Source organism: Streptomyces sp. NPDC017202, assembly GCF_044331705.1.
Classification (GTDB): Bacteria; Actinomycetota; Actinomycetes; order Streptomycetales; family Streptomycetaceae; genus Streptomyces.
The window spans coordinates 281,048-336,233 of the sequence record NZ_JBIRNP010000006.1 but is presented as its reverse complement, the minus strand read 5'-3'; the positions used below and the strand labels follow the sequence as shown (position 1 = coordinate 336,233).

The window sequence follows — 55,186 nt, the reverse complement described above, 5'->3', positions numbered from 1 at the left end:
CCGCGCCCAGGAGCTGCACACCGCCGGACGGCTGCTGAACGACCTGTTCCAGCAGGCCCTGCGGGTCGGCAAGCGGGCCCACTCCGAGACCGGCATCGACCGCGCCGGGCAGTCCCTGGTCACCTTCGGCCTGGAGCAGCTGGCGGCGGGCGGGGACGTCACCGCGTGGGCGCGGGGCAAGCGCGCCCTGGTCATCGGCGCCGGCTCCATGTCCTCGCTGGCCGCCGCGACCCTCGCGCGCGCCGGCGTCGCCGAGATCGTCGTCGCCAACCGCACCTTCGACCGCGCCGAGCGCCTCGCGCAGATCCTCGCCGAGAACGGCGAGCCGGTCATCGTCTCCCGGGCCGTGCCCATGGAGTCGGTACCGGCGGAACTGGCCCGTGCCGACGTCGCCGTCTCCTGCACCGGCGCGACCGGACTCGTCCTCACGGCGGAGGCGGTCGCCGCCGCCGCCGAGGGCCGCACCGGAACGCCCGCCGCCCCCGCCGACGACGACGGCCGGCCCGGGCACGCGGACGTACGGCCGCTGCCGCCGACCTCCGCGGGAACCGACGAGGGCTGTCCGCTGGACCTCTCCGCCGTGCAGCCCGGCTTCTCCCTGATGGGCGAGGCCGCCGTGGCCGGCATGGACGCGGCCACCCTGGAACAGCACGCCACCTGGGCGGCCGGCCAGGCCGTCGACCGCCGGGAGGCCGCGCGCCGCCCCGGGGCCGACGCCGAGCTGATCACCGCGCTGGCCGCGACCGCCGCCACCGTCGGCCGTATCCCCGAGCGCCGCAGGCCCGAGCCCGACCCCGTGCCGATACGGCCCGAGCCGGCGCTGTTCCTGCTCGACCTGGCAATGCCGCGGGACGTCGACGCGGCCGCGCACCGGCTCGCCGGGGTGCGGCTGGTGGACATCGAGTCGCTCGCCGAGGCCTCCGCGGACGCCCCGATGGCCGCCGACGTCGACCAGGTGCGGCGGATCGTCTCCGACGAGGTCGCCGCGTTCGGCGCCGCGCAGCGCGCCGCGCACATCACCCCGACCGTGGTCGCCCTGCGCGCCATGGCCGCCGACGTCGTCGCCGGCGAGATCGCCCGGCTCGACGGCCGCCTGCCGGGCCTGGACGACAAACACCGCGCGGAGATCACCCAGACCGTGCGGCGCGTGGTGGACAAGCTGCTGCACGCGCCGACCGTACGGGTCAAGCAGCTCGCCGCCGAACCCGGCGGCGCCGGGTACGCGGACGCGCTGCGGACCCTGTTCGACCTCGACCAGGAGACGGTGGCCTCCGTCTCGCGCGCCGAGGACAGCACCGAGAAGAACGCAGAGAACCGAGGGCCGGCATGAGCGGCATGAGTACGAACCCACTGAGGCTGGGGACCAGGCGCAGCAAGCTCGCCATGGCCCAGTCGGGGCAGGTGGCGGACGCCGTGAGCCAGGTGACCGGCCGGCCTGTCGAACTCGTCGAGATCACCACGTACGGCGACACCTCCCGAGAGCACCTCGCGCAGATCGGCGGCACGGGCGTGTTCGTCACCGCGCTGCGGGACGCGCTGTCGCGGGGTGAGGTCGACTTCGCGGTTCATTCGCTGAAGGACCTCCCGACCGGGCAGCCCGAGGGCCTGGTCCTGGCCGCGATACCGGAGCGCGAGGACCCGCGTGACGTGATCGTCGCCCGGGACGCGCTGAAGTTCACCGACCTGCCGCGCGGGGCGCGCATCGGTACGGGCTCGCCGCGCCGCACGGCGCAGCTGAACGCGTACGCGCGCGGCCACGGGCTGGACATCGAGACCGTGCCGATCCGGGGGAACGTCGACACCCGGATCGGGTACGTGCGCGACGGCGAGCTGGACGCGGTCGTGCTGGCCGCGGCCGGACTGAACCGCATGGGCCGCGGCGACGAGGTGACCGACTTCCTGTCGGTCGACACGGTCCTGCCCGCTCCCGGCCAGGGAGCACTGGCGATCGAGTGCGCCGCGGGCGACGCGGACCTGATCGCCGCGCTCGGCGAACTCGACGACCCGTTCACCCGGGCCGCCGTGACCGCCGAACGGTCCCTGCTCGCCGCCCTGGAAGCCGGCTGCAGCGCCCCTGTCGGGGCACTGGCCGACTTGCTGGCCGACGGGCAGATTGTCAAGGAAATGCGCCTGCGGGGCGTCGTCGGCACCACCGACGGTTCCCGCACGGTGCAGCTGTCCACCACCGGTCCCGTGCCCGAGACGTACGACCGGGCAATGGCGCTCGGCCGCGAACTCGCCGCCGAGATGCTCGCCCAGGGCGCGGCCGGTCTGATGGGGGAGCGAGCACAGTGAGCCCCACCACTCTTCCCACCGCTCCGGAACACGGGCACGTCACCTTCCTGGGTGCCGGACCCGGGGATCCGGGACTGCTGACTCTGCGCGCCGTGGAGGCGCTGGCCCACGCGGACGTCCTCGTCGCCGAGCACGAGGTGCTCGACGTCGTGCGCACGCACGCCCGACCCGGCGTCGCCGTCGTGCACGCGGAAGCCGGCCCGTCCTCGGGTCCCCTTCCGGGCACGGGCGCACCGCACCCGACGCTCGTTGACGCCACGTCAACAACCGCTGGGACCCCCGCCGTGCGGGATGCCGCACATCTTGTCATGGAGGCCGCGCGGGGCGGCAGGCGGGTCGTCCGTGCGGTGTCCGGGGACCCGGGACTTGATACGTACGCGGCGGCGGAAATGCTCGCCTGCGCGGCGGCCGGTGTTCCCTTCGAGGTCGTCCCCGGCATCGCGGCCGCCGTCGGCGTGCCCGCGTACGCCGGTGTGCCGCTGCGCGACGCGCAGGGCGCGGACGTCCGGTTCGTCGACGCGCGGACCGCTTCCGACCGGTGCTGGACCGAGGTCGGCGTGTCCGACGGGACCGTCGTCGTGTCCACGACGCTGGACTCCGTGGCGGCCGCCGCCGGGGAACTGGTCGCGGCCGGGCGCAAGCCCGACACCCCGATGACCGTCACCGTCGCCGGCACGACGACCCGGCAGCGGACCTGGAGCGCCACGCTCGGCACCATCGCGCAGACGCTGAAGCAGGCGAAGGTGCTGCCCTCGCCCGAGGGCGGCAGGCCGGTCATAGCCGTGGTCGGCGAGCGTTCCGCGCCCGCCCAGCGCGACCAGCTCGCGTGGTTCGAGTCCAAGCCGCTGTTCGGCTGGAAGGTGCTCGTGCCGCGCACGAAGGAGCAGTCGGCGTCGCTTTCCGACCAGCTGCGCTCCTACGGCGCGGTGCCGCACGAGGTGCCGACCATCGCCGTCGAGCCGCCGCGCACGCCCCAGCAGATGGAGCGGGCCGTCAAGGGCCTGGTGACCGGGCGGTACGAGTGGATCGCCTTCACCTCGGTGAACGCGGTCAAGGCCGTGCGGGAGAAGTTCGAGGAGTACGGGCTCGACGCCCGCGCTTTCGCCGGGATCAAGGTCGCGGCGGTGGGGGAGCAGACCGCCAAGGCGCTGGTCGCCTTCGGTGTGAAGCCGGACCTGGTGCCCAGCGGTGAGCAGTCCGCGGCGGGCCTGCTGGAGGACTGGCCGCCCTACGACCCGGTCTTCGACCCGATCGACCGGGTGTTCCTGCCGCGGGCCGACATCGCCACCGAGACGCTCGTCGCCGGGCTCATCGAGCTGGGCTGGGAGGTCGACGACGTCACCGCCTACCGGACCGTGCGGGCCTCGCCGCCGCCGGCCGAGACCCGTGAGGCCATCAAGGGCGGCGGGTTCGACGCCGTGCTGTTCACGTCGTCCTCCACGGTGCGCAACCTGGTGGGCATCGCCGGCAAGCCGCACAACGTGACGGTGATCGCCTGCATCGGCCCGGCGACCGCCAAGACGGCCGAGGAGCACGGGCTGCGGGTGGACGTGATGGCTCCGGAGCCGTCCGTGCACAAGCTCGCGGAGGCGCTGGCCGAGTTCGGCCTGCGGCGCCGCGCCGCCGCCCGGGAGGCCGGTGACCCGGTCAGCCGGCCGAGCGAGCGGCGGCCGGGGGCGCGGCGGCGTCGGGCGACGTAACCGCCTCGGCCTCGCAGGCACCTCGTGCGCCCCGTCGTCTCCGGTCGGAGACGACGGGGCGTCGTGCGTGGTGCGGGACGCGTGGTGAGTGACGTCAGTGGTCGGACGCGTACGGCAGGAAGGCGGTCCAGGCGGTGGGAGCCAGGGTGAGGCGGGGGCCCTGGGGGCGCTTGGAGTCGCGGACCAGGATGTGGCTGGGGATGGCCGCAACCTCGACGCAGTCGGGGCCGTCGGACGTGCTGTAGCTGCTCTTTATCCATTCCAGCTTGGCGTTGGTTTTAGAGGCCTTGAACGTCATGTCCTTGTATCTCCCAGTGCTTTCTCGATCAGGGGCAACGAATCCTGTGGGCTGAGAGCCTGGGCGCGTAGAGCTCCGTAGCGGATGTCGAGGATCGTCGTTTCCTTGGGGTCGGAGGTCGCTCTGCTGCTGAGGGGCGATTCACTGAACGCGACCGTGGTCCCTCCCTTGAGCTTGAGCAGCCGGAACGAGCCGCCGGTTCCTGAGTTCACCTCACGGTCCAGGGGAAGGACCTGAAGGTCCACATTGCGCAACTGGGCTACTTCCAAAAGCCGTTCGAGCTGCTGGCGCATCACCATTTTGCCTCCCATGGGCCTGCGAAGCGTCGACTCGCACTGCACGAAGCTGAAGACGCGCCGCCCGGTCATGAGATCAAGGATCCCCTGTCGTGCCAAGCGTGCCGCAACCTGCTGCTCGACCTCGTCCTCGGTGAGCGTCGGTCGATGTGCGTTGAACACGGCCCGCGCGTAGTCCTCCGTCTGCAACAACCCATGGATCACCGAGTTGTTGTACGCCCCCAGCTCGACCGCGTCCGCCTCCAGCTTCTTCAGGTCCCGGACCTTCTTCGGGTACCGGACCTCCGCCAGGTCCTCCTTCAGGGCCGCGATCCTGCCGCCCGCCGACAAGACCTCGTCCGCGCGGTCCAGGTACTCGGGGCGGGGGATGCGCCGGCCCCGCTCCACGGAGGAGACCTGTTCCTCGCCGTATCCGATGGCCGCCCCGAACTCCGCCTGGGTGAGGCCGGCCGCCTCCCGCCACAGCTTCAACTGCCGCTGGACGGTCCTCATCACCGCCCCGGCTTCCTCGTCGTCCTCCGGTCCCGCGCTCCACTCGCTCACGTCCGCCGTCCTCCCGCCGCGCGCTTTTCGGTTCAACCCCGGATGCCTGCGCCCCGTCACCCCGTACGATCCGGACGGAACCCGACGCCACACGGACAGACACCGTCCGCACGGGCCGCCCTCCTTCACAGGTTACGTACGCATGGACACGCTGAGTGACGTGAATCAGCAAACTGTGCGCGCTCCGCTCCACCAGTTCTCCGTGCCCCTCTCCGCCACCCGTCGCGGAGCCCGTCTCGCCCGCCTTCTCGCGGCCGAGCGACTGAGTGCCTGGAATCTGCCGTTGGACCCGGCCCGGCTCGTCGTGGCCGAACTCGCCGCGAACGCGGCTCTGCACGGTCACGTCCCCGGCCGGAGCTTCCGGCTCACGCTCTCCGTCCCCAGGCCCGGAACTCTGCGCATCGAGGTCGCGGACACCCGGGGGGATCACCTGCCCGCCCGGGCGCGAGCGGGCGGCGACGCCCTCGCGGAATCCGGCTACGGGCTGCTGCTCGTCGAGGAGCTGGCCGATCGATGGGGTGTCCGATGCGGGCCGGTGCCGTGCAAGACCGTGTGGGCGGAACTGGATTTCGACCCACCCCGGTGAACTCCGCACCGGAGCCCGGAAACACGGGACCCGGTGCGGGGAAGGCCGGGGCCGCGGGCCGTAAAGGATCAAAGAAACCGGGGAAAAAACCCTTCCAACCAAACCAAACCCCGTGTGTGTCACTCGGGTGGGTGAAACGGGCCGTTGTGGCTGGCGTGTGCGCCGTCCCGGCGTGCACGCTCGGCACGGACAACCCCACACATGCATCGGCCCCCGCCGGGACGGCAATCCCAGTGCGAGGGCCTGACCAACGAGGAAGAAGAGACCTTCCCCATGGCTGCGACGAAGCCTATCGCTGCCCCGCGCCCGGCACCGGGCGTTCGGCGCAGTGCCACCCACTCCGGTGTCACCCACGTACGTGCGTACCAGCCGAGCCACTACACGATCATCGGCAACCACCTCGCCCAGCACCGGGCGCTGTCGCTGACCGCTATCGGACTGGCCGTCCACATCCTGTCGCTGCCGCAGGGCGCCCCCGTCGACATCCGCAGCCTCGCCGACCGCTTCCCCGAAGGGCGCGACCGTATCGCTTTCGCGCTGCGGGAGTTGGAGGCGCAGGGCTATCTGGAGCGGGTGCGCGAGCGCACGGAGGGGGGCCGCTTCGTCACGCGGACGTACGCGTACAACGCCCCGGCGCTGACGCGGAATCGGGCGGCGGCGCCCGGCGTACGGGACGAGCCGGTCGTTCCCGCCGCAGCCGTCGCCTCTGTCTCCCCGCTCGCCCCGGTGGCGCCCGTCGCCTCGGTCGCGTCCGTCGTCCCCGCCGTGCCGGTGGCCCCTGCCGCGCCGGTCGTGGTCGTGGAAGCCGTAGGGGGCGGGGCGGCAGGCGATTCCGTCCCCGAAGAGGTTCCGCCGCCGTCCGGACCCTCCGGACCCTCCGGACACGAACTGTCCAGCAGCGAGCACCGCGACAAGGCCTTCGCCCTGCTTGCGGGCCTGCGCCGCACCGACGACCGCTTCACGCTCTCCCGGAAAGACGTGGAAAGTCTCCTTCCCGCCGTCGTCGGCTGGTTCGACAACGGGGCCTCCCGGGCCGCCGTGATCCACGCCATGACCGCCGACGTCCCCGTCCCCCTGAAGTCTCCCGCCGGGTTTCTCGCCCACCGGCTCCGGGAGGGTCTCCCGCCGCCTCTGCCGACGCCTCCGCCGCACGAAGATCTTCCCGGTGCCCCGCCACCCGCCTCCGCGTCGACCCCGCCACCCCCCTGGCTGGATCTCTGGACGGACTGCGAGGGCGGCTGTAAGCGCGTCTTCCGGGAGTCGGTGCCCGACAAGTGCTGCCGGGACTGCCGTGCGCGCAGAGCGGCGGCGTCCCCGGAGCCGCCGGTCCGCACTGACTGAGTCCCCCGCAGCCGCAGGCTTTCCCGCCCGCTTCCACCACTCCCGAGGAAACAGCCCATGCCCGACGACACGACCCACTCCGCCTACGCACGCGTGTACCGAGTCCTGCTCCAAGCGGCCGACGACCTGGAGACCCTGCGGCACGAAGGTGCCCAGGTCGGCGTGGAACCCCATGCCGGTGCCGCGATGATGGCGGTCAGGCTCGCCTCGGCCGTGCTGTTCCCCGCCGTGCCCTGCCAGGCGCCGCCCTGGTCCCAGGACACCGACCGGCTGCTGGACCTGTGCGTCAACTGGCGTGACGCCGCGTTCGGGGTGGGTGAGTTCGCACCGGAGCCCGCGCTGCGCGTCGTCACCGGTGAGGGTGGTGGTGAGGGCGGCCGGTCGGCGGCCACGTGAGACCGGAACGGCGACGGCCCTCACGGTCGTAGGTGATCGTGAGGGCCGTCGCCGATGCCATGGAGCCGGGTTCGTGGGCTACTTGAGGTGGACCAGTCCGTCCGTCGTGACCGTGGGGCGGCCGCTGGTGCCCACCACGACGATCTTGACCGTGTGCTTGGCGCTGCTCGACCAGGTCTTGGTCCAGATCGCCTGGCGGTACAGCGTGGTGGCGGACTTCAGGTCGACGGTCGCGGTCCTCACGCCGTCGACGTAGACGTACGCCTGGCCGGAGCCGGCCGCGCGGGAGACCACCCAGGCGGCGGAGCGGCCGGTGAAGGTCCAGGTCAGGGACGCGCCCTTGGAGCCGCTGGAGTACGACTTGCCGCCGAGGTAGCTGGAGCTGGAACGCGCGGTCCAGCTGCCGGACCTCGTCGCGGAGGTCTCCTGGAGGATCACCGGGGTCGAGGCGACCGAGGCCGTGCGGTAGTTGCCCGCGTAGTCGTCGGCCCGCAGCGACCAGGTCGTCGTGGTGCCGGGCCTGGCCGTGCGACTGGAGGTGGTGACGGTCGGGCCGAAGGTCGCGGCGGTGGGCGACAGCAGCCGCACGGAGCGCAGCGCCCGGTCGTCGGTGGCCTTCCACGCCAGGGTGACCGGGACGGCGGTGGTGCTGACGGAGCCGGTGCGCAGGGACAGCCTCGGGGCGGTGGGGAACAGCGGTGCCGTGGCGTCCGCCACGACGCTCAGCGCGGTGGTCGTCGTGGCCCTGCCCGACTGGTGCACGGCCCGTACGGCGAGGGTGTGGCCGCCCGCCGGGAGGACGGCGCTCGCGGATGTGGCGGTGCCGGGGGCGGTGGTGACGGCCCTGCCGTCGGCCAGCAGCTCGAACTTCGAGATCAGCGTGCCGGGCGTGGTCGTCGCCCACGTCACGGTGACGGCGCCCTTGGTGTAGTACGTCGAGCCCGTCAGGGTGGCGCCGCCGGCCACCGAGGTGACCTTCAGGCCCTGCACCGGTCCGGCCGCCAGGGTGCGGACGGCCGGCAGCTGGTCGTAGAGCAGGCCGCCCGGGCACTCGGTGTTGTAGCCGTCGCGGTGGCCCGAGATCCGGTCGAAGGTGTAGCGGCTGCCCGTGGTGAAGGCGGTGCCGGACAGGTTCTTCTGCGTGGCGCCCGCGGTCAGCTCGACGGTTCCGGCCGGGTCGGCCCCGTACTGGCCGAGCTTCCAGGCCGCCAGGTGGGCGACGGAGGTCAGCGTGGCGTCGGTGGCGGCCGTCTGCGTCTGGTCACCGATGACGGCGACGGCCGCGGACTCGCGGTTCCAGCCGTAGGTGTGGGCGCCGAACACCGGCAGGTCCGTGCCGCCCCTGCGGCCCTCGTACAGGGTGCCGCACTTGTCGACGAGGAAGCTGTAGCCGATGTCCTTCCAGCCGAGGACCTGCACGTCGTACGTGTAGATGCTGCGGATGACCGACGGGGCCTGGTCGCAGGTGTAGTCGTTGCTGCCGGCCGTGTGGTGGACGAACATCACCTTGACGTCGCTGTTGTACTCCGCCGCGTCCGCGGTGATCGACTCGTCGGCGCCCCATTCGGCGCGCGAGAGGATCGGCGGCCGGGGGACGGTGGACGCCGGCGCGATGGGCACGGTGGGCGCGGACGCGGTGGCCGACGGGCTCGCGTCCGGGGACGCGGTGTCCGTCGGGGTGGCCGTCGGGGCGCTCGCGGTGGCCTCGGGTGTGGTCTCCGCGGGGGAGGCGGAGGCGGTGTCCGTGGGCTCGCCGGGGGAGGCGGACGGGTCGGTGGTCCCGGGGTCCGTGGTGCCGGAGTCCGTGGTGCCGGGGCTCGGTTCCGCCACGAAGGCGGCGGGCTCGGCGCCGGTCCTCGTCTCGGCGTCGGTCACCACCCCCGGGTCGACCATGTCGACCCGCAGCCCCGCGGGCAGGGCGGCGGCGCCGTTCCCGCGGACGACCCGCGCCTCGACGCCGTCGGACGGGCCGACCCAGACCGGTTCGGAGGTGCCGCGCACCTTCGGGCCCGGCCGGTCCAGCGGGTCGGTGTCCAGCTCCAGGGCGCGCCAGGCGCTCCACTCGCCGGTCGCCACGCCGCGGGTGCGCACCTGCGCGGTGCCGGTCAGCCGCTTGGCGCCTCCGTTCCAGGTGACGCCGAGCAGCGAGAACGGCTCGGTGTCCGTGCGCGACAGCTCCCGGCGGTCGGCCGAGGCGCCCTTCAGCGCGAGGCCGTGGACCTTCACCGGCCTCTTGGGCCGGGCGCTGTGGCCGCCGGACGGGTCGGCGGAGGCGTAGGCCACCACGCCGCCGCTCCCCAGCAGCACCGCTCCGAGCGTCAGCCAGGTCCTCCGGCGCATGCTCAGCGGTCTGTACGCCCGTGTCCCACCACGGCGTTGACGTCGACTCACGACGAAACCCCACCCCTATTTCGCGAAAACTGCCATAAAGGGCGCATCCAAAAAAGGTGGCCCATACATACAGCGGTGGCTTGTCGCGAAGCGTCACACCCGCGGGGGAGTTGACGGTCCGGGGCGCGCGCCGGTGCGCGGCCGAGGCGGGGCCGACGGGGCGTCGGCAAAGGGACGGGCGGGACGGGCGTAGCGTGGACGCATGACGACGTACGGATCCTTTCCCGGTTCGCGTCCGCGGCGGCTGCGGACCACCCCCGTCATGCGGCGCATGGTCGCCGAGACCCGGCTGCACCCGGCCGACTTCATCCTTCCCGCGTTCGTGCGGGAGGGCGTGAGCGAGCCGGTGCCGATCCAGGCGATGCCCGGGGTCGTGCAGCACACCCGCGACAGCCTGAAGAAGGCCGCCGCGGAGGCCGTGGAGGCCGGGATCTCCGGGATCATGCTCTTCGGGGTGCCGGAGGACTCCAAGAAGGACGCCCTCGGGACCGTGGGGACCGACCCGGACGGCATCCTCCAGGTCGCGCTGCGGGACGTGCGGGCCGAGGTCGGGGACGACCTGCTGGTGATGTCCGACCTCTGCCTCGACGAGTTCACCGACCACGGGCACTGCGGGGTCCTCGACGACCAGGGCCGGGTCGACAACGACGCCACCCTGGAGCGGTACGCCGAGATGGCGCAGGTCCAGGCCGACGCGGGCGCCCACGTCGTGGGCCCCAGCGGCATGATGGACGGGCAGATCGGGGTCGTCCGCGACGCCCTCGACCAGATCGGGCGGGAGGACGTCGCCATCCTGGCCTACACCGCCAAGTACTCCTCCGCCTTCTACGGGCCCTTCCGGGAGGCCGTCGGCTCCTCGTTGCGGGGGGACCGCAAGACGTACCAGCAGGACCCCGCCAACGCGCGGGAGTCCCTGCGCGAGCTGGCCCTCGACCTCGAGGAGGGCGCCGACATGGTGATGGTCAAGCCGGCCGGCCCCTACCTCGACATCCTCGCGCGGGTCGCCGACGCGGTGGACGTGCCCGTCGCCGCCTACCAGATCTCCGGCGAGTACTCGATGATCGAGGCCGCCGCCGAGAAGGGCTGGATCGACCGCGACCGGGCGATCCTGGAGACGCTCACCGGCATCAAGCGGGCGGGGGCGCGCAACATCCTCACCTACTGGGCCACCGAGGTGGCCCGGACCCTGCGGTGACCTGCTGACCTACCAGGCGAGCGCGTCGTCCATGCTCTGCTGCCAGTACGTCACCGTCAGCGAGCTGTCGTAGTAGACGCCCTTGGCCGGGAGCGGCGGCGTCGCGGAGGCGCCGCCGTCACTGTTCGGGGTGCGGCCCTGGAAGGCGACCGTCAGCTTCTCGGCGGTCGTCCCGCCGTCGCCGCTGCCGTCGGCCGCCGACAGCAGGACGCCCGCGTAGCCGGACTCGCCGGGCGAGAGGGTCGTGACCGCCTGCGGCTTGGTCGCCTCCGCCGCCGCGGGCGCCCACTGCATCTCGTCGAAGCGGAGCACCGGGTAGTAGGTCAGGTCGCACACCTTGCTGCCGGTGTTGGTGACCGTGATCAGCATGTGGTTGAGGGGACGCGGCACCGGCTGGGCGGTGACCTTCGTGTTCGAGCCGTTGCACAGGACGCGGTTCTCGGGGGCGTTCGGGTCCTTGTCGTCCGTGCCGGTGCCGGTGCCCGGCTTGGCGGACGTTCCGCCGGCCGGCTTCGCGGCCGAGCCCGAGCCGGTGCCGGTGCTCGATCCGGTGCCGGTGCCCGTGGCGGTACCCGTCCCCGTGTCCGAGCCGGTGGTCGGCTTGCCGGTCCCCTGGGGCTGCGCGGTGACCGACGACGCGGGGGTCGACGCGCCCTCGTCCTCGGTGCCCGTTCCGTTCTCGCAGGCCGTGAGCGAGAGGGCGGCGAGCGCGGCGACGGCGGGGACGAGAAGGCGGCTGCTGCGGCGGATGCGCATGGTGAATTCCACTTCCTGAAAGGCTGGTTGGCGTACGCCGCTCGACCGGGTGCCGGGAGCGGCGTGCTTGGATGGCCACAGCTTGCGGGCAGATCCGTCCCGGCCGCCACGACCTGCGGACGATCCGGGACGCTGGAACGCCCGCAACGGGTCTGAGCTGGTGAAACGCACCGTCCCTGGAACGCCGGGACGGGACACGAGGGGTGGACGAACGGTGGCTGCGGCCGAGTTCGCGGAACTGCTGCGAGAACTGAAGGACCGATCCGGGCTGAGCTACGGCACGCTCGCGAAACGGCTCCACATGAGTACGTCGACGCTGCACCGCTACTGCAACGGGGACGCCGTCCCCACGGACTACGCGCCCGTGGAACGGCTCGCCCGGCTGTGCAAGGCCTCGCCGGCCGAGCTGGTCGAGCTGCACCGGCGGTGGGTGCTGGCGGACGCGGGACGGGGGAAGAAGGAGAGCGGGCCGGCGGCGGTGCCGGACGCGGAGTCGGCGGTGAAGCCGGACGCGGTGCCGGTGGCGGAGTCGGACGCGGTGCCGGCGGAGGGCGTGCGGGAGGAACCCGAGCCCGGGCCGGCGGAGGGCGTGCGGGGCGGCGACCCCGAGCCGGGTCCGGCCGCCCTCGTCACCGACCTCGTGCCGGACGGCGTACCGCGGCCGTCCGCCGGTCGGCGACGGCGGGCCGTCCTGGCCGGGATCGCCGTCGTCGCCGTGGCCGGAGCCGTGGTTCTCGGGATGCGGCTGTCCGGTGGTGGTGGCGAGGACGCCGGGGGTGCGCGGGGCGCCGGGGCGGCCCGGTCCGTGCAGGAGAAGGGGACGGGGAGCGCGGCGCCGTCCGGGAGCGGGTCGGCCTCCGCCTCGCCGTCCGCGTCGGCGTCCGCGTCCTCTTCGGGGACGCCGTCACCCGCGGTCTCCGGCGGCGAACGCCCCGGCGCGGCCGTCGAGGACGGCGACGGGGCTCCTCCGCTCACGGTGGAGGTCCGCCCGAACGCCTGGCTGGACCCCTGCGGCCAGCGTTACCTGATCGACCGTGAGCCCGGACGGGTCTCGCCGCCGCCCGTCGAGCAGGACGCGCCCGCCTGGGTGGCCGCGCACGGGGCCGTGTCCTCGGGGTCGCAGTTCGTGCAGGTGACCGTGCAGGGGACCGGTGACGAGACGGTGGTCGTCGACGGGCTGAAGGTCCGCACGGTCCAGAAACGGACGCCGCTCGCCTGGAACGACTACGCCATGGGCTATCCGGGCGTCGGCTGCGGGGGCGGGGTGCCGACCCACTACTTCACCGTGGCCCTCGACGCCGCGCGCCCGGCGCTGGTGCCGGAGGCCGGGCACGCCGACTTCCCCTTCAAGGTCAGCGAGTCCGACCCCGAGGTCTACTACATCGACGCCGACGCCTCCGCGTACGACGTCAGCTGGACCCTGGAGCTGTCCTGGTCCAGCGGGTCCCGGCACGGCACGCTGGTCGTCGACGACAAGGGCAGGCCGTTCCGCACGAGCGGCAACAACGGGCGGCCCGCGTACGAGTTCCCGCTCGGCGGGTCCGCGTGGCAGCGGGCGGGGGCGTCCCCGACGCCGTAGAGCCCGTCCGCCGCCCGCCTCTCGCGGGTCCGCACCCTCCGGCTGTGCTGCGTGACCCAGACCCCGCAGGAGATCGCGGAAGGGCTGCGGAGGCGGAGGCGGGGGCTCAGCGGGGAACGGGGAGGGCGGTCAGTCCCACCAGAAGGACCAGGCGTGCTCGCCGATCAGCCCGGCGGCATACGCCTTCAGGGTGCCGGATCCCTGGAGGACGTTGTCCGGGCAGAACGCGAAGTGCTCGGCGGCCACCGACTCCGCCTCCGCGACGGTGGTGGGCGGGGCCGCCACCGAGACGGCCAGGACGTCGAAGCCGATGCCCACGACCCGTATGCCGAAGCGGTCCTCCCACGAACGCAGGACCGCGGACAGCCGCGCCGTGTCGTTCTCGTGGTTCACCGGGCCCGACCAGCCGATGGCCGCCGGTACGTCCGCGCTGCGGCGGGCCGGTACGAGGGCCAGGTGCGGGGCCTCGAACCACGAGGGTCCCTCACCCGCGAGGAGGTCGGCGACCTGCGCGGCCCGCGCGCCCGGATCGGCCTGGAGCGAGGGGGCGCCGGCCGGACCGGGCCACTCCTCGTCCTCCGCCGCCCACTCCTCCCAGAGGTCCGCGAGCACCTCCTCCGCGTCGTGGTCCCCCGGGTACGACATGTCGGCGGGCGCCAGGTCCCACCGCTGCGGCCCGCCCTGGGAACCGCCCAGGTCGACGAGGACCGGGATCAGTCCGGCCCGCGCCGCCGGTCCGCCCAGCGCCGCCCAGTTGCCCGGTGCCGCCGCCCGCTCGGCGTGCCACAACAGCGGCTCGTGCCACACCCCTTGGTCCGTCGTGTCGATCAGCCGGCCCGGCGGGAGCTGGAGGCCGAGGGAACGTCCGCTGGGGTCGGACGCCAGCTTGGGCAGCGGGTTGGGAAGAGTCGCCATGGCGGTGACTGTAGGGGGAGGCACTGACATCGGGACGCCGTGACCGGACCGACGGCGGCCGGGGCACGGCGGTGGCGGCGGTACGCCGGGTGGATGCCTCGGTCGTGGTCACCGTCACCGTCACCACGACCGCGGCCCGTCCTCCCCGGAAAACCGGAAGGAGGACGGGCCGCGGCACGTCGGTCGTCACCGGGGCCGACCGGCCCTCAGAGCCGCTCGGGTGTCCGGATGCCCAGCAGGGCCATGCCCTTGTGGAGGGTGCGGCCCGTGAGGTCCACCAGGAAGAGGCGGTTCTCGACGACCTCCGGCGCGTTGTCCGCGGACAGCACGTGGCACTGGTCGTAGAACGTCGTCAGGTGTGAGGCCAGCTGGTACAGGTACGCGGCCAGCTTGTGCGGCTCGTAGGCCGCCGCCACCTCCTGGACCGTCTCGCCGAACTGGTCCAGGTGCAGGCCCAGCGCCCGCTCCGCCGGGGCCAGTTCCAGCTCCGGGTGCGCGGTCGGGCGGGCGTCGCCCGCCTTGCGCAGGATCGACTGGATGCGGGCGTACGCGTACTGGAGGTAGACCGACGTGTCGCCGTTCAGCGACACCATCTGGTCCAGGTCGAACTTGTAGTCCCGCACGGCGGAGGTCGACAGGTCGGCGTACTTGACGGCGCCGATGCCGACGTAACGGCCGTTCTCCTCGATCTCCCGCTCGCTCAGGCCGACCTTCTCCGCCTTCTCCCGCACGACCGCCGTGGCGCGGTCGACCGCCTCGTCGAGGAGGTCGACCAGCTTCACCGTCTCGCCCTCACGGGTCTTGAACGGCTTGCCGTCCTTGCCCAGGACCGTGCCGAAGGCGAGCTGGTGCGCCGTGGCGTCGCCGTTCAGCCAGCCGGCCCGGCGCGCGGTCTCGAAGACCATCTTGAAGTGCAGCGACTGCCGGGCGTCGACGACGTAGACGAGCGTGTCCGCCTTGAGCTGGAGGACGCGGTCGCGGATCGCCGACAGGTCGGTCGCCGCGTAGCCGTAGCCGCCGTCCGACTTCTGCACGATCAGCGGGACCGGGTTGCCGTCCGGGCCCTTGACGTCGTCGAAGAAGACGCACAGGGCGCCCTCCGAGCGGACCGCCACGCCCGACTCCTCCAGGAGGCGGCAGGTCTCCGCCAGCATGTCGTTGTAACCCGACTCGCCGACGATGTCCTCGTCCCGGATCTCCATGTCCAGCTTCTCGAAGACGGAGAAGAAGTAGATCTTCGACTCGTCGACGAACCGCTGCCACACGGCGAGGGTGTGCGGGTCCCCGGCCTGGAGGTCCACCACCCGGCGCCGGGCCCGCGTCTTGAACTCCTCGTCCGCGTCGAACAGCCTGCGCGCGGCCTTGTAGAGGCGGTCGAGGTTCGACATCGCCTCCTCACCGCTGACCTCGGAGTCCTTGTGGTCCAGCTCGTGCGGGTGCTCGTCCAGGTACTGGATCAGCATGCCGAACTGGGTGCCCCAGTCGCCGATGTGGTGCCGGCGCACCACGGTCTCGCCGGTGAACTCCAGGATCCGCACCACCGCGGCACCGATGACCGCCGACCGCAGGTGGCCGACGTGCATCTCCTTCGCCACGTTCGGCTGGGCGTAGTCGATCACCGTGGTGCCCGGCGCGTCCGCGAGGGGCACCCCGAGGCGGTCGGCGTCCGCGTACCGCGCGCCGAGGTTCTCCACGATCGCCCGGTCGGTGACCGTCACGTTCAAAAAGCCCGGTCCGGAGACCTCGATGTCCTTGATCAGGTCACCGGCGGCCACCTCGGAGACGACCCGCGTCGCCAGCTCCCGCGGGTTGGCCTTCGCCTTCTTCGCCAGGGCCAGGATGCCGTTCGCCTGGTAGTCCGCCCGGTCGCTGCGTCGCAGCAGCGGGTCCACGCCGACGGCCTCCGGCAGAGCAGCCGAGAGGGCGGACGCGAGACGCTGTTCGACGGAGTGACTGAGGGACGTGACCGAGGCCATGGAGTGGCTGCCGTTCTGCTCGGGTTCCGGAAAGTACTACGGAGACCGAGTATCCCACGCGGTGAAAAGCGGTTTTCGCGGATGCGGCCCGGCCTGGGACAATGGAACGCACTTCGAACCTTCAAGCCTTCACACCAGAGGACGTGCCGATCGTGGCTCAGAGCACCGAGACCACCGACTGGGTCTCCCGTTTCGCGGATGAGGTCATCGAGGAGTCGGAGCGTCGGGCCCCGGGCAAACCGGTCGTCGTCGTCGCCTCCGGCCTCTCCCCCTCGGGCCCCATCCACCTCGGGAACCTCCGCGAGGTCATGACGCCGCACCTCGTCGCCGACGAGATCCGCCGGCGCGGCCACCAGGTGCGCCACCTGATCTCCTGGGACGACTACGACCGCTACCGCAAGGTCCCGGCCGGGATCGCGGGGGTCGACGAGTCCTGGGCCGAACACATCGGCAAGCCGCTGACCTCCGTCCCCGCCCCGCCGGGCTCGGCCCACCCGAACTGGGCCGAACACTTCAAGGCCGCGATGGTCGAGTCGCTGGCGGAGCTGGGCGTCGAGTTCGACGGGATCAGCCAGACCCGGCAGTACACCTCCGGCGTCTACCGCGAGCAGATCCTGCACGCCATGCGGCACCGCGGCGACATCGACGCCATCCTCGACCAGTACCGCACCAAGAAGGCCCCGGCGAAGAAGCAGCAGCAGAAGCCGCTCGACGAGGCCGAGCTGGAGGCCGCCGAGGGCTCCGGCGCCGCGGCCGAGGACGACGGCAGCTCCGGCTCGGCCGGCTACTTCCCGTACAAGCCGTACTGCGGCAACTGCGAGAAGGACTTCACCACCGTCACCGCCTACGACGACGACAGCACCGAGCTGACGTACGTCTGCGACTCCTGCGGCTTCTCCGAGACCGTCCGGCTCAACGAGTTCAACCGCGGCAAGCTGGTCTGGAAGGTCGACTGGCCCATGCGCTGGGCGTACGAAGGCGTGATCTTCGAGCCCAGCGGCGTCGACCACTCCTCCCCCGGCTCCTCCTTCCAGGTCGGCGGGCAGATCGTCGGCATCTTCGGCGGCAAGCAGCCGATCGGCCCGATGTACGCGTTCGTCGGCATCAGCGGCATGGCCAAGATGTCCTCGTCCAAGGGCGGCGTCCCGACCCCCGCCGACGCCCTGAAGATCATGGAGCCGCAGCTCCTGCGCTGGCTGTACGCCCGCCGCCGCCCCAACCAGTCCTTCAAGATCGCCTTCGACCAGGAGATCCAGCGGCTCTACGACGAGTGGGACAAGCTCGACGCCAAGGTCACCGACGGCTCCGCCCTGCCCGCCGACGCGGCCGCCCACTCCCGCGCGGTCCGCACCGCCGGCGGCGAACTGCCCCGCACGCCCCGGCCGCTGCCCTACCGCACCCTCGCCTCCGTCGCCGACATCACCGCCGGACACCAGGACCAGGCGCTGCGCATCCTCAGCGAACTGGACCCCGGCAACCCGCTCGGCACCCTCGACGAGGCACGCCCCCGCTTCGACAGGGCCGAGGCCTGGATCAACACGCACGTCCCCGCCGACCAGCGGACCGTCGTGCGCGACGAACCCGACGCCGAACTGCTGAAGTCCCTCGACGAGGCCTCCCAGCAGTCGCTGCGGCTCCTGCTCGACGGCCTCGCCGAGAACTGGTCCCTCGACGGGCTCACCCACCTCGTGTACGGCGTGCCCAAGGTGCAGGCCGGGTTCTCCCCGGACGCCACGCCCAAGGAACTGCCGCCGGAGATCAAGACCGCCCAGCGGACGTTCTTCGCGCTGCTGTACCACCTGCTCGTCGGGCGCGACACCGGGCCCCGCCTGCCCACCCTGCTGCTGGCCGTGGGCCAGGAGCGGGTGCGGTCCCTGCTCGGGGAGTAGGCCCGGCCGGACGACGCAAGCACGACGGAAGGGGGGCACCCGGTGCTGACACCGGGTGCCCCCCTTCCGTCGTCCCCGTGTCCGCCGGTTACGCGATGTGGTCGTCCTGCAGTTCCGCCGTGTGGCGGTTGGTGAAGCGGTTGACCATGCGGTCCGCCTCGCGCGGCGGGAGCGCCACGCCGAACGTCGCCTCCACGTCGTCCCGGAGCTGGCCCGAGGTGGGGTAGCTGCCGTTGATCGACTTCTTGAAGACCAGGTAGTAGTCCTCCTCGGTCGGCTCCGGGCTGCCGCCGCCCTCACCCAGCTCGCGGTTGCGGCCCGGGACCACCGGGATGGGGAAGGAACCGGTCTCCTCCGGGGAGGGCTCCTGCGCCGGAGGCTCCTCCTGGTACTGGTCCTCGTACTGCTCGGCCTGCTGCTGCTCCTCGTACCACCGGGCGTACTGCTCCGAGGGGTCGTAGGTGGGGTCGTAGCCGCCCTGGTACTGCACCTCGTGCGGCGACTGGAACCAGGGGCTCTGGTCGTCCTCGGGCGCCTGCTCCACCTGCTCCGGCTGCCGGGCCTGCTGCCGGAACTGCCGCTGCGGCTCCTGCCGGTCCGGCTGCGGCTGCTGCTGTGCCGGGGCCGCCGACAACTCCTGCAACTCCTGCTGGGGCGCGAGAGCCTGCGGCTGCGGCTGCGCCGGGGGAAGCACCGCCGGCTCGATCCCCGCCGCCGCCAGGCCCGCCGGGGCCGTCTCCGCCAGGGGAACGCCGTAACGCGCCAGCCGCAACGGCATCAGGGACTCCACCGGAGCCTTGCGGCGCCAGGCCCGGCCGAAGCGGGAACGCAGCCGGGCCTGGTAGACGAGACGTTCCTGCTCCAGCTTGATGACCTGCTCGTACGAACGCAGCTCCCACAGCTTCATCCGGCGCCACAGCAGGAACGTCGGCACCGGGGACAGCAGCCAGCGGGTGAGCCGCACCCCCTCCATGTGCTTGTCGGCCGTGATGTCGGCGATCCGGCCGATCGCGTGCCGGGCCGCCTCCACGGACACCACGAACAGGATCGGGATCACCGCGTGCATGCCGACGCCCAACGGGTCCGGCCAGGCGGCCGCACCGTTGAACGCGATCGTCGCCGCCGTCAGCAGCCACGCCGTCTGCCGCAGCAACGGGAAGGGGATGCGGATCCACGTCAGCAGCAGGTCCAGGGCCAGCAGGACGCAGATGCCCGCGTCGATGCCGATCGGGAACACGTACGCGAAGTTCCCGAAGCCCTTCTCGAGGGCCAGCTCACGGACGGCCGCGTAGGAACCGGCGAAGCCGATCGCGGCGATGATCACGGCGCCGGTCACGACCACACCGATGAGAATGCGGTGCATCCGGGTCAGCTGGATTGGCGCGGCCACCCGTACTCCCCTCCCTTGCGTGTTGTTGCGCGCAACAGGGTGGCACATGTGTGCGGCTCACGTGTTGCGGGTACGTCAGCTCTTCTTCGCGGCCGCCGTCGAGGTCCTCTTGGCGACCGCCGCCGAGGCCGCCGCCGAGGCCGCCGCCGAGGCCGACGCCGGGGCCGACGGGGCCTTCGACGCCGACGGCGCCTTCGACGACGACGTCGACGGCGCCGGGGACGACGAACCGCCGCCCGAACCCTCGCCGTTGGCCGCCTCCACCGACGCCACCGCTTCCTTCGCCGCCAGCTCCGCGGACTTCACCAGCGCGTCCGCGTCCGGCGTCTTCTCACCGGCCAGACCGGCACCGTTGTAGTCCAGCGTGACGACCACGTTCTCCACGCGCGCCACCACCGTCTGCTGCTTGAAGGCGCCCTCCGACTTCTTCAGGTCGTAGCGCACCGTCGTCGCCTGATCACCCGTGGCCGCGAGCGCCTGCGACTTCGCGTTCTTCGCACCCGCCGTCGCCGACGCCCCCTGCACCTGCTTCGCGTAGTACTCCTGCGCCTGCTGCTCGCCGCTGCTCGCCGCGTCCGTCTCGAAACGGACCATCGAGACGTTCAGCCAGCGGAACTGCGAGCCCTTCACACCGTTGTTGTCCAGGCTGGACCAGGAACAGGAGGCCCGTGCCGCCCGGTCGCTCGACGTGCCCTCCTTGCCCTTGGCGGGGGCCTTCGGCACCAGCGCGGTCAGCGTCTTCTTCGACAGCGCGCCGCACGCCTCGGGCAGCGTCCTGTACGCCGCCGCCTGCACGGTCGGCTCGGCACTCGGGGAGGCGGCGGCGGACGCGCCGCCGGTCTTCTCCGCGGCGGAGGCGCCACCGGAGCCGGAGCCGGAGTCCGAGCCGGAGTCCGAGGAGCAGCCCGCGACGATCAGCATCACGGGGACCGCGGCCGCCGCGGCCAGAAGACGGTTCACGCCTCCCGCACGTATCGCTCGCCGGTCTCGCCGGTCACACTGGTCGTCTCGCTGGGCTCGTCGCTGCATGGTTCCTTCACTCATGACGCTCGTGGTTCCTGCGGTCGGATCGGGGTCCGGTGGGCCACGGTACGCGGTGGAGAAGCCGTGCGTTTCCGCTTCGAGGGCATCGCACGCGCGGGGCCCGTGCGCCCGAAGTGGCCTCAGCCTGCCAGGGAGTCGGCGAGCTGCGCGGCCAGTTTCCGGGCGTTGTCCTGCATTTCCTTGCTGTCCGGCACGACGCCGAGGGACGTGGCCTGCTCCTCGTACTCGATGCTCACGATGACGTTCGACGTGCGGAACACCACAGTCACCGTGCGCTGTTTCGCCGCCGAACCGGAGCCGGCGAGCACGTCGTCGACGAAGGCCTCGTCCCCGAGATCGTCCAGGAGCCGGGACTGGAGGTCGGCGGAAGCGGAGGTGGAGGTGGAGGTTGAGGTGGGGGTGGAAGGGGAGGCGGACGCCGAGGCCGAGGCCGAGGCCGAGGCGGACGAGGACGGCGACGGGGAGGAGGCGGCGGCGGAAGGGGCCGCCGTCGTACCGCCGGAGGGAGTGGCCGCGACGCCGGCCGGCCGCGACGCGGTGGGCGCGGGCAGACCGGCCGCCGTCACCTTCTGGGCGAACAGCGTCTCGGCCTGGCCGTCGTCACTGACCGCGTTGTCGTACGAGACCACACGCTCGAAGTCGACGCTCAGGTGGTCGATGGCGTCGGTGGAGTCCGCCTTCCAACGGCAGCCCGCCTTGCGGTCCGTGTCGAACGTCAGCGTCGCCTGGCCCGCGTAGACGGCCTCGCGCCGCGCCTCGTCGGGGATCTGGACGATGCCCGGCAGAAGGGAGTCGAGGGTGCTGCGGCCCACCGCCCCGCAGGCCTCCGGGAGGGCGTCGTAGCGGCCCGGCTGAGCGGCGGCGGTCACGGTGCCGGCGTCGCCCGGATTGGAGTTGTCCGTCGGGCCGCCGTCGTCCGCACTGCTCGAGCAGCCGGCCAACAGGGCCGCGAGGAGAGCGACTACGCCGGGTACGTACGCCTTCCGCTGCACGGTCGGCTCCTCTCGACGGGCACATCGTGGGTGGCAGGTCCAGTGTCCCCGCTGGTTATTCGCTTGCCGGACGGGGGCGGCACCGGCAGACAATGTGTATCGCACGCAACGCCGTGGATGCCGGTCCGCCGTCTCTAATGCCGACCTTGGCACCGGTTTTGCGATTCGAGACTTCTGTTGTTTCCCGGGGGAATGAGGACGATATGTCGTACGTGGAGATGCCGGGCGCGAAGGTGCCGATCCGCATGTGGGCCGACCCCGCGACGGTCGAGGACGGCGCGCTCCAGCAGCTGCGCAACGTCGCCACCCTGCCGTGGATCAAGGGCCTGGCCGTCATGCCGGACGTCCATTACGGCAAGGGCGCGACGGTCGGATCGGTCATCGCCATGCAGGGCGCGGTGTGCCCGGCGGCGGTGGGGGTCGACATCGGCTGCGGGATGTCCGCGGTCAGGACGTCCCTGACGGTGAACGACCTGCCGGGCGACCTCTCCCGGCTGCGCTCGAAGATCGAGCAGGCGATCCCGGTGGGGCGGGGGATGCACGACAGCCCGGTGGACCCGGGCCGGTTCCACGGGCTGGCCACCGGGGGGTGGGACGACTTCTGGGGGCGGTTCGGGGGGATCGCCGAATCGGTCAAATTCCGTCAGGAACGCGCCACGAAGCAGATGGGAACGCTCGGATCGGGAAATCACTTTGTCGAGGTGTGCACGGATACGACCGGTTCTGTCTGGTTGATGCTCCACTCCGGCTCCCGGAACATCGGCAAGGAACTCGCCGAGTTCCACATCGGCGTGGCGCAGAAGCTCCCGCACAACCAGGGCCTGATCGACCGTGACCTCGCCGTGTTCGTCGCGGACACCCCGCAGATGGCGGCGTACCGCAACGACCTGTTCTGGGCGCAGGAGTACGCGAAGCACAACCGCACGATCATGATGGCGCTCCTGACGGACGTGATCCGCCGGGAGTTCAAGAAGGCCAAGCCCACCTTCGAGAAGGAGATCAGCGCGCACCACAACTACGTGGCCGAGGAGCGCTACGACGGGATGGACCTGCTCGTCACCCGCAAGGGCGCGATCCGGGCCGGTTCCGGCGAGTACGGGATCATCCCCGGCTCCATGGGCACGGGTTCGTACATCGTGAAGGGCCTCGGGAACGAGAAGGCCTTCAACTCGGCGTCGCACGGGGCGGGTCGGCGCATGAGCCGGAGCGCCGCCAAGCGCCGCTTCACGACGAAGGACCTGGAGGAGCAGACGCGGGGCGTGGAGTGCCGCAAGGACTCCGGTGTCGTCGACGAGATCCCGGGCGCCTACAAGCCCATCGAGCAGGTCATCGACCAGCAGCGGGACCTGGTGGAGGTCGTGGCGAAGCTGAAGCAGGTCGTCTGCGTGAAGGGTTGACGGCGTCGGTGGGGCGCGGCGCACGGGCCGCGCCCCACCTGGCTGCCCGTGCGGGCAGCGGTGCCATGCCGTCAGGCGGCTTCGCCCGAGGGCTCCAGGAGGTTGTTCCGGAGGGTCGCGGACAGGGTTTCCGCGTTCATGCCGAGGGCCTTCTCGACGTAGCCCTGGGTGGAGCCGTGGCGGGAGGCCAGTGCGGTCAGGTACAGGCGCATCACCGACGCGGGGGCGTGGAGGTAGTACGGCCAGGTGGGGGAGGCGCCGTCGTTGCGGGTGCGCCAGTCCGCGAGGAGGGCGGGGGTGGCGAGTTCGGTGAGGGTGTAGTCCTCGGTGATCAGGTCGTCGTCGATGCCCAGGAGGGCGAGGACCAGGGCGGCCAGCTGGCCGGTGCGGTCCTTGCCGGAGGCGCAGTGGAAGACCAGGGGGGCGTCCGTCGCGGTGATGAGGTGCAGGGCTTCGCGGATCTCCTCGGTGCCGTCCTGCGCGACCTCCATGTACCGCTCGGCCAGGTAGGGGCCGGGTTCGACGTCGGGGGTCTGTGCCGCCTGGTCGTAGAAGCGGTGCTCGATGCTGAGGTTGCGGTACGTGAAGGAGGGGTGGGCCGGGACGCGGCCGGCGCGTTCCGCCTCCCAGGGGTGGCGCAGGTCGATGACCGTGCGGATGCCCAGGGAGAGGAAGAGGTCCCAGTCGGGGGTGTCCGGGGCGAGTTTGCCGAGGGAGTCGGAGCGGTAGAGGCGGCCCGGACGGACGCGGTGGCGGCCGTCCGGGGTGCGGTAGCCGCCCAGGTCGCGGAAGTTGTGCAGGTTCTCGAAGGGGAGATGTCTGTCCACGCCGGTGAGGACCCGCGGGGGACGGGGCTCAGTTCCCGTGTCTCACCGCGTAGATCATCACGAAGGCGATGACGTGGATGCCGAAGAGGAAGTAGGCCAGGAAGTACCAGACCTGGCGTTCGTCCTTGGTCTCCTGGGCCAGGCGGCGTTGTTCCGCCGCCCGTTCGGGGGTCTGCGGGACTCCCGCCTCCGTGCCGGTCATCGCGGTTCCCGGTGGACCTTGGTGTTGGACGCCTGGGCGCGCGGGCGCAGGACCAGCAGGTCGACGTTGACGTGGCTGGGGCGGGTCACCGCCCAGGTGATCGTCTCGGCGACGTCGTCGGCGGTGAGGGGCTCGGCGACGCCCTCGTAGACCTTCGCGGCCCGGTCGGCGTCGCCGCCGAAGCGGGTGAGCGCGAACTCGTCGGTCCTGACCATGCCGGGGGCGATCTCGATGACGCGGACGGGCCGGCCGACGATCTCCAGGCGGAGGGTCTCGGCGAGGACGTGGGCGCCGTGCTTGGCGGCCACGTAGCCCGCGCCGCCCTCGTACGTGCCGTGGCCGGCGGTGGAGGAGACCACGACGACCGTGCCGTCGCCGCTCGCGATCAGCTTGGGGAGCAGGGCCTGGGTGAGGTTCAGGGTGCCGATGACGTTGGTCTCGTACATCGTGCGCCAGTCGGCGGGATCGCCGGTGGCGACCGGGTCGGCGCCGAGTGCTCCGCCCGCGTTGTTGACCAGGACGCCGACGGTCCGGAACGCCGTCGCGAACTCGTCGACGGCGGCGCGGTCGGTGACGTCCAGCTGGTAGGCCGTCGCGGAGCCGCCCGCCGCGGTGATCTCCTCGGCGAGTGCCTCGATGCGGTCCTTGCGGCGGGCGGTGAGGACGACGCGGTAGCCGGCCGCGGCGAGCTGCCGGGCGGTGGCGGCGCCGATGCCGCTGCTCGCGCCCGTGACGACGGCGATGCGGGACGCGGCGGACGGGGCGGCGGTGGCCATGGGGGCTGCTCCTCGGTTCCTCGGGCGGGGCGGACGTACGGAGAACGCGGGCGGTCGAACGCCTGCCCGGCCAGGATAGGCGGGTCCGTGCGCTCGCCGTCCGCGGTGCCCGCATGGTGACGGCCGTGCCGGACGGGCCGGGCGCCGCCGATCGTGAAGGGGGCGCGGTGGCGGTGCGGCGGGTGGCGGAGCGCGGGAGGGGCCTGGCGGCGGCTTCGTGCGGGGTGGGCCTTCGGTCCCGGTGGCCGGTGGTGGCCGGTGGTGGGCGGGGGTCGCGCTGTCGGCCGGGGCGGTCCGGGTACGTCGTACGATCTGCGGACGGCGCTACGAAGGGGTGTGCGGGCGATGTCCGGGAACGTGCGGTCGCGGTTGCTCGGCGAGTTGTCCGTCGTCTCCCGGCGGTATGTCGCGGCGTTCGCGCTGTTCAACCAGGCTGTCGCGGACCGGCTGGGGCTGCACCCGACCGACCTGCAGTGTCTGAACCTGCTGTCGCTGGAGCGGGAGCCGGTGACGGCGGGCCGGGTCGCGGAGCTGACGGGGCTGACCACGGGGTCGGCGACGCGGCTGGTGGACCGGCTGGAGAAGGCGGGGTACGTCGTGCGGGAGCGGGACGCGGCGGACCGGCGGCGGGTGCTGGTGGCGACGGTGCCGGAGCGGATCGCCGAGTTCGGGCGGACCTGGGAGCGGCTGGGCGGCGACTGGAGTCCGCTCTTCGAGGATCTGGACGACGCGGAACTGGCGGTGATCGTGCGGCACATGGGGCGGACGGTGGAGTTCAGCGGGGAGCAGGTCGCGCGGCTGCGGGGAGGGCTGGGGTAGGCATGCGGACGGTCGAGGGCGCCCGTACGGAGGACGGCGGCCGGATATCGGCCGAGGGGCCGGGGGCCGGGCGGGCGCTGCCGCGGAACTGGCCGCTGCTGCTGGTCGGTGCCGCCGTGCTGCCGGGCGCGGTGCTGGTGCTGGTCGGGCGGTCGCTGGAGGACCCGGCCGTGCAGGCGTGGCGGACGGTGTGTCTCGCGGTGACCGTGCAGGCGCTGCCGTTCCTGCTGCTGGGTACGGCGTTGTCCGGGGCGATCGACGCGTTCGTGCCGGCGAGCGTCTTCGGCCGGCTGCTGCCGAGGCGGGCCGCGCTCGCGGTGCCGGTCGCGGGGGCGGCGGGGGTGGTGCTGCCGGGTTGTGAGTGCGCGTCGGTGCCGGTGGCGAACAGCCTGATCGGGCGGGGTGTGCCTCCGGCCGCGGCGTTCGCGTTCCTGCTGTCGGCGCCCGCCGTGAACCCGGTGGTGCTGACCGCCACGGCGATCGCGTTCCCCGGCAGTCCGGAGATGGTGCTGGCCCGGTTGCTGGCCTCGCTGGTGACGGCGGCGGTGATGGGCTGGCTGTGGTTGTGGCGGGGGCGCGAGGAGTGGCTGAAGCCGGCGGTGCGGCACACCGGGCACCGGCCGGGGCACAGTCGCTGGACGGAGTTCCGGCGCGGTTTCCAGCACGACTTCCTGCACGCGGGGGGTTTCCTGGTGGTGGGGGCGATGGCGGCGGCGACGTTCAACGTGGCCGTGCCGCGTTCGGTGGTGGACGCCTTCGCCGGCTCGCCGTGGCTGTCGGTGCTGTTCCTGGCGGTGCTGGCGATCGTGCTGGCGGTGTGTTCGGAGGCCGACGCGTTCGTGGCGGCCTCGCTCAGTGGGTTCTCGCCGACGGCGCGGCTGACGTTCATGGTGGTCGGCCCGATGGTGGACCTGAAGCTGATCGCCCTCCAGGCGGGCACCTTCGGGCGGGCCTTCGCGGTCCGGTTCTCCGGCGCCACGGCCGTCGTCGCGGTGGTGTGCAGCGTGGTCGTGGGAGGGGTGCTGCTGTGAGGCGGTTCGCGCAGGTGGCGCTGCTGGTGCTGAGCGGTGTCGGGTTGCTGCGGGCCGCGCTGTTCTCGGAGGCGTACCTGAGGTACGTGAAGGAGGGGATGCGGCCGCTGCTGATCGCCTCGGGGGTGCTGCTGGTCCTGCTGGGGGCGGCGGAGGCGTGGTCGGCCCGGCGGCGGCCGGCGGAGCGGCCCGCGGAGGACGGCGACGGCGGTGACGGCAGCGACGTCGGTGACGTCGGTGACGGCAGCGGTGACGGCAGCGGTGACGGGCATGGGCATGGGCACGATCACGCGGGTGTGCCGCGGGTCGCCTGGCTGCTGTTCCTGCCCGCGCTGAGCCTGCTGTTCTACGCCCCGCCCGCGCTCGGTTCCTACACCGCCTCGCGGGAGGCGCCCAAGGCGGTGGCGGTGGTCGCCGGGGACGGTTTCGACCCGCTGCCCGCGACCTCGCCGCTGCCGATCACGCTGACCGACTTCACCCAGCGGGTGCAGCAGGACCAGGGGCGGGCCATCGAGGGGCGCACGGTGCGGATGACCGGTTTCGTCACGCCCGCGGACGGGGGCGGGGGCTGGTACCTGACGCGGATCATGCTGTCGTGCTGTGCGGCGGACGCGCAGTCCGTGAAGGTGCGGGTGTACGGCGTGGCGGCGCCGGAGGCCGACACCTGGGTCACGGTGACGGGGACCTGGCACGCGCAGGGCACGCTGGGCACGTCCTCGGCGGCGGTCGCGCTGGACGGTCGTACCGTCGCGGAGGTGGAGCGGCCGGTGAACGGCTACACCGACGCGCTGCCGCTCGGGTCGTAGCGGGGGCTGCGCCGATGATGCCCCGATGCCCCGATGCCCCGATGCCCCGATGCCCCGATGCCCCGATGCCCCGATGCCCCGGGTGTCACGGCGGGGGGCGGCCCGCGCCGTGATCGCGGGACGGGCCGCCGACGGCCGGCGGAGGGGGAACGCGGGGTGCGGAATACGAAGTGCGGGGTCACTGTTGGGCGGTATAGTTGAACCGTCAACAAGTTGGAGGGTGAGCGGCCATGCAGTTCGGGATCTTCACGGTCGGCGATGTCACGCCGGACCCCACCACGGGGCGTACGCCGACCGAGCGCGAGCGGATCAAGGCCATGGTCGCCATCGCGCTGAAGGCCGAGGAGGTCGGCCTGGACGTCTTCGCCACGGGTGAGCACCACAACCCGCCGTTCGTGCCGTCGTCCCCGACGACGATGCTCGGATACATCGCCGCGCGCACGGAGAAGCTGATCCTGTCCACCTCCACGACGCTGATCACCACGAACGACCCGGTGAAGATCGCCGAGGACTTCGCGATGCTCCAGCACCTGGCCGACGGGCGCGTCGACCTGATGATGGGCCGCGGCAACACCGGCCCGGTCTACCCCTGGTTCGGCCAGGACATCCGCGAGGGCATCAACCTCGCCGTCGAGAACTACAACCTGGTGCACCGGCTGTGGCGCGAGGACGTCGTGAACTGGGAGGGCACGTTCCGCACCCCGCTCCAGGGCTTCACCTCGACGCCCCGCCCGCTGGACGGCGTCGCGCCGTTCGTCTGGCACGGCTCCATCCGCTCGCCCGAGATCGCCGAACAGGCCGCGTTCTACGGCGACGGCTTCTTCCACAACAACATCTTCTGGCCGGCCGACCACACCAGGCGGATGATCGAGCTGTACCGGGCCCGCTACGCCCACTACGGGCACGGCACCCCCGAGCAGGCGATCGTCGGCCTCGGCGGGCAGGTCTTCATGCGGAGGAACTCGCAGGACGCGGTGCGCGAGTTCCGGCCGTACTTCGACAACGCGCCGGTCTACGGGCACGGGCCGTCCCTGGAGGACTTCACCGACCAGACCCCGCTGACCGTCGGCTCGCCGCAGCAGGTCATCGAGAAGACGCTGGCGTTCCGGGAGTACGCCGGCGACTACCAGCGCCAGCTGTTCCTGATGGACCACGCCGGACTGCCGCTGAAGACCGTGCTGGAGCAGCTCGACCTGCTCGGCGAGGAGGTCGTGCCGGTGCTGCGCGAGGAGTTCGCCAAGAACCGCCCGGCCGACGTGCCGGACGCGCCGACCCACCGGTCGCTCCTGGCGGCCAGGAACGCCGCCGCGCAGGACGCCGCCGCTCAGGACAACGCCGCGCAGGACAACGCTCAGGACAAGGAGACCGTCGCATGAAGCTCGTCGTCGTCTCGGCGGGACTGAGCGTCCCGTCGTCCACCCGCCTGCTGGCCGACCGGCTCGCGGCCGCCACCACCGGACGCGCCCCGGCCGACGTGCGGGTCGTGGAACTGCGCGACCTCGCCGTCGAGATCGCCCACCACCTCACCAACGGATTCCCCGGCCGGGAGCTGGCCGCCGCGCTGGAGGCGGTCACGGCGGCGGACGGGCTGATCGTGGTCACCCCGGTGTTCTCGGCGTCGTACAGCGGACTGTTCAAGTCCTTCTTCGACGTCCTCGACAAGGACGCCCTGACCGGCAAGCCCGTGCTGATCGCGGCCACCGGCGGCACGGCCCGGCACTCGCTGGTGCTGGAGCACGCGCTGCGGCCCCTGTTCGCCCACCTGCGGGCCGTCGTCGTCCCGACCGGCGTCTACGCCGCCTCCGAGGACTGGGGCGCAGCCGGCCTGCCCGAGCGGATCGAGCGGGCCGCCGGGGAACTGGCCGCGCTGATGAGCGGCCTGGCGGCGGCCCGGCCCGCCGTGAAGGACGAGTTCGCGGTGGTGCCGTTCGCGGAGCAGCTCGCGGCCCTGCGGCCGGCGGGCTGAGCGGGCCGGGGCGGGTGAGAGGCACGTAAGAAGGGCGCCCGGTGCGCCGCCCGGCACGCCGTGGGACCGTGCCGGCTGGGAGACTGGGCGCGTGTCCCACACGCTGCTGCTCGCCGAAGACGACCGTGCCATCCGTCACGCCCTGGAACGCGCGCTGACCCTGGAGGGCTACCGGGTCACCGCGGTCGCCGACGGCGTCGAGGCCCTGGCACACGCCCACAAGTCGCCGCCGGACGTCCTCGTCCTGGACGTGATGATGCCCGGCATCGACGGCCTCCAGGTCTGCCGGGTGCTGCGCGCCGAGGGCGACCGCACCCCGATCCTGATGCTGACGGCGCTCGTGGAGACCGCCGACCGGATCGCCGGCCTGGACGCGGGCGCCGACGACTACGTGGTCAAGCCCTTCGACGTCGAGGAGGTCTTCGCCCGGCTGCGCGCCCTGCTGCGCCGCACCGGTACCGGCACGCCGGCCGACGCAGCCGGGAAGGACACCTCCGGGAACGACACCTCCGGCACGGACACCACGGCGGGTGTCCCGCAGGACGCGGCCCCGGGGCCGGCGGCCGCCGCGCGTTCCCTGGAGGCGGCCGGGCTGCGCATGGACCCGCAGGCGCGGCGGGCCTGGCGCGGGGAGCGCGAACTGGAACTGACCCGGACCGAGTTCGAGCTGCTGGAACTGCTGGTGCGCAACGCCGGCATCGTCCTCGACCACTCCACGATCTACGACCGCATCTGGGGCTACGACTTCGGCCCCGGCTCCAAGAACCTCGCCGTCTACGTCGGCTACCTCCGCCGCAAGCTCGACGGGCCCGGCGCCCCGCAGCTGATCCACACCGTGCGGGGCGTGGGCTACGTGCTGCGGGAAGACTGAGGCGCACCCGTGTCCGGCTCGCTGCGGCGGTGGGTGTCCCGGCGACGCCCGCAGGCCGTCTCGCTGCGCACCACCTTCGCGGTGTCCTTCGCGGCGGTGACGGCGGCCGTCACCGTCGTCGTCGGCGTCCTGTCGTACAACGCCGCCGCCCGCCTGCTGCGGGTGGACCAGGAGTCCGTCTTCGACGAGGTCGTGCAGGACCTGCGCGACGAGGTGCGGGACCGGGCGATGGACCCCGCCGACTTCTCCTCCGCCGCGCCCGGCCACGACATCGTGCGCCCGGCCCGCACCGACGTGCAGGTGCTGGGGGCGGACGGGACCGTCGTCGACCCCGGGAACCCGGGGCTGCCCGTGAAGGACGCCGACCGGGGGATCGCCGCGGCGGCGGACGCGGGCACGATCGTCGAGCACAAGGACGTCGACGTCGGCAGCGACGTCTACCGGGTCGCCACCGTCGCGCTCGGCGGCGGCCGGGGCGCCGTGCAGATCGCGCAGGAGTTCAGCGACACCGAGGACCTGCTGCGGGCGCTCCAGCAGCGCACGCTGCTCCTGATGGCCGCGGTCGTGACGGCCGCCGGGCTGGCCGGCTGGTGGCTGGCCCGGCGCATCACCCACCGCCTGGTCATGCTGACGACCGCCGCCGAGGACGTCGCGCGCACCCGACGCCTCGGCGTCCAGGTGCCCGTCACCGGCTACGACGAGGTGGGGCGCCTCGGCCGCGCCTTCGACCGCATGCTGGGGCGCCTCGCCCAGTCCGAGGAGGACCAGCGGCGGCTCGTCCAGGACGCCGGGCACGAACTGCGGACGCCGCTGACCTCGCTGCGGACCAACATCTCGCTGCTGCGCCGCATCGACGAACTGCCGCCCGCCACCCGGGACGAACTCGTGGCCGACCTCGGCCAGGAGGCGCGCGAACTGACCGACCTGGTCAACGAACTGGTGGACCTCGCCGCCGGGCAGTCGGACACCGAGCCGCCGCAGCGGATCGACCTCGCCGACCTGGCCGAGGACGTGGCGGGGCTCGCGCGGCGCCGTACCGGGCGGCGGATCGTGGTCCGCGCCGCCGGCGACACCACCACCGACGGGCGGCCCGGCATGCTCCAGCGGGCGCTGTCCAACCTGGTGGAGAACGCCGCCAAGTTCGACCGCGAGGGCCGCGAGCCCATCGAGATCAGGGTGACCGGCCCGGACCTGCCGGGCACCGTCCGCGTCGAGGTCCTCGACCGCGGGCCCGGCATCACCGAGACCGACCTCACCCGCGTCTTCGACCGCTTCTACCGCGCCGCGGAGGCCCGCTCCCTGCCGGGCTCGGGGCTCGGCCTCTCGATCGTCCGCGAGGTCGCGCTGGCGCACGGGGGAGCGGCGTTCGCCTTCCGCAGGGCGGGCGGCGGCGCGGTGACCGGGTTCACGGTGGGCGGGGCGGAGTAGGCGGCCCCGGTGCCGCGCCGGGACTACCCGATGGGCCAGTGGGTGATGCTCACGGCCTGGCCGCAGTCGGTGGTGCCGGTCGTGCCCCGGCACACTCTGACGGTGCCGGTCGTGGTGTACGTGTAGCTCTTGCGCACGGTGAAGCCGACGGAGCCCGCGCCGCAGATCTCCGCCTGCTTGGTGGACGGCAGGACGACGAAGTCGTGGGCGAACCGGGTCCAGACCGAGTAGCACCCGGTACCGGTGTTGGTGAGGGTGCCGTCGAGGACGAGGGTGCCGCTCTCCAGCCACCGCTCGCCGGCCGCCGAGGCGGTGTCGTGGGAGGCGGACCAGGGGACGGTGGCGGCGGCGCCGGCGGTGACACCGGTGTTGGTGCCGATGCCGGTGCTCGCGGTGGCCGGGCCGGCGCCGTACAGGGCGAGGGCGGCGGTGGTGGCGAGTGCCGCGGTCGTGGCGAGCGTGCGGGTGCGGGTGCGCGGGGACATCGGGGGTCCTCTTTCGGGAGTGGGAGCTGTTCCGGGTGGTCTCCAGGCGGGCGGTGGTGCGTCGTGCCGCGAAACGGGATCATCGTGCCCATGACGCGCGAGGAGTCACCAGGACGTTTCCGGACGTACCTCCGGCAAGGTGACGAGAACACGACCACCGGCCCCGCGTCGGAGCGAGCCCTCCTGACCCCTGCGACCCCCCTGACCCCGTGATCCCCGTGACGACCATCGCGGTGACCGGGCACACCGACCTCACCGAGGACAGCGTCCCGCCGGTCCGCGCGGCCCTCGACGACCTGCTCCGGCGCCACGGCGCCCGTGGTGCCCTCGCCGGGGTGTCCTGCATCGCGGAGGGCGCCGACTCCGTCTTCGCCGAGGCCGTGCCGGCGGCGGGCGGCCGGCTGACCGTCGTCGTCCCGTCCCGCGACTACCGCCGCACCAAGGTCCGCCCCGGCCACGCCGCCCGCTTCGACCGCCTCGTCGAGGCCGCCCACGAGGTCGTCGTCCTGCCCCGCGAGCGGGCCGACCGGCAGGCGTACGGGGCCGCCAACGCCGTCCTCGTCGAACGCGCCGACCGCCTGGTCGCCGTCTGGAACGGCGAGCCGCCGGGAGGCCGGGACGGCGGCACGGCCGACGCGGTCCTGGACGCGCGGGCGGCGGGGGTGCCGGTGGAGGTGGTGTGGCCGGCGGGGGTGCGGCGGCGGCAGGCCCTCCGGGGCACGGCCGGGCGATGAGTTCCGGCCGTGCGGCGAGTCTGTTCCGGTGACCCATGCCGGGCGCCGTACCGCACCGCCCGGCACGAGAGACCACGGAGGACACCATGACGACCACACCCGGTGATCCCGCCACCGCGCCGCCCGGCCGCCCGCCCGTCGTCGACCCGGCCGCCTGGCAGGCCGCCCGCGACGAGCTGCTGGTCCGCGAGAAGGCCCACACCCGCGAGGGCGACGCCATCGCCGCGGCCCGCCGCCGGCTGCCGATGGTGGAGTTCGACGGGACGGCCGAGGTCGTCGGGGCCGACGGCCCGGTCCCGTTCCTGGACCTCTTCCAGGGCCGCGAGGAACTCGTCGCCTACCAGCACATGTGGTACGACGGCGCGCCGCACCAGGGACAGTGCGAGGGCTGCACCACCACCGTCTGGCACCTGAAGGACGCGGTCTACCTCAACGCCCGCGGCGTCTCGTTCGCCGTCCTGACCACGGGCCGGTGGGAGGAGGTCGCCCCCTACGTCGCGTTCATGGGCTACACCCAGCCCTGGTACTCGGTGCGCGGCGTCGACGCGCCGGTCGGCGGCCCGATGGGGCACCTGGCCTGCTTCCTGCGCGACGGCGACCGCACGTTCCTCACCTACTCCACGACGGGCCGGGGCAACGAGCGGGTCAACGCGTCCCTGGGGCTGCTCGACATGACGCCCCACGGCCGCGGCGAGGCGTGGGAGGACAACCCCGAGGGCCGGCCCGAGGGACGCGACGCCTGCTGGTCCTGGCGCACGGACGCGGACGGGAACGCCACCTGGGGCCCGACCAGCCGCCCCGTGCCGCAGTGGACCCGCCCCGGCGCGACCCCCGTCGACACCCTGGGCCGGCACGGCCCCCACCACTGACGCGCCGTCACCGGCCTGGGGTTGCACAGGGAAATGTGCGTTGACCTGGGGAAACTTGTCTCCGCAGTTCTCACTGGTCAACGCCGTTTCCCAGGCTCATGTGCCCTGGATGTGCCCTGCCGGGAGCCGCGTGGTTTCGGCGTCACTCTGGTAGCGGAGTGTTGCAGAAAGAGGGTGCAAGCACCCTAAACCATGACTGCCGTATACCATTCAGGATGCACAAGTCAGAACTGCCGGAGACCGTGCGGGCTTCGGAAGTGGTGCATGAGCCTCAGGGTGAGTTCTTCGGCGATCGTCGGCACCGCGGCGCCGATAGTCGCGGCGTCCCAGACCTCATTGGGCATGATCTGCACCGGGCCGCCGCGTCCGTTGCGTGCCAGGACCGCACGGGTGGACATTCTGGCGGCGTCCAAGCTCATCACGGTCAGGATCTCGGCGGGATCGAGAGCCAAGGCGGGGCGAATCGGGTTCGCGGGGCATCGTGGAGGCGCAGCAGGAACCGGAGCAGGTCAGCAACGCGTTCTTGGGTGTGCCCTGGGTCCAGCACCGGCATGTGCAGGCTGGTGGATCGGGGCAGTGACTCCCAGCAGGTTCGCTGGCCTGACTGAGTAATCGCCAGACCGACGCTGCGACCGTGCCTCGGATCGCGGACATACGCAGCGGCGAAGTCGGCTTCGAGGATGCTGGACACTTCTTCGGTGGCTGTGAAAAACGCCTCCGATCGCCCCCGGGACACGAGGTCGTCCTTCAACTGATTCATCTGGCGCATGGGCAGCCGAGGGCTGTCCTCCGGGATCAGGTGTACTTCCATCGTGGCGGTCTCGCTGTACCCCAGCGGTAGCAGCTCTTTGCGCCAGGAGACCGGCAGCGGTTCCTTGAGCTGCTGCCCGATGAGTGCGCTGGCGATGATCGGGGTGTCGACGGTGTCGGGGTGTGGAGACGGCGGCTTGGCATCGACTGCTCCGGGGGAGGCCAGGGCCTTGATGACGGCGATGGTCAGGGCTGCGGCGTTGTCGGCGGCGATGAGCTGGAAGCCGCCCGTATCTGTGTGCTGCTTGCTGCCGTCAGCCCGGTCACTGATTCCACGGATGACCAGAGCCGGAACCTGGTCGGCCATGGACGCGGCGCCTGCGAAGCCTGCTCCTTCCGTCTCGATTGCGGCGACGCCGTTGTAGTACTCGTCTAGAAGCTCCTGCAGCGCAGACGCCCGGGCGTTCACCACCACCTCGCCGGCGGCGATCGGTTTGAAGTGGACTTCGGGGGTCTCCTTGTCCCCTGACGGTAGGGCCTGTGCCCAGTGCGGGTCCAACACGGCGAAGCGAGCTGCCTGTTCAAGGCGGTGCGATGCCGGCCACGTCTCGGGCCGGGTCTTGAATGTGCCTTCCTGCTTTCCCCCGTGGTAGGCGAAGACCCGGGTCGCGACGACGACGTCGCCCAGTGCAATGCCGTGCTTCATGCCGCCAGCGATGCCCGTGAAGAAAACGGCATCCGGTCCGATCATGCGGATGGCGCGCTCAGTGAGAATGGCTGCGCCCTGGTTCCCCTGGCCGACCTGAGCGAGGTAGACCTCCCAGCTGGTTCCCGGGATCCGGCCACACTCGAAAATCGTCCCCGCCTCGTGGTCGATCCGCTGTGGGTTTGGTACCTGCGCCCGCACGGCTCGGTACTCCAGCGGCAGCGCGGTGAAGACAACGATCTTTCCGCTGGATGAACGCACGTAGCACCTCACGAAGACCGGATTTCCTACCCGAGCCCGAGCCCGAGCGACCGTGCAGTCCTGCACTGATACGCATGGGGCGTTAATCAACAGCGTAACTCTAGGGTCGGACAACTCTGTTCAGAGGCAAGGCGATTGAATGTAGATTCGATCCCTGCTCGTTCTTTCGAAAGGTGGATTCCGTGGCCGCCCCCGAGGACGTCACCGAGAGTAAACTGCTGCTGGCTGAGTATGACCGTATCAAGGAGGAGCAGAAGGCTCGGATTGGATTCCGCGACAACCTGCTCTACTTCACGCTCGCCGCTTCAACCGCGGTCCTGGCGATCACCGTCCAGAACAGGCGCGCCCAACTGTTGCTCGCCGTTCCCGTGATCTGCCTGGTCCTGGGCTGGACCTACGTGGTCAACGACGAGAAGATCTCGGCGATCGGCCGCTACATCCGCGAGCAACTCGGGCCTCGGTTGGCCGAGCTCAGTGGGGCCCGTGGCGCTGTGTTCGGCTGGGAGATCTACCACCGTGAGGACACGAGCCGCACCACGCGCAAGCGCCTGCAAACCGCTGTCGATCATTTCACGTACCTGGCATTGCCGATGACCTGCCTGATCGCATTCTGGAGCTCTCGCGCCGTCGACCCTTTGCTCCTGATCGTCTCCATCGTGCAGACGCTTGCTTTAGGCATGTTGGGCTGGCAGTTCCTGCATTACGCCGAGCGCTAGTGCAGCGTTCCGGACTGGTGATACAAGCCATCTGGGTGCCGACCCGGGAACGAGGAGACCTACAGCCCCTCGCCGAGGATATGCCCGAGCGTCACCGCCTGTTCCGCCATCCCCTGCTTCCACGGCGTCCCGTCCTCCGCGGCGATTTCCCGCCACAGTGCCGCGGTGGCCGCGCCGAACGCCGCGAGGGCTTCCGGTTCGGCGTCCCGCCATGACGGGAAGCGGCCCGCGAAGGCGATCGCCTCCTTCACCGGGTGGCCGGAGTCCATGAGTCGCAGCGCCAGGGCGCCCGGGTCGATCCATGCTGCACCTCGCGTCGGCCACGCCCAGTCGACGAGCCGGGCCCCTTTGCCGACGATCAGTACGTTATCCCTGGCGAAGTCGGTGTGTAGGAGGGTGTCACCGCTGAAGTACTGCAACGTCCCCGGCGGGGCGTAGTCCGCCCACCGGTCGACAGCGTCCTTGATCTCGATGTCGGCTGGGGCCGTGACTGCTTGTAGTTCGGTGAGCGCGGCTTCCACGAGCGGCAGGTCGGGTGAGCCGGGCGCGTGGTCGGCGCCGCGTCCGTCGACCACCTCGTAGCCGAGAAGGCTCCAGCCATCGAGCTCCAGGTGCCAGTACAGGCGTGGGCAGGACGCCGGAAGATGCGGGGCGATCGCCGCCTCGCGGCGCTGTGCACCGACCTGAGGGTGGTCGGTCGGGATGCCCTTCACGAAGACCCTGCCGCTTTCGGTCTCCAGGACGGAGGCGATACCGGAGTTCATGCCGCCCAGCGCGGTGGCCGCCTGATGGACGGCGCCGGTCTTGTCGGCGATGGCCCGGCGGATGCCAGTGGGGAGCTGCTCCAAGGGGATGCGGGACATGGACACGCGCGGTTCCTCAGGGGTGCTCGGGTACAAGGGAGTGCCGCCCCGGCCAGGGTACGGCCGGGACGGCACTGAAGGGGTGGAACGAGCGGGCGGCACGGGCGCCGCCCTTGGTGGATCTAGTACGGCTGGTCGTCACCGGCCGAGCAGCTGCACTCGGCGCCCTCGGCAGCCTCCTCCAGGTCGGCGATGATCTGGAACTCGTCGTCCTTGATCGACGCGGCGGTCAGCGGCACCGGCAGGGCGCTGATCGGGTTGTCCGCCGGACGTCGGCCGATGGTGAGCATGACCGGCTCGCGCGGCGGGGTAAGGATTGCGGTGGGCGGAGTCATGATCCGTAACCTCCATGCTGGCAGTAGAGCTCTCGTCGGTCCCCCGCCTCCTGGTAGAGCCTGGCCAGCGGTCGGCATGTGCGGCACGTGCCGACCTTCGTGCAGCCGGAGCATCCACCGGTGCGGAGCTGTAGGGACTCGGCGACCGCGCCGAGTCGGGGGAGGGCTTCGACGCCCTCGGTGATGAGGTTCACGCTCGGGTCGTGTCCGACCTTGCAGATCGACGCGATGCCGTGCGGGTTGACGTGGAAGAACGTGTGGCCGGCGTTGCAGCCGGTGAAGACGCTACGGGCCTTGAGATGGTCCAGTGCCTGCGTCGCCAGGGGGTTCGCCTCGCCGTCGATCGTGGGCGACATGTTCGTGAAGACCTGGTGAGGGAAGCCGTACGACTTGGAGAGGCGCACCATCGCGTCTGTCTCGTGCGCGTTACCGTCCGAGACGATCACGTTCAGGCGGACCGGCAGCCTGTCCTCGCGGGCAGCGTCCAGGCCCTTCAGGAACCGGCCGAACGCCCCTCGGTTCCGCGTCACCTTGTCGTACGTCTCGGCGGTGGCTCCGTAGACGCTCAGGGTCAGTCGGTACGGCCGGTGGCGGGCGAACAGGTCCCGGATCGGCTGCTTCCGCAGCGAGGAGCCATTGGACGAGACCTGGACCATCATCCCGAGCTGGTGGGCGTACTCGTACGACGCGCCGAACTCGCGGTCGATCAGAACCTCACCGCCTGTGATCTGCAACCACAGGACACCGGCGTCCCTCAGTGTCTGGAGCAGCGTCTGCTTACCGGCCCAGTCCAGACCCTCGAACCGCTTCTCCCCGAGGTAGCAGAACTCGCAGTCGTAGTCGCAGCCGAGGTTGATCTCCCACGACGCCTTGCCGTACCCGTACCCGTACCCGTACCGCGACCGCTCGCGGACGAGGACGACGTCGCCGACCGGCGACGAGGGCAGCTCGGTCCCCCACGCATCCCTCGCCGCGTCGGCCAGCCAGTCCGGGACGGATCGGCCTTCAGCGCCCGCGGTCCGCAGCTCCTCGTAGCGGACCTTCGGGATGCGCACGCCGGCCGCCCAACCGGGCTGGACGAGGAGGTATTGGGCGAGAAACGGGCTGGCCACGAGCCGCGGAGCTGACTTGGTCGTCAGCCTCTGGGCGCCGGCGTTCGTCTCGATCATGGAACCTCCAAGGGTTGGATACGAGGGGCTAGTCGGGCTTGGTGGTGGGCGGCGACCAGGTGGGCCGCCAACGGCCGGTGGATCCCGCGAATCGCGGGTCAGGGCGTGATCCATGCGGCCGAGGCGGCCACGCCGATCACGAAGCCGCACGAGGCGGACACGAGCATGATCAGCAGTGGTCCGGCGTGACGGGCGACCTGGGCAGCGACACGGTGGTTCACAGCTTCCACCAGGCCCTCCATGGGCGGGTGATGATCTCCCGGTATGTATGGTGCGAGAGATTGCGGCCACCGTGCGTGAACACCCAGCTCTGCGGTTCGGCGAAGTCGGTACCGGGCAGTGAGGTCTCGCCACAGACCGCGCACTGCATTGCGTACGTGGTGGGCTCGGCGTCGGGTTCCCGGTCGGGCTGGAGGGTCCACTCCTTGTGGCAGATGATTGCGCGGCTGGTCATCGAACCGTCTTCAGGGCGGTGGCGACGTATGGGTGCTGGAGTGCGGCACGGAGGGCGTGGGCGTCGGTAAGGGTGTCGTCGTCGGGCAGCTCGCACCAGCCGCCGAACCAGTCGTCGATCTGTTCCACTCCTGGCGCGACGAGCCATGAGTTGGTGGTGAGATGCCGGACTGGTAAGTCGCTCCAACTTCCGGCGGTACCGGTGTCGATGGCGTAGTAGAGGCGTTCGTTGGGCCCGTCGTACAGCACCGGGCCGATTGCCGTGCCCGTGGCCCGCAGGTGTGCCAGGGCCAGGAAGCCGACCGCTGCGGGGGTGCGTACGAGGTCCCAGCCGTCGCCGACCTGGAGCAGGCGGAGTCCGGGCACGTCGTTGACCATGGGTGCGCTGCGCAGTGCTTCACGGACGGACATCACGTATCCCCTTGGTGCTGGACGTCGGGGCTCACGCCGATCAGAGGCGCACGTTCCGTCGTCGGCCTGATGGGGCGAACCACGATCAGACGGGTGTCGGTTGCTGTTATCTGCCGCTGCCGCTCGGATACGACGCGCTTTGGGCCGAGGTGGCTGAGGACAGGGACCACGGCGCCATACGTGTCGGGCAATTCGAGGGCGTCCAGAAGGCCGACGAAGGCGGGAGAGCGGACGCCCACCGTGGCCTCGCGGTCGGTGAACACGCCGGACAGGGCCAGCTCGTGCTGTCGGCAGTACTCGGTGAGGCAGCCGACGAGCGCCGCGTGGCGGGCCGGACCGCCGGTGACATGGCGCAGGTAGCCGAAGACCTGGGGGCAAGCGACGGAGCGGCGTTCGGTGATGAGGTCGTCGTCCATGCCCACAGCGTCGGCCCTCGTGAACGGCCTCGAAATGACCTGCTGTTGTACTTCCGTTGCACTTCCCGCCCCAAGTCGTCACTGACAGTGCTTCCATACGTGACGGAGGGAGGTCATCCGTGGTCAGCGTGCAGCAATGGACAGGCCGGGAGGCGAGCGCCCTGCGCGCCGCGCTGCGTATGAGCACGCGTGCCTTCGCCGAGCACCTCGGTGTCGCACTGCGCACGGTCGCCAAGTGGGAGAGCCTCGGTACCGCAACCCGCCCCCGCCCGGATACCCAGGCCATCCTCGACACGGCACTGGCCCGCTCGGCCTCTGCTGCTCAGGCCAGGTTCGAGGCGCTGATCTTCCCCGACAGGAAGAGCGCGCGGCCGGCGGACTACGAGACCTGGACCGAGGACATCGAGCGGGCTGTGGTCTGTGTCAGCCGCCAGAACTTCCCCTTTGCCACCTCACTGTTGAACCGCTGGCTGACTCGCCACGACCCGCATCACCTGGATGACAAGGGCCTTTACCTCTACGGCCGTTCCCTCGTGCTTCTCGGTGATCTCCAACGTGACCAGGGCGCGATCCTCGGTCCGCTCTCCGCCCGGCACTCCTACCTGACCGCCCGCGGCATGTTCACCGAGCTCGACATTCCTCGCCGGGTGGCCCAGATCGAGCTCTCCCTCGCCGTCGTCCAGGAGATGTCCGGCCAGCTGGAAGCCTCCGCCCGCCAGTACGAACTCCTCGCCAGGGATGAGCGTTTGAGCTCCCGCGATCGTGCCAGGGCCCGGCTCTGGGTGGGTACGGCGCTGAGCAAGGAGGGCAACAACGAGTACGCCACTGGCGCCATGGCCGACGCCACCCATGCTTTCGAGGACCTGGGCGAGCCGGAGGACTGGTCGGTTGCCCACCAAAAGCTGGCCCTGGCTCACCGAGGCGCCGGCGACCTGAAGCAGGCCCTGCACTACATCGACATCGCGCGCACCACCGGCACGGTCGACTCCCCGATGCAGCGGGTGCGGCTGGACACCGCCTACGGGCACATCCTTCTGTCGGACGCGGCGACCCGGAATGATGGGCTGTCCGTCCTCGATCAGGCGGCGCAGGTGGCTCTGCAGTACGGGCTGAGCCACCAGCTGCGCAGCATCGAGGGCATCCGAAGAGGCCAGCAGGGATGAGCCAGGGAGTGCCAGTGCCGCAGCACGAGCAGCGCCAGATCACCGACGAGCAGTTCCACGACGCGACGTTGATCTGGAACTACCACCAGATGGGCCACGAGCAGCGGCCCTGCTCGGCGGCGATCGGCCTCGGCAGCCACGACCTGGGCGTGGCCACCACAGCCGCCGACCTCTACCGTGCCGGCCTCTTCCCGGTCGTGGTCTTCAGCGGCGGCAACAGCCCCACCACCCGCGCCCGCTTCCCGCGCGGCGAGGCCGTCCACTATCGCGAGCATGCCTTGAGCCTGGGCGTTCCGGACGAAGCAATCCTGGTCGAGCCGAAGGCGGCCAACACCGGCCAGAACCTCACCTTCTCCCGTGAGCTGCTGGCCGAGGCTGGCATCGCTGTCGAGTCGCTGCTGCTGATCTCCAAGCCGTACATGGAGCGCCGTTCGTACGCGACCTGCCGCAAGCTGTGGCCCGAGGCAGAGGTCGTCTGTGCCTCGGAGCCGCTGGAACTGGACGACTACATCAAGTCCATCGGCGACGAGAAGCTCGTCGTCGACATGCTTGTCGGCGACCTGCAAAGGGTGATCGAGTACCCGAAGCTCGGCTTCGCCGTCGAGCAGCACGTACCGGGGGATGTGTATGACGCGTACGAGCGCCTCCTGGGCGCCGGCTTCGACAGCCGCCTCATCAGCACCTGAGCTATCCCGTGTCAGCTCGTCGGGCGGGGTGTGCGCGATCCACCAACCGAACCTGTTCCCACGGCTGTCCACGTTGGCGAAGCTCTTCGTCGCCGACCGGTGGATCGTCCTGACCGACGTGCAGTTCGCCCGGCGTGATTTCCAGCACCGCGCCCGATTGGCCGCCTTGGACGATCCTGGTCGGCCGCAGTGGCTCACCCTCCCGACGCACCTTCCACATGGACGCCCGACACTGATCAGCCAGGCGCGGCTTGTTGACCCCTGCCGTTCGCGCCGGACGGTCGAACTGCTCGTGCGCCAGTATTACGGCCGTAGCCGCCACTGGGGTGCCGTGCGTGAAGTCCTGGAGGCGGTCCTGGACACACTCGACACCTCAGAATGCGTGGCAGGCGTCGCGAAAACATCGACGATTGCCCTGCTCACGGCTCTTGGCTGGTCGGGGGAAGTGCTGGACAGCAGCGAGATCCCGAGCCGCCAAAACCGGTCCGAGCGCCTTGCCGACCTCGCCGCCGCCACCGGCAGCACCCACTATCTGTGCGGCTCCGGTGGCTTGCGTTACCTCGATGTGGGTCCCTTCGATGCCAATGGCATCCCCGTGCTGCCTTTCCACATCTCTGTGGATGCGGATGACCCGCTCTGGCAGTGGAGCCGATGGACCAGCAGCCTCTGGGCCCTGAGCAAGATCGGGCCCGGGGCGCTGGCGAACCGACTGGCTGCCCGACCAGGAGCCGCGTTTCCTTGAAGCCTGGGCGTGGCTGAGCCGCTACTGCACGAGGCGTAGAACGGGGCGCTGTTCCTGAACGTCGAGCAGTTCTCGCCGGGCGCTGCCCGAGCTCCACCACTTCAGCCGCCAACTGGGAGTGCCCGCGTGAGTGACCAGCACGACAAGCCGTTCCTCCAGATCGTGGTCTGCGCGGCCGGGGTCGCCGCCGACGTCGGCCGGCTGATCACGGCAGCACAGGAACGGCACTGGGACGTCGGCGTCGTAGCCACCCCGCAAGGAGTCGGCTTCCTTGATGCCGAGGCGGTCGAGGCCCAGACCGGCCGCCCCATCCGCTCGGCCTGGCGGTCACCGGGTGAGCCACGCCCGAGCCGGCCTGCGGATGCGATCGCGGTCGCCCCGGCCACCTTCAACACGGTCAACAAGTGGGCCGCCGGGATCTCCGACAACCTCGCGCTGGGCATCCTGTGCGAGGCGCCCGCCATGGGGGTGCCGGTCGCCGTGCTGCCTTACCTGAACTCCGCCCAGGCCGCCCACCCGGCCTACAGCCAGAGCTTGGAGCGGTTGCGCGAGATGGGCGTCCTGATCGGTTCCTACGAGCCTCACCGCCCGAAGGCCGGTGGCGGGGCCGATCGCTACCGCTGGGAGGAAGTGCTGGAACTGCTTGCCCCCAGGGTGTCCGCGCGGTTGTGATCAGTGCCGGTGTGCTCGCGGCGGTGGGCAGGGGTGAGACGCCGCTCTCGCTGAGTATCGCCCGGCGTTCAGAGGACCGCAGAGGCGCACGCGGGTGTCCCGGGTCTCAGCTCATGTGCCCTCGACGTGACACGGCAGTCGGATACCTCCGCCCGCAGATAGCGGGGCGGGACCCGAAAGCCCCGCCCGGCACCACGAAACCCCGGCTCAGGGCCACACCAGGCAGTACGGCTGGTGCCCCGCCTCGTGCAGCCGGTGGCTGAAGTCCTGCCACTCGTGCAGCAACTGGTACACGTTGAACGCGTCCCGCGGGCCGCCCCGGTCCGGGACCGTCGACCAGATGAAGGCCGCCGCGCCGACCGCTTCCTCGCCGATGTCGCGGAGGGGGTCGACGACCGTCATGGGGAGCTTGACGACGGCGTAGTCGGGGTGCAGGACGACGAGTTCCAGCGGGGGCACCTTGTGCAGGGGGACGCCCTCGATGCCGGTGAGGACCATCGCGGCCATCGTCTCCGGCTTGATCTTGGTGAACATGCCGTTCATGCCGAGTTCGTCGCCGCCGAGCTCCTCGGGGCGCATCGAGATCGGGACCCGGGCCGCGGTCGCGCCGTCCGGTGCGCCGAAGTACTTGTACGTCACCCCCACCCGACCACCATTCCCGCTCCTCGCCCGGAGCCGGTCGACCGTACGGTCGAGCCGCTCGGACTCACTCGGTACCTCGGGCACACCCGGGACGCCCTGCGTCCGGCGTGCTTCGTCGGCTTCCTCCGCGTCGCGTCGGTGCCTTCCCCGCCGGGCACGTCGAGGACCCCGGTCATCAGTCCCCTCGCCCAGTCCGCCACCGCGATGCATATCTCCACCCGACTGCTTTTCTAGGACGCGCAGGCCCCGCCGCGCAACCCGATCATCGTGTCAGTGACCTCCCCCACGGCCGCACGCCGAAACGTGCGGTGAAACACCTGTCCGCAGGATCTTCGCAGCCCCTCGACACGCCGTCGTTGTGAGCTACGTCTATCAGGCTCAGTCCGTTTCAGTTTCGCAGATGAAGAAGGTCGCAGAAGCGGCCCGTCCGGTCCGTGCGGGCACGGCACACGCCCCGCGGCCCTCCGGCGCCGCTGGCCTACCCTGAGGAGGTCACTGCCAACCGGAGTCCGAGAAGTCGGAGAAGTCGCAGGTCATGAGCGAACTGCCCTATTCATACGAAGCGCCTGTCTCACAGGCACTGTTCGACCGTGCGGCCGTCGTCACACCGGGCGGCGTGAACTCCCCGGTGCGCGCTTTCCGCGCCGTCGGCGGCACGCCCCGGTTCATGGCGTCCGGCACCGGCCCGTACCTGACGGACGTCGACGGCCGGGAGTACGTCGACCTCGTCTGCTCCTGGGGCCCCATGATCCTCGGGCACTCGCACCCCGAGGTGATCGCCGCCGTCCAGGACGCCGTCTCGCGCGGTACGTCCTTCGGTACGCCCGGTGAGGGCGAGGTCACGCTGGCCGAGGAGATCGTCGCGCGGGTCGAGCCCGTCGAGCAGGTGCGGCTGGTCTCCAGCGGGACGGAGGCCACGATGTCCGCCATCCGGCTCGCCCGCGGCTTCACCCGGCGTTCCAAGGTGATCAAGTTCGCCGGCTGCTACCACGGTCACGTGGACTCGCTGCTCGCCGCGGCCGGCTCCGGCGTCGCCACCTTCGCCCTGCCGGACACGCCCGGCGTCACCGGCGCCCAGGCCGGCGACACCATCGTCCTGCCGTACAACGACCTGGAGGCCGTGCAGGAGGCCTTCCACCGGCACCCCGGTGAGATCGCCTGCGTCATCACCGAGGCCTCGCCGGGCAACATGGGCGTCGTCCCGCCGCTGCCCGGGTTCAACCAGGGGCTCAAGGACGCCTGCCAGACCAACGGCGCCCTCTACATCTCCGACGAGGTCATGACCGGGTTCAGGACCAGCCGGGCCGGATGGTTCGGGATCGACGGGGTCAAGCCCGACCTGATGACCTTCGGCAAGGTCATGGGCGGCGGCTTCCCGGCCGCGGCGTTCGGCGGCCGTGCCGACGTGATGGCGCACCTCGCGCCCGCCGGGCCCGTCTACCAGGCCGGCACCCTCTCCGGGAACCCGGTCGCCACCGCCGCCGGCATCGCCCAGCTCCGGCTCCTCGACGACGCCGCGTACACGAAGCTCGACGCCGTCTCCGAGCAGATCCGGACGCTGGTGTCGGAGGCCCTGTCCAAGGAGAGCGTCGCGCACACGCTCCAGAGCGCCTCCAACATGTTCTCCGTCTTCTTCACGGACCGGCCCGTCCGCAACTACGAGGACGCCAAGGCGCAGGAGTCGTTCCGCTTCACCGCCTTCTTCCACTCGCTGCTGGCGAACGGCGTCTACCTGCCGCCCTCGTCCTACGAGTCCTGGTTCGTGTCCACGGCCCACGACGAACGGGCCCTCCAGCGCATCGCCGACGCCCTTCCGGCGGCGGCCCGAGCGGCTGCGGAGGCCCGCGCGTGAGCACCGACGACAGCAAGGACCTGACGGTCGTCCACCTGATGCGGCACGGCGAGGTCGAGAACCCGGACGGCATCCTCTACGGCCGCCTCGCCGGCTACCACCTCTCCGACCTGGGCCGGCGGATGGCCGACCGGGTCGGAGAACACCTCGCCCCCCGCGACGTGACGTACGTCTGCGCCTCCCCGCTGGAGCGGGCGCAGGAGACGGCGGGCCCCATCGCCAAGGCGCACGGGCTCGACGTCGGCACCGACGCGCGACTCATCGAGGCAGGCAACGTCTTCCAGGGCAAGACCTTCGGCGTCGGCGACGGGGCGCTGCGCCGGCCGGAGAACTGGCGGCACGTCTACAACCCGTTCAAGCCGTCCTGGGGCGAGCCGTACGTCGACCAGGTGGTGCGCATGATGGGCGCGCTGGACGCGGCGAAGGACAGGGCCCGCGGGCACGAGGCGGTGCTGGTCAGCCACCAGCTGCCGATCTGGATCGTGCGGTCCTACGTCGAGCGGCGGCGGCTGTGGCACGACCCGCGCAAGCGGCAGTGCACGCTCGCCTCGCTGACGTCGTTCACGTACCGGGGCGACACGATCGTGTCCGTCGGCTACTCCGAGCCCGCCCGCGACCTGGTGCCGCCCCACCTGCTGGCCGGCGCCAAGCCGGTGAAGGGGAAGGGCAAGGCCTTCGGGGCGTGAGCCGGTGGTCCCCCGGTCGCCGTCGCCGGTGATCCCTCGATCACTGTTACGGAATACGCACACATGAGCGGAACCTCCCCGTTCGACGTGTCCTCTGAGTGGGTGACCACCGGAGTACGCGACGAACGGGGATGCCATGCGCGCTCTCACCCGCAGGGGAGCACTAGGACTGGGTGCGGGGGCCGCGGCCGCCGCCGGACTCGCGGGCTGCGGCCTCACGTCGTCGGACGACCCGGGCCCCGGCGGCGGTTCCGGCGGGGCGGGCAAGGGCGGTTCGGCCTCCCCGAAGCCCACCGTCACCGTCCGTCCCCTCGGGGACGGCTCCACCTCCTTCACCGGGAAGCAGCCGCACCAGCCGGCCGCGCCCGAGCCGCTGGAGCCGGGCCAGGAACCGCCGCAGTTCGTCGTCTTCTCCTGGGACGGGGCGGGCGAGGTCGGCAACGGCCTCTTCCCGCGCTTCCTGGACCTGGCCAAGGAGCACGGCGCGGCGATGACCTTCTTCCTCTCCGGGCTCTACCTGCTGCCCGAGTCGAAGAAGCGGCTCTACGACCCGCCCAACAACCCCCGCGGCGCCTCGGACATCGGCTACCTCACCGACGACCACGTCAAGGCGACGCTGATCAACGTGCGCCGCGCCTGGCTGGAGGGGCACGAGATCGGCACCCACTTCAACGGGCACTTCTGCGCCGGCTCCGGGTCGGTCGGCAACTGGACCGGGCGCCAGTGGCGCGACGAGATCGACCAGGCCAAGTCGTTCGTGAAGCAGTGGCGCACCAACACCGGGTGGACCGACCTGCCCGCGCTCCCCTTCGACTACGACAAGGAACTCGTCGGCGGCCGCACGCCCTGCCTCCTCGGCCAGGGCAACCTGCTGCCCACCGCCCGCTCCCTCGGCTGGCGCTACGACGCCTCCTCGCCGGGCGGCCGTCAGGTCTGGCCCGACAAGAAGCAGGGCATGTGGGACCTGCCGCTGCAGCAGATACCTTTCCCCGGCCGCGGTTTCGAGGTCCTGTCGATGGACTACAACATGCTCGCCAACCAGTCGGTCAACTCGACCAAGGCGCCCAGCCACAACTACCCGGGCTGGCGGCAGCAGTCTGCCCAGGCGTACATACAGGGATTCAAGCGGGCGTACGAGACGAACCGCGCGCCCTTCTTCGTGGGCAACCACTTCGAGCAGTGGAACGGCGGCATCTACATGGACGCCGTCGAGGAGGCGTTCAAGCACATCGCGCGCGAGAAGGAGAAGGGCGGGGACGTGCGCATGGTCTCCTTCCGGCAGTTCGTCGACTGGATCGACGTGCAGAGGCCGGAGGTGCTCGCCAAGCTGCGCACGCTGGACGTCGGCCAGGAGCCGGCCGGCGGCTGGAAGGAGTTCCTCGCGGCGGCCCCCACCGCCGCCACCGGCACCCCGACGGGCACCGGATCCGCTGCCTGAAATGCGGGTTTCCCCCCGCAAGGGGGGTGCGCAAGATCCCCAGAACGGGCATGCGAAACTTTTCACATGAGTGCCGCCAGTCGCACCCCCCTGTCTGTCGCCGTCGCAGCCGCCACGGCGCTGCTGTTGTCCGCGTGCACCTCCGGAGGCACCTCCGGAGGGGGCGGCGACACCAACTTCGTCATGGGCAAGAACGGCATCTCGACCGTCGAGAAGGGCGAGCGCACCGCCGCCCCCGACCTGTCGGGCAAGACCGTCGACGGCAAGCAGCTCGACGTCGCCTCCTACAAGGGCAGCGTCGTCGTCCTGAACGTGTGGGGATCCTGGTGCGCGCCCTGCCGCGCCGAGGCACCCAACTTCCGGAAGGTCTCCACCGACCTGAAGGCCCGGGGCGTGCAGTTCGTCGGCATCAACACCCGTGACACCAGCACCTCCAACGCCCTCGCCTTCGAGAAGGAGCAGGGCATCACCTACCCCAGCCTGTACGACCCGACCGGCAAGCTGATGCTCCGCTTCGAGAAGGGCACGCTCAACCCGCAGGCGATCCCCTCCACGCTCGTCCTCGACCGGGACGGGAAGATCGCGGCCCGCTCGCTGGCCGCCCTCAGCGAGGAGAAGCTGCGCGCGATGATCGACCCGGTCCTCGCGGAGAAATGACGTGAGCACCGTCACGATGCTCGCCGCGGTGACCGATCCGAACCAGACGGTACTGAGCGGCGCCCTGCTGGTCGCCCTGCCCGTCGCGCTGCTCGGCGGACTCGTCTCCTTCTTCTCCCCGTGCGTCCTGCCGCTCGTCCCCGGCTACCTGTCGTACGTCACCGGCGTCGCCGGCACCGACCTGGCCGAGGCCCGGCGCGGCCGGATGGTCGCCGGCGCCTCCCTCTTCGTGGCCGGCTTCACGGCCGTGTTCGTCTCCAGCGGCGCCCTGTTCGGCTACTTCGGCGACACGCTCCAGGCCAACAAGGGCGTCCTGTCCAAGGTGCTGGGCGTGCTCATGATCCTCATGGGCGTCTTCTTCATGGGGCTGATGCCCTGGATGACCCAGCGCGAGTTCCGCTTCCACCGGCGGCCGGTGGCCGGGCTCGTCGGCGCCCCGCTGCTCGGCGCGCTGTTCGGCATCGGCTGGACGCCGTGCATCGGCCCGACCCTGGCGTCCGTGCTGACGCTCTCCTCCCAGCAGGGCAGCGCGGGCCGCGGCGCCCTGCTCACCGTCGCCTACTGCCTCGGCCTCGGGGTGCCCTTCGTGCTCGCCGCGGTCGCCTTCCGCAAGGCACTCGGCGCCTTCGCCTGGGTCAAACGGCACTATGTGTGGGTGATGCGGACCGGCGGCTCGATGATGATCGTGACCGGTCTGCTGCTGCTGACCGGCGCCTGGGACCACCTGGTGCAGGACCTCCAGTCCTGGTCCACCGGCTTCACTGTGGGGATCTGATCGATGAGCAAGACCACCGCCGGCGAACCCGTGGACGCCACCGCACCGCAGGACCAGGACCTCGGCGCGGCCGGCTCCCAGCTGTCCACCGCGCCCACCGACTCGCTCGCGGGCGTCCCCGCCATGGGCGCCGTCGGCTGGGCCCGCTGGTTCTGGCGGCAGCTGACCTCGATGCGGGTCGCCCTGCTGCTGCTCCTGCTGCTGGCGCTCGGCGCGATCCCCGGCTCGCTGATCCCGCAGACCGGCACCGACGCCACGAAGGTCGCCGACTTCGAGAAGAACCACCCCACCCTGGCGCCGCTCTACGACCGGCTCGGCCTCTTCCACGTCTACAGCTCGGTGTGGTTCTCCGCCGTCTACATCCTGCTGTTCGTCTCCCTCATCGGCTGCATCGTGCCCCGCACCTGGCAGTTCGTGGGCCAGCTGCGCGGCCGCCCGCCGGGCGCGCCCAAGCGACTGACCCGGCTGCCCGCGTACACGACGTGGCGCACGGACGCCGAGCCGGAGCAGGTGCGGGAGGCCGCGCTCGCGCTGCTGGGGAAGCGCCGTTTCCGCGCGCACCTCGTCGGGGACGCGGTCGCCGCCGAGAAGGGCTACCTGCGTGAGGTCGGCAACCTCGCCTTCCACATCGCCCTCATCGTGATGCTGACGTCCTTCGCCTGGGGCCAGCTGTTCAAGATGGAGGGCAACAAGCTGGTCCTGGAGGGCGACGGTTTCTCCAACACCCTCACCCAGTACGACGACTTCAAGTCCGGCACCCTCTTCGACGCCGACGACCTGGAGCCGTTCAGCTTCACCCTGAAGGACTTCACCGGCACCTACGAGGTCTCCGGGCCCAACAAGGGCACTCCGCGCACCTACCAGGCCGCCATCACCTACTCCGAGGGCGCCTACGGCAAGGAGAGGAAGACCACGGTCAAGGTGAACCACCCGCTGGAGATCGGCGGCTCGAAGGTCTACCTCACCGCCCACGGGTACGCCCCCGTCGTCACCGTCCGGGACGGCAAGGGCAACGTGGTCTACCACGACGCCGTACCGCTGCTGCCGCTCGACTCCAACGTCACCTCCTCCGGCGTGGTCAAGGTGTACGACGGCTACCGCGACGCCAAGGGCGTCAAGGAACAGCTCGCCTTCCAGGCCTTCCTCCTCCCCAGCTACGCCGAGGGCAACGAGGTCTCCTCCGCCTTCCCGGCACTGCTGAACCCGGTGCTGAACCTGGAGCCGTACCACGGCGACCTCGGCGTCAACTCGGGCATCCCGCAGAGCGTCTACCAGCTCGACAAGCGGAACATGAAGCCGTTCACGGACGCCAGGGACCTCCAGCTGCGGGACAACCTCAAGCCCGGCGAGACCCTGACCCTCCCGGACGGCGCCGGCTCGATCACCTACGACGGCACCAAGGAATGGGCCAACTTCCAGGTCACCCGGCAGCCCGGCAGCGGCTGGGCGCTGGCCGGCGCGGTCGCCGCGATCCTCGGCCTGGCCGGCTCCCTGTTCATCCAGCGCCGCCGCGTGTGGGTGCGGGCGGTGCGGGGCGCCGACGGCGTCACGGTCGTCGAGATGGCCGGCCTCGGCCGCAGCGAGTCCGCGAAGGTGCCCGAGGAACTGGGCGACCTCGCCGGGATCCTGTACGACCGGGCCCCCGGAGCGCCCGAAGGCCCCGACACCCCCGAAGATCCCGACACCCCCGATTCCCGAGCCGTACCTGCCGAAGGGTCTGAGAAGTGACTCTCGCCGCCGCAACCGATCTCGCCGGCGCGGTGAACCTCGCCGCCGCCACCAACGAGAACCTCGCGAACATCAGCAACACGCTGATCTACTCCGCGATGGCCGTCTACACCCTGGCCTTCTTCGCGTACATCGCCGAATGGACCTTCGGCGGCCGCAGCAAGGTCGGCCGCACCGCCGCCGCGCTCACCGACCGGGCCCCGGCCGGGAAGGCGGCCCCCGCCGTCACCGTCAGGAAGGCCGGCGGCACCGCCGTGCTGGAGCGGCCGAAGGTCGTGGTGCGGGCCGCGGCCGGCGCCCGCGAGGTGCCCGACGGGCCGGGCGCGCACGGCGGCGACGAGCAGGGCGACCTCTACGGCCGGATCGCCGTCTCCCTCACGGTGCTGGCCTTCCTGATCGAGTTCGGCGGCGTGCTCGCCCGCGCGCTCTCGGTGCAGCGGGCGCCGTGGGGCAACATGTACGAGTTCAACATCACCTTCTCCACGGTGGCCGTCGGCGTGTACCTGGCGCTGCTGGCGCTGCGGAAGAACGTGCGCTGGCTCGGGCTGTTCCTGATCACCTCGGTCCTGCTCGACCTGGGCCTCGCGGTCACCGTCCTGTACACGGCGAGCGACCAGCTGGTGCCCGCCCTGCACTCGTACTGGCTGTACATCCACGTCTCCACCGCGATCTTCTGCGGCGCGGTGTTCTACGTCGGCGCGGTCTCCACGATCCTGTACCTCTTCAAGGACTCCTACGAGAACAAGCTGGCGGGCGGCGGCACGCCCGGCAAGCTCGCCAACTCGGTCCTCGACCGGCTGCCCGCCGCGGCCACCCTCGACAAGTTCGCCTACCGCGTCAACGCGGCCGTCTTCCCGCTGTGGACGTTCACGATCATCGCGGGCGCGATCTGGGCGGGCGACGCCTGGGGCCGCTACTGGGGCTGGGACCCCAAGGAGACCTGGTCCTTCATCACCTGGGTCGCCTACGCCGGCTACCTGCACGCCCGCGCCACCGCCGGCTGGAAGGGCCGCAAGGCCGCCTACCTCGCACTGGTCGCCTTCGGCTGCTGGCTGTTCAACTACTACGGCGTCAACATCTTCGTCTCCGGCAAGCACTCCTACGCCGACGTCGGCCTGGGCGTGCTCCGGTCGGCCGGGTTCTGAGCCCCCGCGGCCGGCGGGACGGGCCGGCCGCACGCCGTGACCGTGCGGAAGCGGTTCCGGGGGGTCACCCTGGTGTCATGACCGGTTCCATCGAACAGGGCTCCAGCCAGACTCACGGGAACACGCACATCCTGCATTTCCTGGTGCGGCTCCCGCGGCCCCTGGAGACGGTCTGGCCCGCCCTCGCCACCGCGGAGGGCCTCTGCGGCTGGTTCGGCGCCGTCGACGTCCTCGAACCCCGGCTGGGCGGCGTGATCGGCCTGCCCGGCCTGGGTGCCGGACAGGTCACCGCCTGGGACGTGGAGCGGGTCGCCGAGTACACGGTGGAGAGCGGCGGCCGGATGCGTTTCCACCTGGAGCACGACGACGCGGGCGGCACCGCCCTGCGCTTCACCCACGAGTTCCAGGGCGAGGGCGAGACGGAGTCCCGCTGGCGCGCCCGCTTCGAACAGCTGATCCAGCAGGAGGGGCGGGGGCCGTAAGGCCGGCCGGGACACGGCGGGCCCCGCCCTCACGCGCCGATGTCCTCGTTCCACAGCGCCGGGTTCTCCGCGATGAAACCGCGCATCATCGCGACGCACTCGGGGTCGTCCAGGAGCACGATCTCCACGCCCTGCGCGGCGAGCCAGTCGTGGCCGCCGTGGAAGGTGACCGCCTCGCCGATCACGACCCGCGAGATGCCGAACTGGCGGACCAGGCCGGAGCAGTACCAGCACGGCGAGAGCGTCGTGACCATCGTCGTCCCGCGGTACGTCCGCTGCCGTCCCGCCGCGCGGAACGCCGCCGTCTCCGCGTGCGTCGAGGGATCGTCGTCCTGCACGCGACGGTTGCGGCCGCGGCCGAGCAGCGTCCCGTCGGGGCCGTGGAGCGCGGCGCCGATCGGGATGCCGCCCTCGGCGAGCCCGGCGCGCGCCTCCTCGACGGCGCCGGCGAGCCAGGCGCGGGCGGTCGCCTCGTCCAGGGGGGCCGACCTCGTCATGGAGCCTCCTTCCGCCCGCGGTGAGGTTCCCCGCTCTGATCCGGGCTGAACCTAGGGGGTGGGGCCCTGGCCGTCGTCGGGCTTGCCCTTGTCGTCCTTCTCGCTGTCGTCGAGCGACTTCAGGAACTCGGGGTTGTCGTCCGGGGCGATCCACTGCCGCTGCTGCGGGCGGCCGCCGCGGACACCGGACCAGCCCTCGGCGGCGGGGCTGCGCCTCTTGCCCGCGACGAGCCACGAGATCGAACCGACGAGCGGGAACAGCAGGACGAGGATCGCCCACAGCGGCTTGGGCATGTGACGGATGTCGTCGTCCTTCGTGCTGATGCAGTCGATGAACGCGTAGACGCTCAGCGCCAGCGGCACCAGGAACATCAGTACCCGCAGCATGGGGTCTCTCCAGCACAGAGGGGGCGGGGCCACGACGACAGGCCCCAGGTACGGGGCCAGGGTAGCCCCTCGGGGATACTTGACCGCATGGCTTACGACGATCTTCGTTCCCTGCTCAGGGCGCTGGAGCGCGAGGGCGACCTCAAGCGCATCAAGGCCGAGGTGGACCCGTACCTGGAGGTCGGGGAGATCGTCGACCGGGTGCAGAAGTCCGGCGGCCCCGCGCTCCTCTTCGAGAACGTGAAGGGCTCGGCGATGCCCCTCGCGATGAACGTGTTCGGCACCGACCGCCGCCTGCTGAAGGCCCTCGGGCTGAAGTCGTACGCGGACATCTCGGACCGGATCGGCGGGCTGCTCAAGCCCGAGCTGCCGCACGGCTTCGTGGGGGTCCGCGAGGCGTTCGGCAAGCTCGGCGCGATGACGCACGTCCCGCCGAAGAAGGTGAAGGACGGCCCCGTGCAGGAGGTCGTCCTGCGCGGGGACGAGGTGGACCTGGAGCAGCTGCCGGCGCTGTTCACCTGGCCGCAGGACGGCGGCTCGTTCTTCAACCTGGGGCTGACCCACACCAAGGACCCGGAGACCGGGGTCCGCAACCTCGGGCTCTACCGTCTCCAGCGCCACGACCGGCGCACGATCGGCATGCACTGGCAGATCCACAAGGACAGCCGCAACCACTACCAGGTCGCGGCGCGCCGGGGCGAGCGGCTGCCGGTCGCGATCGCCTTCGGCTGCCCGCCGGCCGTCACCTACGCCTCCACCGCGCCGCTCCCCGGTGACATCGACGAGTACTTCCTCGCCGGGTTCCTGCAGGGCAAGCGCATCGAGATGGTCGACTGCAAGACGGTCCCGCTCCAGGTCCCGGCGCAGGCGGAGGTCGTGCTGGAGGGCTGGCTGGAGCCGGGCGAGATGCGTCCGGAGGGCCCGTTCGGCGACCACACCGGTTTCTACACGCCGCAGGAGCCGTTCCCGGCGCTGACGATCGACTGCGTGACGATGCGCAGGCGGCCGCTGCTCCAGTCGATCGTGGTGGGCCGCCCGCCGACCGAGGACGGCCCGCTGGGCCGCGCCACGGAGCGGTTCTTCCTCCCGCTGCTGAAGATCATCGTCCCGGACATCGTGGACTACCACCTGCCCGAGGCCGGCGGCTTCCACAACTGCGCGATCGTCTCGATCGACAAGAAGTACCCCAAGCACGCGCAGAAGGTCATGCACGCGGTCTGGGGCGCCCACATGATGTCCCTGACCAAACTGATCGTGGTCGTCGACGCCGACTGCGACGTCCACGACCTGCACGAGGTCGCCTGGCGGGCCCTCGGGAACACGGACTACGCCCGCGACCTGTCGGTCGTCGAGGGCCCCGTCGACCACCTCGACCACGCCTCCTACCAGCAGTTCTGGGGCGGCAAGGCGGGCATCGACGCGACGCGGAAGTGGCCCGAGGAGGGCTACACCCGCGACGGCGGCTGGCCGGAGATGGTCCTGTCGGACCCGGAGACGTCCGAACGGGTGACGCGGCGCTGGAAGGAGTACGGACTGTGAGTTCGGCATCCGCGGCGATCCCGCGGCCGGGACGCACCAAGGCCTTCCTGCGCCTGGTGATGATCGAGCACTCGGTCTTCGCGCTGCCCTTCGCCTACATCGCCGCGCTGACCGCGATGTTCGAGCTGGACGGGAACATCCACTGGGGCCGGCTGCTGCTGGTCACCGTCTGCATGGTGGGTCTGCGCACCTTCGCCATGGCGGTCAACCGGATCATCGACC

General features: G+C 71.3%; 59 protein-coding genes (2 of these 59 cut by a window edge). 34 read left to right on the top strand and 25 right to left on the bottom strand.

All coding sequences use genetic code 11. The annotated features are described in order from the left end of the window. The 3 genes in view from ACH4N1_RS15735 to ACH4N1_RS15725 are tightly spaced (at most 5 nt apart) and all read left to right on the top strand, a layout consistent with a single transcriptional unit that may run on beyond the window. A protein-coding gene (locus tag ACH4N1_RS15735; protein ID WP_398097508.1) for a glutamyl-tRNA reductase crosses the window boundary here: on the top strand, positions 1–1,330 show its 3' portion. It extends 377 nt beyond the left edge of the window; the window shows 1,330 of its 1,707 coding nt (coding positions 378–1,707); the start codon falls outside the window, past its left edge; it ends in the stop codon at positions 1,328–1,330. 5 nt (positions 1,331–1,335) lie between these two features. Continuing rightward, entirely contained in the window at positions 1,336–2,295 is a 960-nt protein-coding gene (hemC, locus tag ACH4N1_RS15730; protein WP_398097506.1) for a hydroxymethylbilane synthase, read from the top strand. After that, complete coding sequence (locus ACH4N1_RS15725; protein ID WP_398097505.1) at positions 2,292–3,995, top strand: uroporphyrinogen-III synthase; 1,704 nt, start codon at positions 2,292–2,294, stop codon at positions 3,993–3,995. Before hemC ends, ACH4N1_RS15725 begins: the two co-directional genes overlap by 4 nt. A 94-nt stretch (positions 3,996–4,089) precedes the next feature. Here ACH4N1_RS15725 and ACH4N1_RS15720 read toward each other — a convergent pair whose 3' ends face one another. Further along, a complete protein-coding gene (locus ACH4N1_RS15720) occupies positions 4,090–4,293 on the bottom strand; it encodes a DUF397 domain-containing protein (RefSeq protein WP_398097504.1) in 204 nt (67 codons plus the stop codon). Beyond that, the gene (locus ACH4N1_RS15715) at positions 4,290–5,132 is read right to left on the bottom strand and encodes a helix-turn-helix transcriptional regulator (RefSeq protein WP_398097502.1); all 843 of its coding nucleotides are present in this window, start codon (positions 5,130–5,132) and stop codon (positions 4,290–4,292) included. Before ACH4N1_RS15715 ends, ACH4N1_RS15720 begins: the two co-directional genes overlap by 4 nt. Positions 5,133–5,274: 142 nt before the next feature. Between ACH4N1_RS15715 and ACH4N1_RS15710 the strand changes: the two genes are divergently transcribed. From ACH4N1_RS15710 to ACH4N1_RS15700, 3 genes are all read left to right on the top strand, one after another. Next, positions 5,275–5,718 (top strand): ATP-binding protein, encoded by a 444-nt coding sequence (locus ACH4N1_RS15710; RefSeq protein WP_398097500.1) that lies wholly within the window; start codon positions 5,275–5,277, stop codon positions 5,716–5,718. A gap of 273 nt (positions 5,719–5,991) precedes the next feature. Then, positions 5,992–7,059 carry a helix-turn-helix domain-containing protein gene (locus ACH4N1_RS15705; protein WP_398097498.1) on the top strand — a complete coding sequence of 356 codons (1,068 nt, stop codon included), beginning with the start codon at positions 5,992–5,994 and terminating at the stop codon, positions 7,057–7,059. 57 nt (positions 7,060–7,116) lie between these two features. Next, on the top strand, positions 7,117–7,455 hold the full coding sequence (locus tag ACH4N1_RS15700) for a hypothetical protein (protein ID WP_398097497.1): 339 nt from the start codon (positions 7,117–7,119) through the stop codon (positions 7,453–7,455). A gap of 78 nt (positions 7,456–7,533) precedes the next feature. On the opposite strand, the gene ACH4N1_RS15695 is transcribed toward ACH4N1_RS15700, so the two are convergent. After that, on the bottom strand, positions 7,534–9,795 hold the full coding sequence (locus ACH4N1_RS15695) for an N-acetylmuramoyl-L-alanine amidase (protein ID WP_398097496.1): 2,262 nt from the start codon (positions 9,793–9,795) through the stop codon (positions 7,534–7,536). A 253-nt stretch (positions 9,796–10,048) separates the two neighbouring features. On the opposite strand from ACH4N1_RS15695, the gene hemB reads away from it, so the two are divergent. Further along, entirely contained in the window at positions 10,049–11,041 is a 993-nt protein-coding gene (gene hemB, locus ACH4N1_RS15690; RefSeq protein ID WP_398097494.1) for a porphobilinogen synthase, read from the top strand. A gap of 9 nt (positions 11,042–11,050) precedes the next feature. On the opposite strand, the gene ACH4N1_RS15685 is transcribed toward hemB, so the two are convergent. Further along, complete coding sequence (locus ACH4N1_RS15685) at positions 11,051–11,797, bottom strand: DUF4232 domain-containing protein (protein WP_398097493.1); 747 nt, start codon at positions 11,795–11,797, stop codon at positions 11,051–11,053. Positions 11,798–12,011: 214 nt separating this feature from the next. Here ACH4N1_RS15685 and ACH4N1_RS15680 point away from each other — a divergent pair, with 214 nt between their 5' ends. Continuing rightward, positions 12,012–13,376: a helix-turn-helix domain-containing protein gene (locus tag ACH4N1_RS15680; protein ID WP_398097492.1), complete on the top strand. Its 1,365-nt coding sequence runs from the start codon at positions 12,012–12,014 to the stop codon at positions 13,374–13,376. Positions 13,377–13,505: 129 nt separating this feature from the next. On the opposite strand, the gene ACH4N1_RS15675 is transcribed toward ACH4N1_RS15680, so the two are convergent. Further along, positions 13,506–14,291, bottom strand: coding sequence for a DUF4253 domain-containing protein (locus ACH4N1_RS15675; protein WP_398097491.1), 786 nt, complete (start codon positions 14,289–14,291; stop codon positions 13,506–13,508). 206 nt (positions 14,292–14,497) lie between these two features. After that, a complete protein-coding gene (argS, locus tag ACH4N1_RS15670) occupies positions 14,498–16,267 on the bottom strand; it encodes an arginine--tRNA ligase (protein WP_398097489.1) in 1,770 nt (589 codons plus the stop codon). A gap of 143 nt (positions 16,268–16,410) precedes the next feature. On the opposite strand from argS, the gene lysS reads away from it, so the two are divergent. Next, positions 16,411–18,156, top strand: a complete 1,746-nt coding sequence (gene lysS / locus ACH4N1_RS15665; RefSeq protein ID WP_398097487.1) for a lysine--tRNA ligase — start codon at positions 16,411–16,413, stop codon at positions 18,154–18,156. An 88-nt stretch (positions 18,157–18,244) separates the two neighbouring features. On the opposite strand, the gene ACH4N1_RS15660 is transcribed toward lysS, so the two are convergent. The 3 genes from ACH4N1_RS15660 to ACH4N1_RS15650 form a co-directional block, all read right to left on the bottom strand. Then, positions 18,245–19,546: a DUF2637 domain-containing protein gene (locus ACH4N1_RS15660; protein WP_398097485.1), complete on the bottom strand. Its 1,302-nt coding sequence runs from the start codon at positions 19,544–19,546 to the stop codon at positions 18,245–18,247. A 75-nt stretch (positions 19,547–19,621) separates the two neighbouring features. Then, positions 19,622–20,590, bottom strand: coding sequence for a DUF3558 family protein (locus tag ACH4N1_RS15655; protein ID WP_398097483.1), 969 nt, complete (start codon positions 20,588–20,590; stop codon positions 19,622–19,624). A gap of 119 nt (positions 20,591–20,709) precedes the next feature. Beyond that, complete coding sequence (locus ACH4N1_RS15650; protein ID WP_398097481.1) at positions 20,710–21,582, bottom strand: DUF3558 domain-containing protein; 873 nt, start codon at positions 21,580–21,582, stop codon at positions 20,710–20,712. Positions 21,583–21,785: 203 nt separating this feature from the next. On the opposite strand from ACH4N1_RS15650, the gene ACH4N1_RS15645 reads away from it, so the two are divergent. After that, positions 21,786–22,979 carry an RtcB family protein gene (locus ACH4N1_RS15645; RefSeq protein ID WP_398097479.1) on the top strand — a complete coding sequence of 398 codons (1,194 nt, stop codon included), beginning with the start codon at positions 21,786–21,788 and terminating at the stop codon, positions 22,977–22,979. Between the two features lie 71 nt (positions 22,980–23,050). On the opposite strand, the gene ACH4N1_RS15640 is transcribed toward ACH4N1_RS15645, so the two are convergent. Genes ACH4N1_RS15640 through ACH4N1_RS15630 form a run of 3 tightly spaced genes read right to left on the bottom strand, consistent with a single transcriptional unit; the run spans position 23,051 to position 24,784 of the window. Further along, positions 23,051–23,806, bottom strand: coding sequence for a tyrosine-protein phosphatase (locus ACH4N1_RS15640; RefSeq protein ID WP_398097477.1), 756 nt, complete (start codon positions 23,804–23,806; stop codon positions 23,051–23,053). Between the two features lie 28 nt (positions 23,807–23,834). After that, positions 23,835–24,008, bottom strand: coding sequence for a hypothetical protein (locus tag ACH4N1_RS15635; RefSeq protein ID WP_398097475.1), 174 nt, complete (start codon positions 24,006–24,008; stop codon positions 23,835–23,837). Continuing rightward, positions 24,005–24,784, bottom strand: a complete 780-nt coding sequence (locus ACH4N1_RS15630; protein WP_398097473.1) for an SDR family NAD(P)-dependent oxidoreductase — start codon at positions 24,782–24,784, stop codon at positions 24,005–24,007. Before ACH4N1_RS15630 ends, ACH4N1_RS15635 begins: the two co-directional genes overlap by 4 nt. 345 nt (positions 24,785–25,129) lie before the next feature. Here ACH4N1_RS15630 and ACH4N1_RS15625 point away from each other — a divergent pair, with 345 nt between their 5' ends. From ACH4N1_RS15625 to ACH4N1_RS15595, 7 genes are all read left to right on the top strand, one after another. Beyond that, the gene (locus ACH4N1_RS15625; RefSeq protein WP_366061684.1) at positions 25,130–25,603 is read left to right on the top strand and encodes a MarR family transcriptional regulator; all 474 of its coding nucleotides are present in this window, start codon (positions 25,130–25,132) and stop codon (positions 25,601–25,603) included. Positions 25,604–25,605: 2 nt separating this feature from the next. Further along, positions 25,606–26,634, top strand: a complete 1,029-nt coding sequence (locus ACH4N1_RS15620) for a permease (protein ID WP_398097471.1) — start codon at positions 25,606–25,608, stop codon at positions 26,632–26,634. Further along, positions 26,631–27,440, top strand: coding sequence for a TIGR03943 family putative permease subunit (locus ACH4N1_RS15615; protein WP_398097470.1), 810 nt, complete (start codon positions 26,631–26,633; stop codon positions 27,438–27,440). Before ACH4N1_RS15620 ends, ACH4N1_RS15615 begins: the two co-directional genes overlap by 4 nt. A 230-nt stretch (positions 27,441–27,670) precedes the next feature. Continuing rightward, positions 27,671–28,816: an LLM class flavin-dependent oxidoreductase gene (locus ACH4N1_RS15610; protein WP_398097468.1), complete on the top strand. Its 1,146-nt coding sequence runs from the start codon at positions 27,671–27,673 to the stop codon at positions 28,814–28,816. Then, a complete protein-coding gene (locus ACH4N1_RS15605; RefSeq protein ID WP_398097466.1) occupies positions 28,813–29,406 on the top strand; it encodes an FMN reductase in 594 nt (197 codons plus the stop codon). The genes ACH4N1_RS15610 and ACH4N1_RS15605 overlap by 4 nt, the downstream gene beginning before the upstream one ends. Positions 29,407–29,497: 91 nt before the next feature. Further along, complete coding sequence (locus ACH4N1_RS15600; RefSeq protein ID WP_398097465.1) at positions 29,498–30,277, top strand: response regulator transcription factor; 780 nt, start codon at positions 29,498–29,500, stop codon at positions 30,275–30,277. A 9-nt stretch (positions 30,278–30,286) separates the two neighbouring features. Further along, positions 30,287–31,705: an ATP-binding protein gene (locus tag ACH4N1_RS15595; RefSeq protein WP_398097463.1), complete on the top strand. Its 1,419-nt coding sequence runs from the start codon at positions 30,287–30,289 to the stop codon at positions 31,703–31,705. Positions 31,706–31,728: 23 nt separating this feature from the next. On the opposite strand, the gene ACH4N1_RS15590 is transcribed toward ACH4N1_RS15595, so the two are convergent. Then, positions 31,729–32,190, bottom strand: a complete 462-nt coding sequence (locus ACH4N1_RS15590) for a hypothetical protein (RefSeq protein ID WP_398097462.1) — start codon at positions 32,188–32,190, stop codon at positions 31,729–31,731. Positions 32,191–32,408: 218 nt separating this feature from the next. Between ACH4N1_RS15590 and ACH4N1_RS15585 the strand changes: the two genes are divergently transcribed. Beyond that, entirely contained in the window at positions 32,409–32,924 is a 516-nt protein-coding gene (locus ACH4N1_RS15585) for a hypothetical protein (RefSeq protein WP_398097460.1), read from the top strand. A gap of 86 nt (positions 32,925–33,010) precedes the next feature. Continuing rightward, entirely contained in the window at positions 33,011–33,793 is a 783-nt protein-coding gene (locus ACH4N1_RS15580; protein WP_398097459.1) for a DUF899 family protein, read from the top strand. 224 nt (positions 33,794–34,017) lie between these two features. On the opposite strand, the gene ACH4N1_RS15575 is transcribed toward ACH4N1_RS15580, so the two are convergent. Together ACH4N1_RS15575 and ACH4N1_RS15570 are read right to left on the bottom strand one after the other, a co-directional pair. Further along, the gene (locus ACH4N1_RS15575; protein ID WP_398097457.1) at positions 34,018–34,212 is read right to left on the bottom strand and encodes a hypothetical protein; all 195 of its coding nucleotides are present in this window, start codon (positions 34,210–34,212) and stop codon (positions 34,018–34,020) included. Positions 34,213–34,217: 5 nt separating this feature from the next. Then, on the bottom strand, positions 34,218–35,510 hold the full coding sequence (locus ACH4N1_RS15570) for a hypothetical protein (protein ID WP_398097456.1): 1,293 nt from the start codon (positions 35,508–35,510) through the stop codon (positions 34,218–34,220). A gap of 182 nt (positions 35,511–35,692) precedes the next feature. Here ACH4N1_RS15570 and ACH4N1_RS15565 point away from each other — a divergent pair, with 182 nt between their 5' ends. Next, positions 35,693–36,226 (top strand): hypothetical protein, encoded by a 534-nt coding sequence (locus ACH4N1_RS15565; RefSeq protein WP_398097454.1) that lies wholly within the window; start codon positions 35,693–35,695, stop codon positions 36,224–36,226. Between the two features lie 59 nt (positions 36,227–36,285). Here ACH4N1_RS15565 and ACH4N1_RS15560 read toward each other — a convergent pair whose 3' ends face one another. From ACH4N1_RS15560 to ACH4N1_RS15530, 7 genes are all read right to left on the bottom strand, one after another. Further along, the gene (locus ACH4N1_RS15560) at positions 36,286–37,089 is read right to left on the bottom strand and encodes an aminoglycoside phosphotransferase (RefSeq protein WP_398097553.1); all 804 of its coding nucleotides are present in this window, start codon (positions 37,087–37,089) and stop codon (positions 36,286–36,288) included. Positions 37,090–37,211: 122 nt separating this feature from the next. Beyond that, positions 37,212–37,424: a hypothetical protein gene (locus ACH4N1_RS15555; RefSeq protein WP_398097453.1), complete on the bottom strand. Its 213-nt coding sequence runs from the start codon at positions 37,422–37,424 to the stop codon at positions 37,212–37,214. After that, on the bottom strand, positions 37,421–38,593 hold the full coding sequence (locus ACH4N1_RS15550; RefSeq protein ID WP_398097451.1) for a radical SAM protein: 1,173 nt from the start codon (positions 38,591–38,593) through the stop codon (positions 37,421–37,423). Before ACH4N1_RS15550 ends, ACH4N1_RS15555 begins: the two co-directional genes overlap by 4 nt. Before the next feature lie 98 nt (positions 38,594–38,691). Further along, on the bottom strand, positions 38,692–38,823 hold the full coding sequence (locus tag ACH4N1_RS15545) for a hypothetical protein (RefSeq protein WP_398097449.1): 132 nt from the start codon (positions 38,821–38,823) through the stop codon (positions 38,692–38,694). After that, positions 38,811–39,047, bottom strand: a complete 237-nt coding sequence (locus tag ACH4N1_RS15540; protein WP_398097448.1) for a hypothetical protein — start codon at positions 39,045–39,047, stop codon at positions 38,811–38,813. Before ACH4N1_RS15540 ends, ACH4N1_RS15545 begins: the two co-directional genes overlap by 13 nt. Next, complete coding sequence (locus ACH4N1_RS15535; RefSeq protein ID WP_398097446.1) at positions 39,044–39,457, bottom strand: hypothetical protein; 414 nt, start codon at positions 39,455–39,457, stop codon at positions 39,044–39,046. The genes ACH4N1_RS15540 and ACH4N1_RS15535 overlap by 4 nt, the downstream gene beginning before the upstream one ends. Continuing rightward, positions 39,457–39,873 carry a hypothetical protein gene (locus tag ACH4N1_RS15530; RefSeq protein ID WP_398097445.1) on the bottom strand — a complete coding sequence of 139 codons (417 nt, stop codon included), beginning with the start codon at positions 39,871–39,873 and terminating at the stop codon, positions 39,457–39,459. The genes ACH4N1_RS15535 and ACH4N1_RS15530 overlap by 1 nt, the downstream gene beginning before the upstream one ends. 119 nt (positions 39,874–39,992) lie before the next feature. Between ACH4N1_RS15530 and ACH4N1_RS15525 the strand changes: the two genes are divergently transcribed. The 4 genes from ACH4N1_RS15525 (at position 39,993) to ACH4N1_RS15510 (ending at position 43,136) form a co-directional block, all read left to right on the top strand. Then, positions 39,993–41,036: a helix-turn-helix domain-containing protein gene (locus ACH4N1_RS15525; protein WP_398097443.1), complete on the top strand. Its 1,044-nt coding sequence runs from the start codon at positions 39,993–39,995 to the stop codon at positions 41,034–41,036. After that, positions 41,033–41,722: a YdcF family protein gene (locus ACH4N1_RS15520; RefSeq protein ID WP_398097441.1), complete on the top strand. Its 690-nt coding sequence runs from the start codon at positions 41,033–41,035 to the stop codon at positions 41,720–41,722. Before ACH4N1_RS15525 ends, ACH4N1_RS15520 begins: the two co-directional genes overlap by 4 nt. 28 nt (positions 41,723–41,750) lie before the next feature. After that, on the top strand, positions 41,751–42,464 hold the full coding sequence (locus tag ACH4N1_RS15515) for a WbqC family protein (protein WP_398097439.1): 714 nt from the start codon (positions 41,751–41,753) through the stop codon (positions 42,462–42,464). 126 nt (positions 42,465–42,590) lie between these two features. After that, entirely contained in the window at positions 42,591–43,136 is a 546-nt protein-coding gene (locus tag ACH4N1_RS15510) for a flavoprotein (RefSeq protein WP_398097437.1), read from the top strand. Between the two features lie 207 nt (positions 43,137–43,343). Here the strand turns inward: ACH4N1_RS15510 and ACH4N1_RS15505 are convergent, their stop codons facing one another. After that, complete coding sequence (locus ACH4N1_RS15505) at positions 43,344–43,781, bottom strand: hypothetical protein (RefSeq protein WP_010353923.1); 438 nt, start codon at positions 43,779–43,781, stop codon at positions 43,344–43,346. A gap of 532 nt (positions 43,782–44,313) precedes the next feature. Between ACH4N1_RS15505 and hemL the strand changes: the two genes are divergently transcribed. From hemL to ACH4N1_RS15465, 8 genes are all read left to right on the top strand, one after another. Beyond that, positions 44,314–45,630 (top strand): glutamate-1-semialdehyde 2,1-aminomutase, encoded by a 1,317-nt coding sequence (gene hemL, locus ACH4N1_RS15500; RefSeq protein ID WP_398097436.1) that lies wholly within the window; start codon positions 44,314–44,316, stop codon positions 45,628–45,630. Positions 45,631–45,668: 38 nt separating this feature from the next. Continuing rightward, the gene (locus ACH4N1_RS15495; protein WP_398097551.1) at positions 45,669–46,316 is read left to right on the top strand and encodes a histidine phosphatase family protein; all 648 of its coding nucleotides are present in this window, start codon (positions 45,669–45,671) and stop codon (positions 46,314–46,316) included. A 136-nt stretch (positions 46,317–46,452) separates the two neighbouring features. Further along, complete coding sequence (locus ACH4N1_RS15490) at positions 46,453–47,754, top strand: hypothetical protein (RefSeq protein ID WP_398097434.1); 1,302 nt, start codon at positions 46,453–46,455, stop codon at positions 47,752–47,754. Positions 47,755–47,820: 66 nt separating this feature from the next. Next, positions 47,821–48,411: a TlpA family protein disulfide reductase gene (locus ACH4N1_RS15485; RefSeq protein WP_398097433.1), complete on the top strand. Its 591-nt coding sequence runs from the start codon at positions 47,821–47,823 to the stop codon at positions 48,409–48,411. Position 48,412: 1 nt separating this feature from the next. Next, entirely contained in the window at positions 48,413–49,186 is a 774-nt protein-coding gene (locus ACH4N1_RS15480; RefSeq protein ID WP_398097432.1) for a cytochrome c biogenesis CcdA family protein, read from the top strand. Between the two features lie 3 nt (positions 49,187–49,189). Then, entirely contained in the window at positions 49,190–50,914 is a 1,725-nt protein-coding gene (locus ACH4N1_RS15475; RefSeq protein ID WP_398097430.1) for a cytochrome c biogenesis protein ResB, read from the top strand. Positions 50,915–50,946: 32 nt separating this feature from the next. After that, complete coding sequence (gene ccsB / locus ACH4N1_RS15470; RefSeq protein WP_398097550.1) at positions 50,947–52,059, top strand: c-type cytochrome biogenesis protein CcsB; 1,113 nt, start codon at positions 50,947–50,949, stop codon at positions 52,057–52,059. 77 nt (positions 52,060–52,136) lie between these two features. Further along, the gene (locus ACH4N1_RS15465; RefSeq protein WP_398097429.1) at positions 52,137–52,541 is read left to right on the top strand and encodes a hypothetical protein; all 405 of its coding nucleotides are present in this window, start codon (positions 52,137–52,139) and stop codon (positions 52,539–52,541) included. Positions 52,542–52,570: 29 nt separating this feature from the next. Here ACH4N1_RS15465 and ACH4N1_RS15460 read toward each other — a convergent pair whose 3' ends face one another. Beyond that, positions 52,571–53,038, bottom strand: coding sequence for a nucleoside deaminase (locus ACH4N1_RS15460; RefSeq protein WP_398097427.1), 468 nt, complete (start codon positions 53,036–53,038; stop codon positions 52,571–52,573). Between the two features lie 51 nt (positions 53,039–53,089). Then, the gene (locus ACH4N1_RS15455; protein WP_398097425.1) at positions 53,090–53,425 is read right to left on the bottom strand and encodes a PLD nuclease N-terminal domain-containing protein; all 336 of its coding nucleotides are present in this window, start codon (positions 53,423–53,425) and stop codon (positions 53,090–53,092) included. Between the two features lie 87 nt (positions 53,426–53,512). On the opposite strand from ACH4N1_RS15455, the gene ACH4N1_RS15450 reads away from it, so the two are divergent. Continuing rightward, positions 53,513–54,964 (top strand): menaquinone biosynthesis decarboxylase, encoded by a 1,452-nt coding sequence (locus ACH4N1_RS15450; RefSeq protein ID WP_366062782.1) that lies wholly within the window; start codon positions 53,513–53,515, stop codon positions 54,962–54,964. Further along, on the top strand, positions 54,961–55,186 hold the beginning of the coding sequence (mqnP, locus tag ACH4N1_RS15445; RefSeq protein ID WP_398097423.1) for a menaquinone biosynthesis prenyltransferase MqnP. It continues 677 nt past the right edge of the window; 226 of the gene's 903 nt are visible here — the first part of the coding sequence; the start codon lies at positions 54,961–54,963; the stop codon falls past the right edge of the window. Before ACH4N1_RS15450 ends, mqnP begins: the two co-directional genes overlap by 4 nt.

Coding starts and splice junctions, on each gene's coding strand:
- ACH4N1_RS15630 (WP_398097473.1), bottom strand. CDS start 24,784: ATGGCCACCGCCGCCCCGTCCGCCGCGTCCCGCATCGCCGTCGTCACG.
- ACH4N1_RS15560 (WP_398097553.1), bottom strand. CDS start 37,089: ATGTCCCGCATCCCCTTGGAGCAGCTCCCCACTGGCATCCGCCGGGCC.
- ACH4N1_RS15455 (WP_398097425.1), bottom strand. CDS start 53,425: ATGCTGCGGGTACTGATGTTCCTGGTGCCGCTGGCGCTGAGCGTCTAC.
- ACH4N1_RS15550 (WP_398097451.1), bottom strand. CDS start 38,593: ATGATCGAGACGAACGCCGGCGCCCAGAGGCTGACGACCAAGTCAGCT.
- ACH4N1_RS15485 (WP_398097433.1), top strand. CDS start 47,821: ATGAGTGCCGCCAGTCGCACCCCCCTGTCTGTCGCCGTCGCAGCCGCC.
- ACH4N1_RS15535 (WP_398097446.1), bottom strand. CDS start 39,457: ATGTCCGTCCGTGAAGCACTGCGCAGCGCACCCATGGTCAACGACGTG.
- ACH4N1_RS15675 (WP_398097491.1), bottom strand. CDS start 14,291: ATGGCGACTCTTCCCAACCCGCTGCCCAAGCTGGCGTCCGACCCCAGC.
- ACH4N1_RS15685 (WP_398097493.1), bottom strand. CDS start 11,797: ATGCGCATCCGCCGCAGCAGCCGCCTTCTCGTCCCCGCCGTCGCCGCG.
- ACH4N1_RS15695 (WP_398097496.1), bottom strand. CDS start 9,795: ATGCGCCGGAGGACCTGGCTGACGCTCGGAGCGGTGCTGCTGGGGAGC.
- ACH4N1_RS15610 (WP_398097468.1), top strand. CDS start 27,671: ATGCAGTTCGGGATCTTCACGGTCGGCGATGTCACGCCGGACCCCACC.
- ACH4N1_RS15450 (WP_366062782.1), top strand. CDS start 53,513: ATGGCTTACGACGATCTTCGTTCCCTGCTCAGGGCGCTGGAGCGCGAG.
- ACH4N1_RS15460 (WP_398097427.1), bottom strand. CDS start 53,038: ATGACGAGGTCGGCCCCCCTGGACGAGGCGACCGCCCGCGCCTGGCTC.
- ACH4N1_RS15590 (WP_398097462.1), bottom strand. CDS start 32,190: ATGTCCCCGCGCACCCGCACCCGCACGCTCGCCACGACCGCGGCACTC.
- ACH4N1_RS15625 (WP_366061684.1), top strand. CDS start 25,130: ATGTCCGGGAACGTGCGGTCGCGGTTGCTCGGCGAGTTGTCCGTCGTC.
- ACH4N1_RS15475 (WP_398097430.1), top strand. CDS start 49,190: ATGAGCAAGACCACCGCCGGCGAACCCGTGGACGCCACCGCACCGCAG.
- argS (WP_398097489.1), bottom strand. CDS start 16,267: ATGGCCTCGGTCACGTCCCTCAGTCACTCCGTCGAACAGCGTCTCGCG.
- ACH4N1_RS15710 (WP_398097500.1), top strand. CDS start 5,275: ATGGACACGCTGAGTGACGTGAATCAGCAAACTGTGCGCGCTCCGCTC.
- ACH4N1_RS15605 (WP_398097466.1), top strand. CDS start 28,813: ATGAAGCTCGTCGTCGTCTCGGCGGGACTGAGCGTCCCGTCGTCCACC.
- hemC (WP_398097506.1), top strand. CDS start 1,336: ATGAGTACGAACCCACTGAGGCTGGGGACCAGGCGCAGCAAGCTCGCC.
- hemB (WP_398097494.1), top strand. CDS start 10,049: ATGACGACGTACGGATCCTTTCCCGGTTCGCGTCCGCGGCGGCTGCGG.
- ACH4N1_RS15720 (WP_398097504.1), bottom strand. CDS start 4,293: ATGACGTTCAAGGCCTCTAAAACCAACGCCAAGCTGGAATGGATAAAG.
- ACH4N1_RS15465 (WP_398097429.1), top strand. CDS start 52,137: ATGACCGGTTCCATCGAACAGGGCTCCAGCCAGACTCACGGGAACACG.
- ACH4N1_RS15620 (WP_398097471.1), top strand. CDS start 25,606: ATGCGGACGGTCGAGGGCGCCCGTACGGAGGACGGCGGCCGGATATCG.
- hemL (WP_398097436.1), top strand. CDS start 44,314: ATGAGCGAACTGCCCTATTCATACGAAGCGCCTGTCTCACAGGCACTG.
- ACH4N1_RS15700 (WP_398097497.1), top strand. CDS start 7,117: ATGCCCGACGACACGACCCACTCCGCCTACGCACGCGTGTACCGAGTC.
- ACH4N1_RS15580 (WP_398097459.1), top strand. CDS start 33,011: ATGACGACCACACCCGGTGATCCCGCCACCGCGCCGCCCGGCCGCCCG.
- ACH4N1_RS15705 (WP_398097498.1), top strand. CDS start 5,992: ATGGCTGCGACGAAGCCTATCGCTGCCCCGCGCCCGGCACCGGGCGTT.
- ACH4N1_RS15530 (WP_398097445.1), bottom strand. CDS start 39,873: ATGGACGACGACCTCATCACCGAACGCCGCTCCGTCGCTTGCCCCCAG.
- ACH4N1_RS15575 (WP_398097457.1), bottom strand. CDS start 34,212: ATGAGCTTGGACGCCGCCAGAATGTCCACCCGTGCGGTCCTGGCACGC.
- ACH4N1_RS15490 (WP_398097434.1), top strand. CDS start 46,453: ATGCGCGCTCTCACCCGCAGGGGAGCACTAGGACTGGGTGCGGGGGCC.
- ACH4N1_RS15655 (WP_398097483.1), bottom strand. CDS start 20,590: ATGAGTGAAGGAACCATGCAGCGACGAGCCCAGCGAGACGACCAGTGT.
- ACH4N1_RS15540 (WP_398097448.1), bottom strand. CDS start 39,047: ATGACCAGCCGCGCAATCATCTGCCACAAGGAGTGGACCCTCCAGCCC.
- ACH4N1_RS15645 (WP_398097479.1), top strand. CDS start 21,786: ATGTCGTACGTGGAGATGCCGGGCGCGAAGGTGCCGATCCGCATGTGG.
- ACH4N1_RS15635 (WP_398097475.1), bottom strand. CDS start 24,008: ATGACCGGCACGGAGGCGGGAGTCCCGCAGACCCCCGAACGGGCGGCG.
- ACH4N1_RS15555 (WP_398097453.1), bottom strand. CDS start 37,424: ATGACTCCGCCCACCGCAATCCTTACCCCGCCGCGCGAGCCGGTCATG.
- ACH4N1_RS15520 (WP_398097441.1), top strand. CDS start 41,033: ATGAGCCAGGGAGTGCCAGTGCCGCAGCACGAGCAGCGCCAGATCACC.
- ACH4N1_RS15495 (WP_398097551.1), top strand. CDS start 45,669: ATGCGGCACGGCGAGGTCGAGAACCCGGACGGCATCCTCTACGGCCGC.